This is a genomic window from Candidatus Nanohalobium constans (assembly GCF_009617975.1).
GTDB classification, from domain to species: Archaea; Nanohalarchaeota; Nanosalinia; order Nanosalinales; family Nanosalinaceae; genus Nanohalobium; species Nanohalobium constans.
Genome location: NZ_CP040089.1, coordinates 759,218 through 811,588, shown reverse-complemented (window position 1 = coordinate 811,588; position 52,371 = coordinate 759,218). Strand labels below are relative to the sequence as shown.

Sequence of the window (52,371 nt, the reverse complement as noted above, 5' to 3'; positions counted from 1 at the left end):
TGTACTGGACTTTGAGGGAGATTCAGGTCCTTACCTACAGTACACAAATGTACGAGCCAAAAGCATTCTTAGAGAAACAGAAAAAGAAGGAGAAACTGTCGGAACACTGGAAGATGAAGAATACAGGTTGTTGAAAAAGCTTTCAGAGTTCCCGGAGAAAGTCGAAGCTGCTGCCGATCAGCGAGAACCAGCAAAAATCGCTAACTATCTCTCAGATCTCTCAGAAGAGTTCAACAGCTTCTACCATAGCTGTCAGGTAACAGGTGTAGAAGAAAAGATTGAGAAACGAAGGGTCAAATTGGTTGAAACATTTGTAGAGGTTACGGATCAAGGACTTGAGCTACTGGGGATCGAACCTCTTGATGAAATGTAACAGAGTATTTAAGAGGAATTGAGGTAAAGTTTCAATGAGGAATAGATAATTGTGGGAGAGGAGAACAACTACTGGATAATCGAAATATACAATGGCGAAACCGCTAATGTCTCAGTAATGAGTGAGGAAGAGGCCGAAGCAACTGAGAAAATAAACGATGACTTTGAAGACTGGCAGAAAGCACCTGTAAAGGAAGTTGACGAAGAAGACATGATTGAAAGAGCAGAAGAACACGGCTACGAACACGACCCGTGGTAGATTAAATCGTTCTGTTGTCCAGGTAACTCCTAGCTCTTTCAACAATGCCTTCAGCGCCTGATATCTCAACAGGATTTTCGTATTCATCTTCTAAAACTGAAGGATGTAGTTTATCGTCCTGGTTATCTACTACAGCAGATCCTACAGAGGTTCTTATCTGGTAGATGTTATCTCCTATGCTTTCTACTTCGTCAAATTCGTGTTCAAGAAGTTTCTCAATATCCGATTCTTGTGCTCCATATTCAACAAGTGAGATAGTATGATTCTGAGAAAAAATGGTGCTCATAAAATCCTGTTCTTGAGAAAATGATAAATTTTTTGGCCGAACCCGGATTTGAACCGGGGACAACTCCATCTTCAGTGAAGCGCTCTCCCAGGCTGAGCTATTCGGCCTTATAACAAAGGCTTCGAGTAAAGTTTTTTTAAACAATTCTTATCTAAGTCAGATCTAAAATAGGTTGGGGAAAAGCGCCAGCACTACTGCCAGCAGGATCGAAACAGCAATCTTAAACCATTCAGATATAATGAATGCTTCTAGCCAGGTTGTATCCAACTCTCTGTGGATATACCACCATTTCACAATTCCCACGAGTAATCCTTCTCCTCCTAAGAGAAGCGCAGCAATATAAACAAGAGTAATATCAAAACTTAAGCTTAACAGATTGTATAAAACTAAAACACTGAGGATAAGTGTTGTTGTGAGTGAAGCAAACTCTGCAGAAAGTCGTAGCGATTTTCCCCGAGAACTGCCTTTGTAGAGTATAAAATTAGCCATCAAATGTATTGTTAGAAAGTTTGTAGCTAGTAGAGATATGAAAAGTATACCTAGTCTCAAAAGGTTTTCTTCTCCAATCATCATGTTAAAATTTCTGGTCTGGAAGGTTATAGTCCTTAAGCCCAGTAACCTGATTCGCTTTCTCAAAAATATAAAACTCGTACTGGGTTAGATCTGTATGACAGGCGAAAAAGACGCTTCCGACACAAAAGAACATGTAATACCGGGAACAGAGAAAAAATTTACTGGAGAAGATGTCGAAGGCTACGATTTCCGCGGCGACTTCGACATGACAGAGATGCTGGAAAAATACAGTACAACAGGTTTCCAGGCCACACACCTCAAAGAAGCGATAGAACTTGTCAAGGAGATGCGTGACGAAGACTGCAAGATTTTCCTGACATTCACTTCTAATATCATCAGCTCAGGGCTTAGAGAGGTAGTAGCTTACCTCGCCCGAAAAGACTATGTCGATGTGATGATTACCTCTGCTGGAAGCCATACGGAGGATATAATCAAGGCGAATGATGACTTCAAGATGGGAGAATGGGAAGCCGACGAAGCAGAGCTCCGTGAAGAAGGCATCAATCGGTTAGGCAACATCTATGTTGAGTCTGACCACTATGTATGGCTCGAATCCTGGTTGAACGATGACTTCTTCGAAGATTTCTTCTCTGATGAAAAAATCAGGACTCCTTCAGATTTGGCTTACGAACTTGGAGAAGCAGTAGGAGAAGACGAAGACTTAGATGAATCGGATTCCTTCATCTATCATGCAGCGAACAATGATATTCCTGTTTACTGCCCAGCTATGATCGACGCTGAGATCGGAGATTTTATGTTCTACTACAGACAGGAACAGGATGAGGATATAGGGATAGAGATACTGGATGACTGGGACAGTCTAATCAACGAAGCAATCGGCGCTGAGAAGACTGCGATTATCTCGGTGGGTGACGGCGTGCCTAAGCATCAGGCGATCATGTCGAACCTGTTCAGAGGCGGCACTGATTACGCTGTATACATCTCCACAGGCATGGAAGGAGACGGAAGTCTGTCCGGCGCTCCTCCGAAAGAAGCTGTTTCCTGGGGAAAAATCAAAGAGAACACGAAAAACTATACTCAAGTTGAGGCTGAGGCAACACTGGTGTTCCCATTGCTGGTGGCTGAGGCTTTTAAGAAGTATAATCCATAGGTGTTTTTAGCTGTCCCTAGATGAGGAAGCCTATGAGAACTTTGTTAATGGCATTAATGATGCTTATTTCGCCTCTTTAGATTTTCTGGCTCACGCCGAAGAAGTAGGTGCTGATCATGAGGTTTATTCTGATGAAGCAATGTTGAAAGCATTTTCCGATATGGCCAAGCTCTGGGATGCCAAAAAGACGATAGATGAGTTCTTAGAGAATCTGCCATTTGATGCTGAAAATGTTTCAGAAGTCCTAGACCAGACCTATGCCTCGAATAACGGACTTGGTTACTTCCCTAATGAAGATATAGGAATTTCTGATCCTGCCGAGGCAGCAGCCATCTAAGCCTTAAACGACTGTTATGAAACGCTTAGAGCCTACAGCTTCATGACTCATGAAACTGAACTCTATCTGGATATTCCTGATTTTACCGGTCAGGATAAAAATGCGATATGAAAATCATTCTCAATAGATTTAGAGAGGTTAAGGCATCAGGTTTTCAACCATCTTTTCCCACCAAGAGCTTTTGGACATCCTTTCCAGCTTATCTCTTGCATCTTTTTCCTCTTCAAGGCTGTCTTCCAAGAGATCTATTACATCATCGTCCATATCAAATCTTTCTGCCATATCGATCATACTTTTGTAGCTGCTGACTTCGATGTGCTCCACTTTCTTCGCTGAGTTCAGAAAAGCGATGTTAATCAATTCCACTTCATCAATCCTTTCGTTAAGCTGCTCAGCTTCTTCAAAAATCCCTCTGAAATCAGCTGTCACATGTGATTCGGCATCCACGCCCATAATATTGAAAATTCTCTCCAAACGATCGACCTGATCCGAAGTTTCCTCCTGATGCTCCAGCAAAGCATCCCTCAACTTATCACTCGTAACTTCACCTGACATAGACTCTAATTCATCCATCAACCTTCTCTCCAGGTAAAGCATAGATTTCAAATCATGTACAAACAGGTCGTACGAACTATCAATCTTATCATCCATCTGAGTTCTCACCAAACACCAAACACGGCTCACCTACTAAAAACAGAACTTCAAACAAACACAACAGTACATTTCATCCAAATCAAAAAACCAGATAAGCCACCGACGACAAAATCCCTAATGTGAAAATACTCGTAGCAGGTACAGGCTTCATAGGTTCCAAACTCGTAGAAAGGCTTGAACAGGAACACCGGGTCAAGACGCTGGACAGAAATACTGGTGACTACCAGCAGGATATCACCAAAGACTTCAAAATAGAGGAAGAATTTGATGTAGTATTCCATACAATCGGCTTAGCTCCTGGCATGAATTCCGAAGAAGCATACAGACAGGTACATGTCAAAGGCACGGAAAACCTGTTGAACGCTGTCAAATCCGACAAAATAATCTACATATCTGCCCTAAAAGCAGGTGAAATACCGCACAGCTTCTTCCAGACCAAAAAACAGGCAGAAAAACTTGTCAAAAACGATGGAAGAGACTATACAATCCTAAGACCTTCTACAGTATACGGAGAGGGAAACAAGCTGATGGAAATGATAAGAACTGCAGCACCGCTTAGAGTCTTCCCAAACATCAAGACAGAGACACAGCCAATACATATAGACGACCTAACAGAAATACTAGCCAAATCAACAGAAGAATTTGATGGGGAAACCCTGGAAGCTGCAGGACCAGAAAAAATGAATGTAGCAGAAATGGCAAGAAAAATATACGCGGAAGAAGGATTCAAATGCCTGCTCCTACCAGCACCTAGATTCCTGCAGGAAACAGGACTCAAAATTCTACCTTTTTCAGGACCTTTCAGCAGAGAAAACATCTATTTGCTAAGACAACAAAACACGGTAGAAAATAACGATGCTGCCAGGATACTTGAGAGCCTGACAGAGATCTAAAAAATCCCTATCTTAATTCCTGTTATAGAATATGCTGCTCGCGTTAGCATAGTTCTCACTACCGTTGTAAAACCTGGCTGAAACACTCAGCTGCTCGCCACTATACTCTCCAAGACCTTCACAACTTACAATACTTCTACTACCTCTCACACTGCCCTCACCAGTACATATCCTTTCATCTTCAAGGCTTACCTCTACCTGAGCCCTGCATTCGCTGTCAAAACTTTTCAAGGGAAAACTTGGAGCGCCAAAACCATTAATCTCGCCATCACAGCTAACATCAACACCTGTAGGACGATTCATAAGCAGGAACAAGCCTGAAGCACTTATAATTATACAGAAAATCACCACAAGCCTGCCAACCAAACCCCTCATAACCCTCCATTAATTTTCAAGCGTTTAATATTCCAGCAGTTGCAAAATAGAAAACCGGTTTTGCGCCCAACCCCGGGACCGGACTAAAATCGGTAAGTGATCCGACTACCCAAATCCTTTGGGTGCACCAATTTCAAAGAATCTGTTTTCATATTCACAGGACCCAGAGAATAAATGATGTTACACATCCGCGTTTCAAGAACTCATTCTTTTCCCGCCGCATCCTCCAATACTGCCTAAAAACAAACTAACTATCAAAGTTTCAAGCATTGACTCGCTGTTAAAACCAGCCAAGAACTGCCTCCCCGAATATCCACAGGCATCGGGACAAACCACTCTGCGGGAGGGTTCATCTCCCTGTCGGCTCCGAACTGTTTGAAACACAAACAAATCCTAACCATTCTACAACTCGAGAAGATAAATTTTGCCGTGGAGAACCTCTATATCTGTCGAAAATCCTGGATTAACAGGTCAGAAACACTTGACAACGGAAAAATCACGGCTGAAAACTTCTGAAACAGGTCAAAATCTACACTCAAAACACTGGAAACGAACTATAGAACACGGAAAAAGCATTCTCAAGTGTTTTCGCCCGAAAGAAACCGAAAAACAAACACCACAACATTAAAAATAGTAACAAAACTCATAATTCAATATCTATGTCTAACCACAACTATCTCTCAACGGAGGTCGATACACCACGATGACAAACTCTAACACCTCACACACACAAAAAATACTTTTAACAACTCTAACACTACTTTTCCTAACAGGATTCTCGGCAGCAACTCAATCTATTGCAGACGGTAATGTCGGCGATCTTGATAAGGCTCTGGGAGCCCAAACTCAGGACATCACATTTACATTAGAGGACGGCACCGACTACGATGGCAGTTCAGGTGGTGAAGCTACTGTTGATATTGATGTCACTACTGCAGATAGTGGTTTAACAGTTAGTAGTGCGACTTTAGACACATTATCTGGGTCATCTGCGGGAGATGTTTCTTCAAGCGGAAACAACGGTGTAGCGGTAACCAGTAATACAGTTACGCTAACACTCGATGAGTCAACTTTGTCAAGCTCGGATTCTACAGTTGACGTCACTCTAACTCTTGATGATGTTGACGCAAGTAGTGCAAATACTGGAGATACGAGTTATGATGTAGTCTCAAATGGCGACGGTGGAGGATCAGTAAGTGGAGAAACTGAGTCAGCTTCCTTCACCATCACCGATGCATCAATCACGTTTAATTCAGCCGATTTGACAAGTAACGATGATGTAAAGGTTAGCCCAACGGCCTCAAACACCGGAGGCGATGTATATGTTGAAATCACTGAAGCAGATAGCAGTACTGTCGTTGGCTCTGCAACTTTGAACAACGGTGGAAGCCAGCAATCAATTACACTTGATTCTCCAGGAGAAGTCAGTGATGGAGAGACATTAACAGCAACAATGTACGACTCTAGCGGAGGAACTCAACTTGATACTGCTACTGCGAGTGCATCTCAGACGCAGTCGGTTAGTGGAACAGTCTTCGAAAGCGATGGCTCCACACCAGTCAGTTCAGGAACAGTTGAACTTTACGAAGGACAACAAAACACAGATGGAACAGCTGATTCAACAGTAGACCTAAGTTCAAACAGTGGCACTTACACTTTCAATGATGTCGCTGAAGGCGACGTGACTATTGATGTCACTGGAGTCGATAACCATGAAGATAAATCGACCACGTTTACTTTGAGTGCTGGTGAAGATCGTACTGAAGACTTCAGTCTTGATCAATCGGCAACATTTGAAGCAGTTATTAATAGTGGAAATACGGATGATTCCGTTGATCAGGAGGGCACTTTGACAGTCGAAGCAAAGATAAGCAACGTAGGAGATGTCTCAGGAACTAAAGATGTAAGTTTGGAGTTCCCAGATGGAAATACAGTTGACACAAATAGCGACGTTACAATTTCAGCAGGTTCGTCCAGCACTGAGACACTAACTGCAAGTGGATCAGAAACAGAAGTATCTTCAGGAAGCCAGACTGCTAAAGTGGTTACTGAGGACGATACAGCCACAACTTCAGTGAAAGTCAATCCTGTTCTCGACAAAGTTCAGGTTAATCAGGATTCAGTCGAAGTAGGACAGAATAGTGCTTTGACAGTTGATTTGACAGGAGCGAAAGATCTGGCAGGAGATAACTTCACAAAATCAGCTACAGTGAACTTTGATACCAGTAACTTCGCAGGTACTGGTGATTCTGCCTCGACTTCTACTTCACCAACATTTGATGCAAATGGAGATGTTGGGGGAGTAACAGTTCTTGATAGTTCAGGAACCCAGATTCAGGCTGAATCAGAAGTCACCGTTAATGCAGGAACTCAGCTTCCAGGAAGCGGAGATAGCTTCACGGCTAATATCACGCAGGTAGCAAAAACCATCACTGCTGAGTCGAATACCACATCAAGCGATGAAGCAGTTGCAGATGGAGATGAGGAAGTTAAGTTCACAACTACAGTAACTGATTACAGCGGTGATGGTATTGAAGGAGCAACGGTCTCAGTAGATAGTGGTCAGGACGAAGGAAGTCTAAGCGACATTAGTTCAGGAGACACAGCAGAGACCAATTCGAACGGAGAAGCCACATTTACAGCAACTTCGACCAACAGCGGAGATTACACAGTTCAGTTCTCCACAATAGCTGGAGATGTAACTTCAGACACAGCAACAGCTCACTTCAAGCCAGGCGTAACAGATTACTTGGAGATTACAACAACTCCAAGTGCAAGTGAAGCCGGCTCAGAGTCAACGGAATTTGTAGTGACTCGGTACGATGCAAACGACAACGCAGTTACCAGCGGAAGTTTAAACGTGGATCTATCAACAAACTCCACAGGAGAGAACGCAGAGTTTAGAGATTCTTCATCAGGAAGCTCAACCACCACAGTAACCATTACTGGTGGTCCCAGCACAGAGAACTTCTTCTATTATGATGAGAATGCTGGAGATCATTCACTTACCGTCAACGCATCAGACATCACAGCAGATTCAGTAACTCATACAGTTGAACCTGCAGCACACACAGGTTACTCTGTAGAACCTGCAGCCCTAACGCAGGAAGCAGGAACACCATTCGAAGTAGAGGTCAAAGCCATTGACGATTACAGTAACACCGTCAAAAGTATCGACGAAACCCTGAATGGCTACACCTTCACATATAGCAATCCAAGTAATGCGCCAAATGGAACAAGTCCAACTTACCCATCTGACCTAAGTTTCACAGATGGAGCTGCAACAGGAAGTGTGACTCTGGTCGCAGCTAAAGACACAACTCTGAAAGTAGAAGACGGTCAGAATACACCAGTCTCAGGCACAAGCAGTACAATAACAGTTGAATCTGCTGCAGCTGACTCAGTTTCAGTCAACTCTGAGCCTTCAGATTCAGAAGCCGGATCAAGTATCTCAGGAACACCAACAGCTAAGGTAACGGATGAGTTTGGAAACGCTGTTGAAGGTGTTAATGTAAGTGTTGCTGAGGCAAGCGGATATGAGTTCGATGCAGGAACAACTACAGTATCAACTGATGGCAGTGGACTCGCTGAATTCAGCAATCTACAGATTAACACGGCGGACACAGGTTACCAGTTGAACTTCAGTATTGATAGTTCGGCTGACAATGTGATTGATAGTCCGTCAACTCAGCTTGTTCAGTCGAGCGAGTTCGAAGTCAGCCCTGCTTCAGCAAGTGATGTAGTGAACCTGAGTATAAATCAGGATTTTGTTGGGGTTGTAACTAACCAAGGACTCATGGAGATTTCAGGAACAGTTGTCGACGAATTTGGCAACACACTCCAGACTTCTCAGGGTCTCGATGTACATATCAGAGGGACTACATTCAATAAAACTGGAAATGGAGATTTCACAGCTTTTATCGTACCATCCAACATTGGAGCTACAGAGACAGGTAGTGCGGATGTGAATGTCACGCTCGATGGACAATCAGATGTTCTTGCATCTGGCGAGGTAAACTTGGTTCATGAAGCCTTCTATTTGGAGGAAGGTTTCAACCTGAGATCAGTTCCTCAGCCTGCAAGTCTTGATCTTGAAGGCGTTGACTCTGTAACTGCTTGGAACCCAAGCGAAGGAAGCTACGAAGAACCTTCAGTAGGTGAAGGAGAGATGCTTGAGAATGTAAGTGACCTTCACAGAGGAATGTACTTCGAGGCAGCCAACAGCTATGCAAGAGTCGGTTACACCTTCGAGACAGATGCAGAAAAACTTTCACCAGGAGAAGTTGAGATGGTGAACGGATGGCATCTTGTAGGAAGCAACTTTGACATCTCAGAGACTTCAGATAACTCTGATGTAAGTACAGGTGGAGAGAGATCTCTTGACACAGACCTTCAGGGTCTTCAGAACATAGGTTTGGATGATGGACTTACAGCTTACCCAGAAGATCTTTCAGCTTCAATCTCTGGAAGTAAGGCAGTTTCAGGATTTGCTGCCTACTGGGTAAATGTTGAAAACCCTGAATACAGAAACAGAGCAATTCTGACTCCTAACTACATCCCAGGAGACAGAACCTCTTTTAGAGGACTCTCGTAGAGGAGTAAATCTCCTCTCCATTTAACCTTTTTTCTTATCTTGATAGGTGATCTAAAAAATGAAGATGAATAAAAGCGGATTTGCGAAGTTTGGATTAGTTTTAACTCTGTTAATGATTAGTTTTGGATTCTCAGCTGCTCAAACTGGTGCTCCGGGAAAACCCGCTAGCTTCTACGGTGATGCAGTGGATGAAAACGGTAATGGAATTCCTGTTTCAAGTAGTATAGTGGCAGTCACAGATGGCGAGGTTATAGGATCTATCGAAATAGCTGATACCGGAGTTTATGGGTCTGAAGCTCCTATGGCGGAAAAGCTATCTGTGAATAGTGGAGCAGGGGACGAAGTAAGTTTCAGAGTGAACTCATCAGATGGAGTCGAATCGGTAGATAGTCCTTACAGTTTGGAATCGGGAACTCAGAATATAGATTTGGTATTCCCTGATGATACTTTTGCCCCTCAAGAATCAGAAGATGGTTCTGGAAGCGATGATGATTCCAGTGATAGTTCCGATGGTTCAGATGACACAGATCCAGGTGGAACTTTACCGCCTTCGGATGACAAGCCTGAGCCAAAACAGGTTGACGCTGAGGTAGATCCTGAGACTGGTCAAGCCTCTGCACAGGTTGACCAGGTTGAGGAGAACCAGCAGGTTCAGGTCAACATCCCTGACACCGAAGAAGCTGAGTCCACAGTTGAGCAGGTCAGCTTCACTTCAAGCAGTTCATCCGACAGCGTCTCAGTTTCGGTAAGCGATCTCGGAACAGACAGACCTGAAACAGTTTCGGAAGATGCTGGTTCAGATGTCTACAGCTACCAGCAGATCGATGTCGAGGGAGTTGAAGACGAGGACATTACAGAGTCAAATGTCAAGTTCAAAGTCCAGAAAAGCTACCTTGACGATAGAGGTAGAAGTCCTGAAGATGTAGTGATGAAACGCTACAACGACCAGAACTGGCAGGAACTGGACACGAGAATCGGTGAAGAACTTGACAACAGTTATAGGTTTGAGGCAAGTTCGACAGGTTTCTCCTACTACGCAATCGCACTCCAAGAACAGGAGAACGAGACACAGGGAGAACCAAACATCCAGACCTCCTCGCTGAATGTTCAGCCTTTAGAGGGAACTCCTCCGTTTGATGTAACAATCGATGTTACAGTTGAGAACACCGGAGACGCTGAAGGAACACAGGAAGTCGAAGTAACACTCGGAGACGAAGTCATCAAATCCGAGACCGTCAGCCTTGAAGCTGGAGAGGAAAGAACCCTCAGCTACAACTACACAGTAGAACAGTCTGGAAGCCTATCCTTCTCGGCAGGCAACCAGTCAACAACAGTCGAAGCCTCTCAGAAAGGAACACCGATGCTTCCTGTAGCAGTCGCACTACTGATTGTAGCAATCTTAGGCGTGGTCGGCTACACTCAGAGAGAAACCATTCAAGACAAGGTTGAAGACCTCAGAGAGTAAAAAAATCTCAACCATATTCTCCCCCTTTCTTTATTCTATTTTCAGGTGAACCCAAAAAATGGAGCTTTCAAATGAAGAAAAAGAAACTGTAGAAAGTATAGCTGAGAACAATAGAGAAGCTCCTGATCGAGATTTTACAGTTCGGCTGAAGGAAGCATTTAAACAACTTAGAACTTCTCTATCGATTTAGTTTCCCTATATCATTTCTTCCAATTTGTATAGGAACTTAGTGTAGGGTATAAACTCTACCCGGGTTTCTTCTATTTCCACTGTTTCTTCGAGTGAAAGGTTGACTACTACTGCTTTTTCGGGGCTGTATTTTTTCATGAAGCTTCGCAGCGACTTTGTAACCTTTGGTTCGTCCAGTTCTTTGTACTTTACTTCTACAGGTAGTTCTACCTTGTTTCCTGCCGAAAGGACGAAATCTACCTCCGCCTGAGATTTAGTCCTCCAGTACCTTACATCAAGACCAGTGAACTGCGTCTCCTGCTTCAAGAAGTTATGAATGAATCCTTCGAACAGTTCTCCGAATTCGGAAGGTGTATTCAAGTGTCCGAACCTCTGAATACTATAATTCCTCAATCCTGGATCAGAGAAATAGACTATAGGCGACTTAGTTATCTCTTTCTTCTTATTGGTGTAGAAAGGATTCGTCTGCTCTACGATGAAGGTCTTGTCCAGGTATTCCAGGTAGTTCCTGACAGTGGTTGATTTTACTCCGACATCCCTTGCCAGTTTGGAATTGCTGACTGGATCGCCCATTTGGTCTGCGAGAACGGATACGAGCTTGGAGTAAGCATCAACTTTTCGAACATTCAGGAAGCTTGATACATCTCTCTCCAAGTAACTGGAGAATATTTCATCGATAACTCTGCGTTTCTCCTCTTCTTTTGATTCAGTTACTACACGAGGATAGCCTCCATAGTTCAAGTATTTCTTCAGTAAACGATCTGTCTCATCTTTTTTAACTTCGAAGTATTTCTCCAGTCTGTCCTCGTATTCGTAATCGGTCTCGTAGTTAACAAACTCTTTGAAGGATACTGGCGGTAGCTCGAAGATTCTTTTCCGTCCAGCCAGTGATTCGTGGATGTTCTCCTTCAGTTCCAGACTACCTGAACCTGAAACTACAAACTTGTACGGTAGTTCTCGGTCGTAAATCCCTTTCAGGAACAGTCCAGCGTTCTCCTTCCTCTGAATCTCATCAAGGAAAACATACCCTTTCTCCTCTCCAAACTCCAGTTCCACTCTGTCGATTAAGTCCTGCTGTGACTCGAAATGTGTCCGGTCTTCCTGTATATCCATACTGAGGTAGAGTGTGTTCTCATCGTCGTCCTCCAGTTCTTCCTTGAGTTGCTGCATCAAGGTTGTTTTACCGACCTGTCTCGCACCTACAATCAACGATATTTCCTCCTTTTCAAGGTGGTTTTCAACTTTTTCCAGCATCTTTCTTTTGATATAGTCTGTCATAACAGGTATTTAGTGGAGAAGACTTAAACATCTAATGGTAAATTAGTAGGGTAAAAATTACACCACAGTGTCAATTTAGTAGGGTTAAATACCTACTACAAGAATGAAAAAGCAGGATAAATTTGCGTTCTCTCAACTGAATGCAACTCGGAGTTTGCGTGTTATGAGTTGAACAAAACGATCAATATATCTGTAAATGAGTTAAAACACCCAGTTAAGTGCTGCTTCTAAGACTGCAATAATGTCAAAACTTGATTCTGTTCCTTCTCTCTGCTGCACTTCTGGAGAAGTACTATTAGAATTAGAGGTTTGCTCTACAATAGATTCCATTTCAGCCACAGTAATGTTCTTGCGTTCAGGTGCTACAAGCTGTATGGTATCATTTTCTGAGACTTCATATTTGGTGGCGTAGCCATTCGTCATATAGTAACAGTCTTCCTGTTCCTCCAGCATCACCACTACTTCTTCTCCTTCCGTGAACTGTGCTGCGGTTGAAACACTCATCCTATCTGTTCCCTGAATTTGGATAGTTACGGTGTCTGAGGTGTTTCCTTTGAAGACCTCAGTTACATTTATCTTGACAGGATGATGCTTGGCGACTTCCCCAGACCCAGCGATATTGGAAACTATTCCGTGGACAACTACCTCTGAGTCTTCTGCTGCATTCTCAGGGTTGTGTCCTTCAGCAGCGATCAAACACGCTGCACCGGATACAAGCAACAAGACAGAAACAGTTAGCAATACCTTCCGCATAAACACTTGATATGGTTCCTCATACTTAATTTCTATAAGGTCGCTATATCGCTGCCGTTGTAGTCAGAGTCCTGGTGTTTCAGAAAACAATTCTCCAGAGGAGACAGGAGGCGTCCGCACAAAATGTCTGATTGCCTAACCAACTTCACATATCCTAAATCGCCCAACCCAGGATTCGAACCTGGGACCACCACGTGCCTGTATTCGAAGACTAGGCGTCTTCTACATGCCCTTTCTCTGTGAGAAAGGACGAGTTTAACAGCGTGGCGCTCTACCTACTGAGCTAGTTGGGCTGTGTATTCTAATTGGTTGGGTAGAATTTTATAAAACGGATGTTGGGGGTGTTGTGTTTTAGAGAGTTGTGTTTGTTCGAAGGATTTTTATCTTTAGCGTTGTAATTGTGTGTTTTGTAGGGTTGTGAGTTTTTGTTATGTCTTTGCGTGTTCTTGTGGTTGATGATGATATCCAGTTTTTGAGTTTGACGGCTCGTAAGCTGGAAGAGGAGGGTATGCAGGTTTTGAGGGCTCAGAGCTGTAGCGATGTTAGGAATGTTTTAGGCTCTGAGGATGTTGACTGTATTGTTACTGAGTATGGTCTTCCTGGGAAGCCTGGTAAAGTGTTGTGCGATGATTTGAAGTCTCTTAGTGGGGATGTGCCTTTGATTCTGTTTACATCGGGAAGGGATTCTGAAATGGTGCGGAATGCCTTTGGTAACGGTGTTGATGATTATGTTTCGAAGGATTCTTCTTTTTTCAAGTTCTCTGTTCTTGTGGAGAGGATTAGAAAGGCTGCTGAGGAGTCGCCGCATAATATAGGTACTAAGGTTGATTCTTCTTCCGGTGTTGAGGAAGTTGATGTGTTGAAGAAGGTTGTTGATTTGCTTCCGGCAGGTGTTGTTGTCAGGGATGGTGAGGACAGGGTTGTTATGGCTAACAAGAGGGCTGCTGGAGATGATACGGAGCTTGGTGATGTGATTGGTTCCAGGATTGAGGATTCTCCTCTGACTGGTGAACAGATAAAACGGATTAAGGAGACTGATGAGGCGGCGATAGAGAATTGGGATGCTGTCACGGTTGAGCAAAACTTTGATATTCCGGGTGAGGGTGAGAGATATCTTGAGACGACTAAGATACCGTTTAATCTTGATGAGGGGGAGAATCCTCATCTTGTATCGGTCTTGGCTGATATAAGTTCTAGGAAGAAGAAGGAAAGAGCTTTAGAGAAGGTGATTGAGACTAATAGGAAGATGTCTGAAATGGATACTAAAGAGGAAGTTAAGCAGGTGGCAGTGGAGGCTATGTGCGATATATTTGATCTCCCTATGTGTGCTGCGTTTGAAATCCGCGGAAGGGAGTTTGTGCCTGAGGTTTCTAATTTTGAGCTTGAGGAAGTGTTTGAGGGTACGCCATCACTAAGTATAGATTCTTCTATTGCGGGCGAGGTCTACTCTGATAAGGAGTCGCGGATCATTGAGGAGGTCAATGAGCTTGATCCTCAGAACCCTGATACTCGGATTGCGTCCGAAGTCATTGTGCCTGTTGGGGGTCACGGTGTTTTGATAGCGGGTTCGGAGGAGCAGAAGGAGTTTGATCAGGTTGATATGTATATTGCTGACTGGTTTGGGGACTCTGTGAAGTCTTCTCTTGACCGTGTGGAGCGTGAGAAAGAGATTCTGGAGAGGGATGAGAAACTGGAGCGTCAGGAACAGCAGATGGATCAGTTTGTGAGAATGCTGTCCCATGACCTTAGAAATCCTTTGAATATAGCGCAGGGCTATCTTGAAATGCTTGAAAACTCAGATGAAAAAGATCAGGTAGGTTCCGCGCTGAACAGGATGGATGAGATAATTGAAACAGTGCTGGAGATGGCGAAGCACACGAAAAAATTGGAGAAGCAGCAGGTTGACCTGAGAAAGCTGTCTAACGAATCCTGGAGCTATGACTACATGGATAACGCTGAACTTGAAGTGGTCGACGAGGTAACGGTTGAAGCCAATAAGGAGCAGCTCAAACACTTGCTGGAAAATATTTTCTCTAATTCCATCAAGCACTCAGATCAGAGTGTCACGGTCAGAGTAGGTTCTACCAGTAAAGGATTCTATGTCGAGGACGACGGTCCAGGCATACCTGAATCAGAGAGAAATAAAGTATTTGAGTTTGGATACACAACTCAGGACAGTACAGGAATCGGCTTAACCATAGTCGAGAAGATAGCAAACTTCCAAGGATGGAAAGTTAAGGTCAGTGAATCAACCAAGGGCGGAGCAAGATTCGAATTTGAAACCTGATTAAACCTTCCTGTTCAACTCCTCAATCCTATCCAGAAGATCCTGATACTTCTCCTTGTCCTCAAGGTTAGAAAGATCCTTCTCGCTTTCAAGAACATCTTTCTTAGCCTTCAAAGAACGAAGATTCCTCTCCAAATCAGTCATATCGCCGTCTACAATCTCTGAAACAGCGTTCAATAGTTCATCCTTTGACACAGGCTTGGTGAGGTATTCATCGACCGGCATGTCAACGATATCAACTTCCGGGTCGTGAGCAGTAGTAAACATTATACTACAATCATAGACCTCGCTTATCTTACTTGAGATCTGCTCCCCGCTTGAATCAGGTAGTTCACGATCCAATACTACAAGGTCGACATCCCTACCTATTTTTTCTAACGCCTCATTCCCGGAAACAGCCTTCAGTACATCGTACTTTGAGGACAGCCAGTTAACATACAGATCGGCAAGACTCTCCTCATCCTCGACAACAAGCACCTTAACCTCGCCGCTGCCCGCCCACTCAAGCATCTCCTCAAGTATAGGTCTCAAACCAGTCCCTTTCTCAGTCAAAGAATACTTAACTCTCTTAGGACTCTCGCTTAAAACCTCTTTTTCAACAAAACCTTCCTCAACCAGGTTTGAAAGATTCTCAGACAAAACCTTTCCAGAAACATCGCCAATAGACTCCTTCAAATCATTAAAACCCAGGTCACCGGCTTCAGAAAGAGTGAAAATTATCAAAGGATACCACTTCCGAGACAAAAACTCGGTCGCATCCTCCAAGTCCCCCAGCTCCGGACTCAAATCTCTCTCATCCACAAAACAAAGTTAACAACCGAGTAATTTATCATTTACTGAAGAATGCTACCGATTTCTCTTTTTCCAGTTTACCTCGGGGTAAGCTCCATGAATTACCTCTAAGTTAATCTCGGGTTATAAACCGAAAACAGGTATTCTACACTAGGTTGTTAGAGATGGTAGATCCGAACTACAGACACTTTGAAACAGAACTTGAGAAACTCAACTACACCAATGAAAATCGGAAACCTCAGAACTTCCCTAAAATCCTGAAGAAGGCGACAGGAGTAAAGGTTCAACCAGCAAGAAAGGCATGAAACCAGCTTCAACTTACCGTGAAGTAAACCAAGTCAGTTACCCGATACTCAATTCCGGGTTATAAGGGGAAAACAAGAAATAAAGAAGTAGGAAGTCAGAAGGGGGACGGAGGGGCGTTTCCACTACACTCAAAACCAGAATCACTTACAACATGGAGGGGGAATTCAACATGAGCGTAAAAACCAAAATGGACAAAGTAAGAAAAAGCATCGACCAGAGAAGAGGCAACTGTGTAATCTGCGGGGACAGAGTACACAACTCAGACGACTACATAGAGTCCACAGACGGCTACTGCCACAAAGAATGCCTGATAGCAAGAAAAACAGGCGCAGCAGCAGAAGCATAAAAAATCACTCTTTTCCAGGAGGGACAAAAACAATAACCAATCCTTCCTCCCCACTTGCCAAAAAAACACTCTTTTTGGCGCACTGTGCAGAGAGAAACCACCATAGAAAAAACCCTTTCTCTGCACCTTCCCAAAGATATCAGAGGTTATTTAAGATGTCGAAAACAGGATCCAACTCCAGTACACAGAGTACACCGGTACAGAGAGCAGCAATACTTGACGATCAAGAAATCCAAGCAGAGCACAGTGCATTCATGCTCAACCAAGAAACAGATGCTAACATACATGTATATACTAACCGGGAAGAACTTGCTGAAGACTATAGAAAACAGGATTTTGACGCATACATTCTTGACCACGACCTGAACGGAGATACATGCTCAGCTGATGTAGTAAACAGTATACTGGACTCTGAAGACACTGAAAGACCAGAAGAAACTACCTTTTTCATATTAAGCGGCAGTAAAAGAGGAGAGGTTGAAGCAGAGTTGGAACGCCAAGATGTTACTCGATATGTCGATGAAATCTACTCCAAGCACGATGACCCGTACCCAGAAATTGCAGAAAGATTAGAATAATAGGTAAAGAAAGGAAAGAGAAAAAAATTTTAAACAATCTGAACAACTAGTTTAGAAACTCTTTGTTCTCAATCTTCTCTGGCAGGTAAGTATTGGCTACGAATTCCAGTGAGTTGGCTGCTAGAGCCTGCTGCTCTACTCTGACTCCTTTGTCAAGCATTTTCTGGAACTGGTTCTGCCATTGGTCATTCTGCATCCATTCGTAGTCCATGACATCGTGGATACGCTTGTAGTCCTTGGTTGGACCGCCGTTGCCTTCTGGCTTACCTTTCAAGTCTTCTGTTACATGTTCTAATCCGTATTCTTCGATGTCTTCCATGGTCATACCGATAAGCTTCGCATCTGGTGTCGCTAATCTATCTGACTGGAATGCAAGACTCATAGATCCGGATTTGAGGACGGAGTAGATGTAGTATCCCCATGGGTCGCCGTCAGTGAATACATAGACAGGGAGATCTAATCTGTCGTGCATGATGTTGACGAGTCTTCTGACTCCACGGCTTGGCTGTCCTCCTGCTGAGATCAGGATGGCGTTGTGTTCTTCGTGGAAATCTTCTTCGACCAGTCTGTTAACCATCGCAGAGGTCTCGACGAGTAGGATGAAATCTGCTTCACATTCAACAAACTCGTAGTGGTCTACGATAGATGGGATTGCTAATCCGGATGTTCCCATGTTCATACAGTCGATTTCGTCCCCTGAGTCGTTGATCACTACCGGTCCGAATAGTGAACCTTTTTTCTCTGCGAATAGGTGCAGGTCTTCTCTGATCGCTCCTGTTGCTGTTTCTATGTCAACGACTACATTGTTTGACTCATCTTGGTCTTCGAAAGTGTTCTCATCAAGCCCGGGAACGCTGTGCTTCAGCTGGTAGTAGACCTCTCTTATCGCTGCGGTCCTACCGCTTTCGATAAGTTCTTTGGTCTTTGAAGCAACCATCAGGGTCTGCATGAACTTTCTGGCGTGACTGATGTTGAGGAATTTTCTTGTGGAGTATGAGTCTCCTAGAGCTAGTCGTCCTTCCTTTTCATCGTACTCTACATTGCTTCTGCTTCTTACCTGTGTATCGAATGTTAGATCATCTTCTTCTGGATCGTCTAACTGGTTCTTGATCTTCTTTCCAAGGTGTTTAAGCTGTTCTAATGTCTTACTGTCGTTTTCAAATTCTTTCTTTGGCATGAAACTCACCTACAGAGTTTCATCATGTTAAGCTGCGCAAGGCAGCTTTCGGTGTTTGGGTTTGTTTTCATAGTATTTTTCTCCTCTTCAAAGTTGCTCCGGGTTGTAATCGTTCTGCACGAGTTGCTGGATTTTGTCTTCCATTTCTGCTTCGTTTCCTTCGTCTGCGAGTGCTGCGATCGCTGGAGCCATCTCCTTAGCGTAACTGGTGAGTTGTCGTTTCTTCTTTTCCTGAATCTCTCTTCTCTCTTTCCGTTTGAGGTATTTTCCAAGTTTGCGGCCTGCTTCCTGTAGCGCTAGTTTCATTTCCTTCCGGATAGGGTCGTAGTTTGCTACTGCCTCTTTACCTTCGGAGGTGAATGGCACCCAGACCGATGCGATATGGATCGAGATATAAAGCGGTCCTTGTGGACGGTTTCCTGTCTGGCTGATGTTGTATCGGTTCCAGGAAACATTCTCGATAGCCTTGGTCGTTACACAAGCACTTTTCTTGTATAGTAGCGGGACCTTGTTTGCGTATCTTAGTTCTTCGAAGCTTCCCTCGTCTTCGATGTCTCCGCCCCAGGCCAGTCCTACTTCTACCTGGAAGGGATTTCCTTTGTATACTGTGGGTTTTCTCGTTATTGTTTCTGTGAACTCCGGGTTGAGTTCTTTTGTCAGTCCTTTCTCCATCAGGTCTTCTCCAATTGGTGATAGGCAGTCTGTTGGAGGGCTCTGAAGTTTTACATTTTCTGCAGCCTTCAACAGGTCTTCTACTTCGTCTTTGTCCAATGTGTTAGGTCTTCTACCTGATTCGATTTCTGCTTCTTCGCATACTTGTTCGGCTGATGTTCTTCCTACTCGTGTGAATTCTTTCTGCAGGAAGCTGGAAACTGTTCTCGCATTGGAGTTGTCGACCATCCTCAGTACTACTCCAAGCTCTACTCCGTGAAGATGAGGCTTGATCTCCTTAGGTTTTTCTGGTAGTTCTTTGGATACTCTTGGGTATTCGATTTTGTTTCCATCCGGTTCTTTCAGAACCACTCGAGCGTATGGATTCATGATTGCTGTGTGTTTGAGGTAGTTTCTGACGGAGTGGTGGCCGCGTGTGTACTTGGCCTCAATGTTCATCTCGATTGTGGTTCCGTGATCGAAGAAGTAGTCTTTGTCGCCTGGGAATTCGTCGCTTTCAGGTTCGATTATCTCATCTTCAAGGATTTCTGGTTCGTTCTTCTCTGTATCGATACGGACTACGAATTTGTGGCATGGCTCGCCTTCCTGCTTGGAGTAGACAGTTACAGGTTCTCCTGTTGTTAGCTGTGCATACATCGCGGAAGCGGAGATTCCGATTCCCTGCTGTCCACGGCTCTGTTGTAGTTTGTGGAATTTGGATCCGTAAAGTAGTTTACCGAATACTTTTGGTATTGTTTCTCTGTCTAGTCCTATTGCGTTGTCTCTGATTTCTACGCGGCATTTTTCGTCGTCGTACTCATCTATGATTACATGTACTTCAGGTAGGATATCGTCCTGTTCACATGCGTCCAGTGAGTTGTCTACTGCTTCTTTGACGACTGTTATTATGGATTTTTGTGCGTTTTCGAATCCGAGAAGGTGTTTGTTTTTCTCGAAGAATTCTGCAACGGAAATCTCTCTGTGATCTCCGCCCTCTGCTTCCATACCTTCTTCTACTCCATTTGGCATAGTATAAATTTCACTCTAGTTATCTTTTAATTTTGTCCTGATTTTTCTCCAAATAATTGTACGCAGACGAATGAGAACTCCCGTTCAACAGCTGCTTCACAGTCTCACGAGCAACCTGAATGTTCTGTGGGTGTCCAATAAAACCAATAGTCTTTCCAAAAACCGAGATATATGTTTCAGTCATCTTCTCGATGTGTTTCCGTGTTTCTCCGTCTCGGCCTATCACACGACCCTTTAAACGCTCTTTATCATTCTCAGTGTCTGCAAAACGATTAATGTCAATGTGATTGAATGTATAGTCTTTCTCGATGATGCTGAATGCTTTTTCTGGGTTGAATCCGCGGCCGATAGCCTTTACGATTTTTTGGCCATCCATCTCGTCCAGTACATCGCCTTCAATCCTAGCAAGATTATCGGTTATCGTTAACTCGGTATCAGTCAGGTCTTCGAACTCTTCCTTTGTTTCGCCACCCTCGCCGATCAGAACACCGACTCTCTTCTCCGGAATTTTAACTTTCTTCATAAGTATATAGAACTTCCCAACCTTTTTATACCTGAAATCCGGAGAACAGGCGCTCTCAACCCTCTAAAACACTTTCAAAAGACTTCTCGACATCGATATCTCCGCCCTGTTTCCGGAAAAAATTAGCTACATTCTCGATATCACGCCTCAAAAAATTCTCTGCCTCAGGATGAGATGTATGAAGACCCTGAGCAAAATCGATGAAATATAGCTCGCCCTCAGAATCAAGTAAAATATTGTACTCGGATAGATCGCCGTGAACCAGCTTTTCCTCCTGCCATAGCCTACGAATATCATCTAATACTCGCTTGAAGCCGGCTTCTGGGTTATCTATCTCCACATCCTTCAACTTAGGATAAGGGGAAAAGTCTTCACCAATAAAGCTCATGACAAGAATGTTCTCATTAAAAGCTATCGGATTGGGACACTCTAACACCTTTGAAGCCTTCTTCAGGTTCTTAAACTCCTTCTTACACCATTCTTTAATGACTGATTTGCGGTCTTTCTTGACTCCTCTAAACCGCTTATCTCCTCTTAGATACTGGTACATGTCACGGAATCCGCCGGCTTGGTTCATGTAGATCTTAACGATCAATCTTTCGCCTTTTGGGCTATCTGCCAAGAAAACTACAGATTCTTTCCCTGCTTCAATCGTGCCGTACATCTTCTGGATAACATCTCTATCCTTCAACTTCAGCAAGGCCATGGAGGTATCGTGATCGAAGACATTCTCGAAACTTTTCTTAGCCTCAGAACTGTCGAACATTCGACGGCTCTCTTCCTTCCATCTTTCTTGGAAGTCTCGGTTTGAATCTTTCATGTAGTAAATTAAGTATATGAGAAATTTAACTCTGGAGAAAATTGGAAGAATGAATCTATAGGAATTCGCTGATTTCGTCCAGGTAGTCTCTGTCTTCCAGCCATTCTGTCTGTGCTTGGCTGTAGCTTTCGACGATGTCGCCTTTTTCGTCTCCTTGTATGTCCCATGGTTCGATTAGTACGACTGAGTCTCTTTTGACCCATAGGCCTCTTTTCTTGGAGCCGGGGATTCGGCAGATTCTTTTGTTGCCGTCTGTACAGTATACTCTATACTTGCCGCCACCTTCTTTCCTTAGTACGATTCCTAGTACTTGTTCTCCACGCGGTGTTTTTACACGGCCTATATCTTGTTCTCCATCATCTTGATCTGCCATAAAAGAAAATTCTTCGAGAAAGTTTTTAAACTTCTGACAGTTTTCTACTCTATTCTTACAGAAACCACATTCCTGTATACTTCTTCCCCATTTTCCTCTCCGACCAGTTCATAGCTTCTCTGGATGTCTGGTTCGAACCTATCGCGCAACATTCCAAGAATCTTCTTGTTCATGCCTTCTGTAGATAGGTAATAGTCATAGCCGCCGTCTGTTTTTTCTACATTCGATAAAAAGTCTTTCCTGTTCTCATTGGTTATCTCAGCTGCTTTGTCAACTATTGCCTCTGAAACAGGTTTCAAGTCCTCTCCTCTCAACTGTATCTTGGCTTTGAAGAAGCCTCCGTTGAATCGGGCACAGTCACCGCATTGAACTTCCTCAAACTCCAGCTTGGTATCTTGGAAGCTTTCAATCTCGCCTTTGAATGCGTGAACTCTGACGAAGAACTGTTCCTCTTCCTCCCAGAACTGCAGCTCCATCTCTACATCGTCCTCGGCGAAATCAGAGAAGGTCAAGCCGATCTGTTCCTGCATGGTGTACTCTTCGACCCATTCGCCGTGGTATTTCATCCTTCCGCAGACGCTGCATACTTTGATATCTACTTCGTCTGGGATCTCAAGTAGATTGTTCTTTTCGGGGAAACACTCGGCGCAGAGCTGCTTTTTATCTCCGTACAGTTTATCGGTTTCTTTGCCACAGCGTGGGCAGAATTTTGACAAGTTCATATCCAGTTTTTTGAACCCAAAAGATTTGAACATGTGATCTTCTGTCTAAATAAGTTTATTCTGAGGCGAGCCAGTTCTTCTTGAATGTCTGGTCGAAGTTCGCGGTTAAACCTAGAGAGTTATGACTCTGTCTCTGTGGAGGTCTTTTACCCGGAAAAGATCTCACCAACTCTAAGAGATAGTTTAGAACAAGAATTAGAGGAGAGGTACTGGGAAAAGTATACTTCTAGATTAGCTGCTGCCGAAACACAGCCAATAATGACTATAGAGTATCAAGAAGAAGCAAACACATTAATCGGGGAAGAAATAACTGCGGAAAATATTGATGAAATTTTATCTGGCTAAAACTCCAACTCTTCGCCCTCCTCGATATCCAACTCTTCAAAGCTCTCCAGAAGATACCTGTAATTTTCATCAGGTCGGTGAAGAAGTCTTCTGGGCAGTTTGTACCATGGCTCAGCATTCTCAGCATGTATAACTTCTTTCTCAGAGTTCATGAAGTACAGGTAAAGTGAGTCTCGCATCAGCATCATATCTATGGCTGCTGAAGTATCTCGACGAAACTTGAACAACATTTTTCCTTTCGTCCGGAATGAAAGACCTAGAGCTCTTTTCAGGATATTGTCTGCTACTTCAGCAGTCACTGTTTTGTCCTCTGTCTGTATTTCGATCATTTTTTCTTCTCACCTAGGTAGTAATTAGGTGAAATCACTAGTAGATAGGTGCCTACTACTGAAGAAGCTATCCGACCTAGTAAGAAGACGGTGAAGCCTATATCTCTTAGATAACCTGTTACTGCGGATGAAGCAGCTAAAACTGTCAGCGAAAACAGCGTGAGAGCTACTACCTCTGATCTGTTTCTGTTTGATGTTGAAATCCCGTCTTGAAGGCTTTTCAGGAATCCTCTGTTTTCGACTATGCTGATAGGGACAAAGTACAGTCCGAAGCTAATTGCCAACAGCATAACTAGGCTTATCGCTCCTCCTACTCCTAGATACAGCATGTTGCCTGTGAGCTGCGTTAACATCAATCCTATAGATAGAGGTAGGCTGTTCAGAAATGCCAGGAAGCCGGTGAAAACAGTCAATCCTATTACAGGTTTCCAAAGTGTCAAGGCATCATCCAATCCTTTCCTCAATAATTCTTCGTCATCGTTCTTGACCATTGATGAAACCATTACAGGTGTGAAACCACCTATAACTGCCACTAAGGGGAAAAAAGCCAGAAACTGGATTGTTGTTATCGCTCCTGCAACCCATCCGATTAAGAGAGCACTACTTGCAAAAGAAGATAATAGCCTCGGAACGAAAAGCTGAGGCCTTTCAAACAGCATCTCAAAACTATTGTTCAAGACTTCCAGAATATTCTTCATAACTCGTTATTTGAACTTCAGATTTAAACAGTTCTAGACATATCTTACTGGATATGGAAGATGAAAACTTGAAACAGAAACTATCGGATCTGGAGTACAAAGTCCTGAGGGAGAAAGGCACGGAACCTCCTGGAAGCGGTGAACACCTAGAAACAAACGGAGAGGGAGTGTTCAAGTGTAAGGCTTGTGGAACCAAGCTCTTCGAGTCAGAGGACAAGTTTGAATCAGATAAATGGCCTAGCTTCAAAGACGCAGTCCAAGGAAACATAGAACTAAAAGAAGACAAAAGACATGGACTGAACAGGGTTGAAGTACTCTGCAAGAACTGCGGCAGCCACCTAGGACATGTATTCGATGACGGACCGGAACCAACAGGCAAAAGATACTGTATTAACTCGGTCTGCCTAGACTTCGATCAGGAATGATGTTTCATATGCTCTTCCAATAACTTTTCCTGAACAATCTTATCTGGTAGAGGCTTCTCCAGTATACTTTCTATTTTTCTGATCTCTTCATCCGGCAAGGTCTCCGCTTCCTCACCCTCAATGCTCCTACCTGTCATAAAACTGTCGAAGCTCTCTAACTCAGAGTCCAAAGCCTTCCCAATCCTCAACCAGTTCCCTGGCATATAATGCCATACAAAGTTGGACGAAAATAATACTACGGGTAGCGCCCTCGCTGGGATTTGAACCCAGGATCTGCACCTATTTGCAACTTAGTCTGGTGCGGTCCAAACTTAAGGTCACTAACCGCTCCATTTCTCGCTACGCTTCGAAATCCAACTTATTGGAAGCCATTCAGGGAATGGCTTGTTGCGTTGGCATATTCGAAACTTCAAAAGTTTCTGCATAAGCAGAAGCTCTCTGAGCTTCGAGTAGCGTAACATGCATCCGCAAGGTGCCGTCTTTCCAGCTAGACCACGAGGGCTTTGTTATTTAGCAGGTCTTTGTAGTTTTAAAAGTGAATTCGATTAATAGGTTTTTGAGTAGGTGAAAAACTCTTTATGGATATCAAGCAGACTTTGAAGAATCTTAGAAAAAAGCTTCCATTCTAGTGGAAGCTCTCCGGATAGGTTATAACTTTTTCCAGCTCTTTTCTTTTCCATAAAAGGTGAATAAATACAATGGGAAAAATTTCTTGTGTTTACAAAGTAATGCCAGAAGACTCTGAAACAGACCTAGAACAAATCAAAGACCAGATCCGAGAAATCCTAGATGTAGAAGACCTAGGAGAAGAAGAAGTCGCATTCGGCCTCAAAGCAGTCAAAGTCTCCTGCATCACAACAGACGAAGAAGGAGGAACAGACGCAGTCGAAGAAAAACTAGAAGAACTGGAAAATGTTCAGAGCTACGAACTAGAACACTTCAACAAAATGTAGCACATCTTTTCTTCTCCTATATTTTTTGTTCTACGCCGTCACAAACCTTGCAACCGTACTCTAGTTTGTGTTCATCGCATATCATTGAGCCACAGACTTCGCATTTGGTCACAGCTTTCTTTTCCTGGCAGTAGTCGCACAGTGCCATGTGATGTTGTTTAAGTCTCAGGATGGTTAACCTTTTGCATGGGAGTAGACCTGGGAGAACTAGTGGAGCCGGAGGAAATCAGTTTCGCCGACCTAAATGATAAAGTTATCGCGGTTGATGCGATGAATACTATGTACCAGTTTCTGTCGATTATCCGGCAGAGAGACGGCACTCCACTGAAGGATTCCGATGGAAATACTACATCACACCTCTCAGGGCTTTTCTACCGCTCAATAAACTTGCTTGAGAAGAACATCCGCCCTGTATATGTTTTTGACGGTAAGCCCCCACAATTGAAGGCCAAGGAAGCTAAGGAAAGAAGGAAGAAACGGGAAGAGGCCCGTGAAGAATGGGAAAAATTGAAGGAGGAAGGAAAGATTTCTGAAGCTTACTCCAAGGCCACTCAGTCTTCCAAATTGACTGGTGATATGATTGAAGAGGCGCAGAAACTTTTGGATGCAATGGGTTTGCCGTATATCGTGGCTGAGAGTGAGGGTGAGGCTCAGGCTGCTTACATGGTGCAGAAGGGTAGTGTATATGCTGTTGGTAGTCAGGACTGGGACTGTCTTTTGTTTGGTGCTGATGTGATGGTGCGGAATCTCACTTCCCGGAAGACCCGGAAGACTTCTGGTGGAGGCAGGAAAGAGGTCTCAACGGAGAAGATTGATCTAGAATCAGTCTTGGATCAGCTGGATATTTCTCATGAAAAACTTCAGTGGCTTGGCATCTTAGTCGGAACGGATTTCAATCCTGATGGAATTTACGGTATAGGTCCTAAGACTGCCCTAGAATTGGTCAAACAATATGACAGCTTTGATGACTTGATGGAGGATGACAAGGTTGAGTGGGAATCGGATAATGATCCTGATAAAATCCTCGATTTTTTCCAGAATCCTCCTGTAGAAGACACAGATTTTGAGTTTGAAAGCCCTGATAAAGAAGAGATCCGGAATGTGTTGATCGAACAACATGATTTCTCAGAGAAAAGAGTGAATTCGGGCTTGGAGAAACTGGATACGGCTTTGGAGAGTCGGCAGTCTGGTCTTGACAGCTTCACATAGAGAGAAGAGAATCTAGTTTGAGAACTCCATGTCTCTTGTTTCCCGAAGTTCTTGGAGGATTAGTTTCATCATCTCTCCTAGTTCTTCGTAGCCTTCTCTGATGTCTTTTATTTCTTCTTCCTGCCGGTCTAGTTCATCTACTACGGTTTCCAGGTCGTCTTCTGTTACTTCTGATTCTTGATTCTTTATGGAGTCTTCTAGTTCTCTGATCCTTTGTCTTACCTGTGTGAACTCTTTTTTCTCGTTTCTCTGGGCGTTCGCAAGTATCTTCTCCAGGTTCTTGTTTAATTCTTTGATTATATCAGTGTTTTGGACTCCTTGTTGCTTTTCATGTTCTTGACTGCTCTTTAGTTCTTTGTATTCGTCCTGGCTTAACAGTTTGAGTTCTGCTAGGTCGTCGAAGTCGTTGAATATCCATTTGAAGTCGGAAATCATTCCTTTGAGCTGTTCGACTTCTTTCTGCAGTTCTGAGACATCCATATCTTCCTGGTTCTCTCTTACTTTGTCCAAGCGGCTTTCAAGGTTCTCTACTTTGATCATCAGGTCTTCGAAGCCTCTTTCTTCTACCTCTGCTAGTCTAGCCTCTACTTCTTCAAATTCTTCTAGGTCTGCTTTGCTGTCGATTAAAGCCGCTAATTCATCCAGCTGCTCTTCTAACTGGCTTGTATCCACATCATCTAACTCTTCGACTTCTTCTCTGAGGTCAGATACTTCATCTTCAAGTTCTTCGACTCTTTCGCTGTAGTCTTCAGAACTTGATTCCTCTATCTGAACTTCCAGTTCTTCTATCTTGTCTTCGACTTCTTCGATACTCTCTGAATCTGCTGCATTTTCTACTTTTTCCTCAATTTCATCTATCTCGGTTTCTAAGTCGTCGGTGGAGGTTTCTTCTAGTCTGTTTTCTAATTCTGCTATTTGTTCTTCCAGTTCTTCGATTCTTTCGTCTTCTTCCTCTTCGATGCTGTCTCTGAGGTCGTCTAGTTCTTCCTGTATATCGTCTTGAGAACTGTTTTCTATCCTTTCTTCTAGTTCTTCTATCTGGCCTATTTTCTCGTCGTATTCTTCTTTCAGGTTGTTAATCAGGTCTGTTTTTTCCGCTATCCTGTCTTTCAGTTCTTCTATGTCTGAACTGTTGTCTAAATCATCTATTTGTTCTTCGAGGTCTGAGAGCTTGTTTCTAAGCTGTTCTACATCTGCCTCGCTATCTTCTTCTTTTACTTCTTCTATGTCGTATTCAAGTTCTTCGACTTTTTCCCTTAGCTCTGATACATCTTCTGAGCTCTGTTCTTCTATTTCTTCTTCCTGAGAGTTCTCTTCTGAACCTGAGGTATCTTCGTCTTTTTCGGTGTTTTCTGGCTGATCTATGTCTTCCTGTGTTTCAGTCTCTGTCTCTGTTTCTTGTTGATTATCTTCACTGCTTTCTGATTCGAATAGTGTTTCCTGTTCGTTTTCTTCTTCCTCTTCCGAGTCGTCATCTCCGCCGAATATAACTTCCTCAGCCATTTTACCTCTACAAAGAAAAATATTGTCAAAAAGTTAAAAGCCTTTATCGAACCAGAAGTAACAACATCAACTATGCTGGTTCTTGATAAGTTCCGTCAAACGCTTAACATCACTCATCAAATCAGTCATATTGTTCTTTAATTCGCCAACATCACCTTCTAACTCGGAAATCCGCTCATTGCTGCCGTCTTCCTCGACTTTGACGGTCTCTTTAGGGAGTTCCGTCTCTCTGGCAGCTTCCTCAACCTGAGATTCAACTCTATCAAGCCTATTGCTCAACCTATCTATTTCTCCCTGAATCTCTGAAACCTTCTCTCCACTTTTTTCCTCTATCTTATTATCTATCCTTGTATCTATCTCATTTGAAAAGTCTTCGAGATCGCTTTCCAACTCTTCAACTCTATCCTTGAACTCCTGACCGGGAGTTATACTCTCAACTTTCTCCTCTAATTTCTGAACTCTCTGCTGAGCTGCCTTCTCATGAATACTTTCGTTCTGCAGATCTAACTCTACTTTCTCGACACGAGACTCTAACTCATCGATTCTAGTAGTTTCATGAGTCTCAGCTTGGGCTAGTTGATTCTCTAGCTCTGAAACAGTCTTATTCAAATCTTTCTGAGATTCCTTCTCTTCGAAGTTATCTGAGCTCTCGTTCTCATCTGTGGTTTCCGAAATGTCTTCGTCAAAACCGTTTAACTCCTCCTGTTCTTCAGAATCATCTTCAAAATCTTCAAACTTATTTTCGGGTTCAGAGCTGTCTTTCTCCTCGTCTTCAAATACTTCTTTGTTTTCAAATACTTCTTCACTGTCTGAAAGGTCCGACGTCTCAGGTATATCGTCCAGAACAGAATCCTGGTCAGGTTTGTCTTCGCCCGAATCTTCATCAAAGTCTGCAACATCTTTAATCTGCTTTATCTCATCTTCAAGAGAATCCACATCGGTATCCTGGTCCTCAATTAGGTCTCCATCCTCTATATCTGGCTCTGGTGCTTCAAATTCTTTTTCAGTATTATTTTCTTCTGCATCGCTGTTCTTCTCTTTCTCTATAAGCTCCTTGGCTTCCTTGATATTCTCCTCAATCTTATCGCCGATGCCCATAAACCGTTCTTCTCGGTCGCGGTTAATAAATTCAACCACTATCTAAAACTCTGTATGGAACCGGTACTCCTAGTAGTCATGGATGGCGTCGGACTAAGAGAAGAAACCGAAGGAAACGCATTCAAACAAGCCAGCACACCCAATCTCGGGAAACTAATGGCTCGCAACGGGTTCGCCAAACTAGACGCATCCGGACCGGCAGTAGGACTTCCCGAAGGATACACAGGTAACTCAGAGGTTGGTCATCTACACCTAGGAGCAGGACGAAAGATACCGCAGAGACTCACAAGAATCAACCAGTCAATAGAAAACAACGAACTCAAAGAAAAAGAAGCGCTGAAAAACGCGCTGGAAACAGCAGAACAAGAAAATACTACAGTTCATTTAGCAGGGATAATATCAGACGGCGGAATTCACGGTCACATAGACCATCTCAAAGCATTGCTGGAAATCGCCTCAAACTACGATGTAGAAGTCAAAGTTCACTGCTTTACAGATGGAAGAGATGTAGCACCCAAATCAGCAGAAAAGTTCATATCTCAGATCGAAGAATGGACAGAAGAATACACAGGTGAAATTGCTACTTTAATGGGACGCTACTACAGCATGGACAGAGACCACAACTGGGAAAGAACACACAAAGCATACCAGGCAATGGCAGAAGCAGAAGGATTCCATTTCTCAGACCCAAGAGAAGCAGTACAGAAAACATACGATGACGGAGACTACGACTACTTTATCCAACCATCTGTCGATGAAAACTACAAAGGAATGAAAGACGACGATCAGTTAATCTTCTACAACTTCAGAGCAGATCGTGAAAGACAGATAGTAGAATCTTTGCTAAAACCTGGTTTTGGACAATTTGAGAATCCTGTAAAACCTAACTTTGTCTCCATGTTCTCATACAGGAAAGACTTCGACAATCCTGTTCTGTTTGAGAAACAGGTAGTGGAAAACACTTTAGGCGAGAAAATCGAGGAAGCAGGTCTTTCACAGCTCCGGGTAGCGGAAAGCCAGAAGAAACCGCATGTAACATACTTCTTCAATGGTCAAAGAGAGCTAGAATTCGAACATGAGGACAGAAAGTTCGTTGAAAGCGACAAGATCAAGTCCTACGATAAAAAACCGGGGATGCATGCTGAGGAAATAACAGATACAGTGATTGAAGCTATTGAAAACGAAGATTATGATTTCATCCTACTGAACTATGCAAACTGTGATCTGGTAGGTCATACAGGTGATTTGGAGGCAACTATAACTGCTGTGGAAACAGTAGATGAACAAATCGGACGGTTAGTAGACACAGTAGAAGAATCTGAATTTAATATGTTGGTTACTGCTGATCACGGGAACTGTGAGGACATGGGTTCAGAGGACTCGCCTAATACTTCACACAGTTTGAATCTGGTTCCGTTGGTGGGAGTAGGTTCTGTTGAGGTTGAGGGTCAGAGTATTGCAGATGTTCGTGGTCTTGTTGAGAGTTTTTTGTTTGACTAGCTGGGGCTCTGACACTCTCCGTTGATCATTTGTCTTGGTAGGTTGCATTCTTCTGTGTTGGTTGAGGATTGTTCTGTGTTTGAGTCTCCACAGTATCTTGCGTACCATCCGTCTTGGGAGTCTGCTGCATTGCATTTTTCCCATTTATCTTTCTGTTCGAAGTCTGTGCCGTCTCCGGCTTGTGCGTCGCAGTCTACTCTTGATTTGTACTGTGAGTATCCTAGTTCACAGCTTGCAGCATCCGTCTGGCTTCCAAGAAATCCTTTGAAGCTGTCGCTTTCGCTCGTAGCCATCCCGATGACTATGAATGCTACAATTGCTGATACCATCAGGACGACAACTGCCTCAATGCTTATGTCCATGCTTCCTCACGTATCGCTGCAGACTACTTCCTCTCCGTCGTCAGATAGTCCTTCTACGTCATCGCCATCAAAGCCGTTGCATGTGGCTGGCGCTGAGGGATTGTCGTCTGGAGGGTTGCTGCAGATCTGATTGACGTTTTGTTGGCATGCAGAAAGCTTTACTCCTTGATTCGTATCATTTATGTTGCCTGAGAATATCTGCACAAGCATTAGTCCGACCATCATTAGTACGGCGGCTGCTACAATTAGGACTAGTACCTGTGATAGACCTTTCTCCTTATTCATACCGGTTATTTTGTTTCACCGGTATAAAAAACATGTCAGTTTAAGCAAAAAGAAGAGTGAGAAAATGTGGAGTTTGGGTTTTATTGGCTTAGGTCTACTTGGATGCTTGAGACATTGATTTCGTCTCCTTCATCTGTTTCGATTTGGTCTGTGCCGATGCTGATGTCTTCTACTGTTGCTTCTTCGATGAACCGGCTTTTTACTATTTCTGCGACATCTACTGCTCGGCTGATTGCTTTTCCCCGTGCTTTTACATGTACTTGTTCGTGTCCTTCGTCGAACTGGGTTACTACTGCAAGTACATAGCTCATTGCTGGTTTAGAACCGACATATACTGTATTGTCATCTTCCTGTGGCATACTACTGTGTCACCTATCTTAGGTTTGGAGTCAATATTGATAAACTTGTTTTCTTAGTAGGTTTTTGATGCTTGGAATCTGTAGATAGGGTTTTTGTACTGGAGGTCCCCGTTTTCGTCCACATCGGTTAGCAGGTCTACTTCTTCGTTCTCAAATTTGAAGTTTCCATCTATGCCTTCGATTGTAAGGGTGGCTGATACGTCGTATGTTCTGCCTGTGGAGTAGTCTGGTTCGATGCAGCGTCCGTCTTTATCTCTGCTGTTGCATCCGTCTCTGTATCTGCAGGTTTCCTCGTCTTTGAGGGTTGTGCTGAAAGATTTATCCGCATCCTGGCTGCTATCTGCTTCAACAGGTTCTGGCGGTAGTGATGCTGCCTCTAATGCGTCTGAGTGTTTGTCAGCTAGATCTGAGTTTTCGTATTTGTTTTCAGCGTCTTCACGTGCGTCCTCTTTCTCATCATCTAGGTCTTCGGGGCAGGAGTTTCCCCCGCTATCTCCACTGTACTCTGGTTGCTTGTCCGGCAGTTTCTCAATAAAATTATCTCTTACGCTGGTTGAGTGTATCAGCATATCTATGTAGTGTGTTCTGGACTTGTCTACACGTATATTCGAAGCATCAAATGGTATCTGTACTTCAGCCGAGGAAGAAGAACAGTCAATAAACTCTTCCTCAAAAACTAGGCTGTAAACATCATTATTCAGATTTAAACTATTAATTGGAGGCTTGCCGCAGTCTTCAACTCTGTTCTGTGTTTTTACATGTGATAGAACCTCGGACTTATGCTTCTGTATCAAATTGTCTCTCCCAGTTATATCTGTTCTATCGTTATCTGTTACTTTCTTGTTTATGGAAAAATTGAGCTCTTTCCGCATTTTTTCGGGATATAGGTCTGCCTTGAGCTTGGTTTCCGACATCTTTGCTGGGTCTCCGGTGTTGTACTCTATTGTCTCCTTGAATGAGTCTGTTATCATAACTGAGCTGTAGAGCGTTCCCGAACCTATGAATACTACTGTGAATATGGGTATAATTACTGTTACTAGTCCTTTATTCATTTGCTTTTTCACCTTGTGTCATAGTTACTTCTAATGGTTCTTCTGATGGGGAGCCGATTGTTACTGTTGTCGAGCCTGCTGTATCGGTTATTCTTCCGATGTTCATCCCGTTATTTGATTTTATTTGGAATCTGAAGTCTATAGTTGACATCTCAGCTAATATGTGGGATATCTTATCCTCTTTTTCTTCTATGATGTACTGTTTTGTGGTTTCGTTAAGTAGTGCTGCAGTTGCCAAGTTTGTTTCAAACTGCTCTTTGTCGAAATCTGTTGTTGCGTAGAGCTCTGCTGATACAGACTGGTTTTGGAGGTAGTGAGTAGCCATGAGAAGGATGAAAACGAGCACGTATATGCTTAGGGCTAGTGAAACAAATCCTTTTGTTTTCTTCATTTTGCACCGCTCACCCAGAAAGCTGATAAAGTAGATTTTTTGTCTTCTGAAATTCTGATCGTGGATCCGTGTACAGGGTTGGATACTAGGGAGTTTCCGCAACTGTTTTTATCGTACTCTGCAGCTAGTTCTTTCCCTATATTTAAGCTGCAGGCGTCTTCTTTGGAGATGCTTCCAAGTTCGCCATCCTGGTTTGATATTTTAAACATTGTGGCAGATTTTAAACCTTCTCCTCGTGTCCATTGGGTTGTAACTTCTCCTAAGCCCTCAATATTATTTAACGAGAATTGGTAGTGTATTGTTACTAGGGTGAGTAGGAAAATTGTAGCTATGAGCATATGTGAAGAATCTATTGGATTAAGTTCCATTCTTCACACTCTCCTGGCGTAATTTTAGGGATAGAGTTTTTCTGTTTCATTATGCAAACTTTGTCGTCCTTCCCTGTCTCTGCAGAGAATTTTTCTGTTTCATTTATCCTGCTCTTGAAAGTTTTCTTGCCTTTAGATAGTTCAAGTTTGTCTCTCTCGTAAGCTATGTATGTTTTGTCATCTTCGCGAGTTATATTATATTCTGATGTAAACTCCATTTCTATACTTCCTTCTTTCAGTGAGCTAACCATTATAAGATTGTTTTGTATTCTGTTGGCAGGGATATCTATAGTTTCGGCTCTTATTGTTTGTTCAAGAGTGTTTATTCTGTCAATGCCTACTCCTGCTATTGTTACTGAGAGTATTGAGGAGAGTATTAGCATTGAAAGTGTAGCAATTGCACCTTTGTTCCTCATATATGTTATTCTCTTTTTTCTGTTATCTGGTGTTGAATTTAAACATCTGGTCTTGTGGTCCGGCTGTTCTTATCTCGTATCTTCCGCCGTGCCATCCTTCAACGTCTTCGGATATTTCGCAGTCTAATTCCGTGGTCTTAGGCTCATCATCTCCGCTTATTTCGAGTTGGGCTCCTGTGATATCTAAAGTAGTATCTTGTTGTCTAAAGCTTCCGGTTACACGCCTACTTCCATCCTTGTTGTCTTTGTTATGGTTGCAGACTTCGTTAATGTCGGATACTAGTTTTTGTACTGGTCCGTTAAGTTCAGATACGGAATTAAGCACGTTAGTCGATATTTCGTTGAATACTACAATGCCTGAGGATGAAATTGTTGCAAACATCAGTAATATGGTTACAATGCTGGCTAAACCCTTCATGATTGACCTCCTTGCTCCACATTTTTGTTTGATAGGTTTGGCTTTTGGATAATACTTTCTTCTCCTGTGTCGTTTACCGAATCAAGGAGACCGCTATCCCCAAGGAAGCCTTTCTCAAAAATGTCGATTCCTCCGCTATTGATGCTGTAACCTGTGGCAATGAGGCCTAGAGCAACTATGAATGCTACTGCCAATGCTACCTGTCCGTTCATAAGGATAACAGTCCGTTAACAAATCCTAAAACCTGGTTTTGCCCGAAGTTAAGCATACTTCCTAATATGGCGGCTAGCAACATGAATACGATAAAACTTAAACCCAGTTTGATCGCAATATCCATTAATACTACATTAACAACTCTTCGTTTAAATCAATAAACTATCTGTGGTCAAGGGTTCGGCACGGTGTGGGAGTTAGCAGTTTCATTAAATCCGCCTAGGACCGAGGTAAGAACGTTATCAAAACCGCTGAAATACGCGGCAACTATCATAATAGCTAGAATAAACCCGGCAACTACGAATGGTATCCTGTTGAATCCTTTTTTGGTCTGCAAGCTGATTTCGTCCGCTATTCTGTTGATGTAGTTGTTAATTATTCACACCCTGCTGGTTTAGAGTTCTTTAGGATTGCTTTTTCCATTTGTATAGGGAGTCTATAGTTATCTCCTCCTTTTTCGCCTTTGACCACTATCTTTATGTTTGTTGGATGGTCTTCGTGGAAGTTTCTGGTTGCGTCAAATGAACTTTGCACTTGTTTGCCTGCATCTACCATGGTTAGCGTCATAGTACCGCTCTCTCTTATGACAAAATTGAGTTCTGTCTCGTCGTATTCGTCCGAGATCTCAGCCTTAAGTTCTCCTCTTGAATAGATTCCTGATACTCCTTTTCTCTTCTTGTACTCCATAACTGTTTCATTATTCACTTTGAATTTCAGCTGTCCGTTTGATTCCTTGGTATTTGTGTCTGTAAATTCGCTTCCTTGGTTTAGGATGTCTATAACTCCTGTGAGAGCAAAGTTATCGTAATCTTTGACATTCCATTCTGCAGTTGCGTTCCCATCTGAACCTAGTACGCCTCCTTGGTGGTTTCCTCTCATCTTGAGGTCTCCGTTGTCCAGGAATGCATAGCTGCTCCGAGGTCTATCTCCCTTCCAGTCGTAAGAGTACTCTTCCGCCTGTAATTCGAGTATTTCTTCATCCAGCATATTCTTCCGCATTCCGGACTCCGGACACATATCTTGCTCGGCGAACAAACCGGTTCTGTAATAGTCGACTTCGCCACTGTAATCATCAAAACGGAAAGTCTGAGGTACCAAACCACAGTAATAATCTGTGCTGGTGTCGTGGATACTGGCTGTAAACTTCTTCTCTTTTGCGATGCTCTCCTCAACACTGCAGCTTACTTTCTGATGTACTTCTGACGTCGAATACACTCCGAAATTGGTGGTTGGTGCGTCAGGACCGCCTCTATCAAGACAGTTTGTAGATTCAGTGAGTTTTATCAAGGGATATACTCTATCCTCTCTTACAAAATTCTCTGAACCTGCCTCACCAGTGTTATCGTATGTTCCTGCATTGCTCTGAATGTAGCCCTCATCACCTTCACATAAGTACCATTTCGCCTGATTAAGGAAAGATCTGTACTGGTTGCCTCCTGTTTCGTACTTAAACTCTCCAGCATCTTCCACAATAATTCTTCTAGTTTCTCCTGTGTCTATTCGAACTCTTGAAGAGTAAAGGCTATCAATTCCTGGATTAGTCAGGTCCTCACCATCATGGATCTTGGTAGGGTTGTTTACCAAGTCTATCAGAACCTTATCCTGTGCTTCACATGGATAATTGCCTTCTATATAATCAAAACTGGTGTCCAAAAGTTCCAGAACTGCTTTTTTAGGGCTGGTAACGGCTTTAAGTTTTTCAACATAACCGCTTCCATCCGGGCACTCGTTGTTCATCTCTGAGTACTGGTTTAAACTCACGCCTGCTGGGATAAATGCTGAAGTTTTTTCACCAAGTAAGAAGTCCGGTATCCTTGAATCTTGGTCGTTGAGCAGGTTTCCTGATGGGTTAATTGCTTTCATTGCTATAAACTTTGAGTTTTGGTTTGTTCCAATCCGGATTTTTCCTTCGTCCTCTGTCTTATTTATTTTGAACTTTATTTTGCCGAACATTCCTTCCATGTCTCTTCCTGGCTCCTCTAAAAACTCTCTGTCAGCACCTCCTATAATATTCTTTAAGTTGGCTAAAGCTGTCCCTCCGGGCAGTGACTCAACTGCGGACTTACTGCTTTCTTCAACTAACTCACCGACTGCGTAAGCTTGTCCTCCGGCTCCTGCACATTCACCTGAAAAACCGTGTTTGAATGCAGGACTAAGTCCTTCCGAGTAGTAGGCTGTATCATTGATGTCGCTCAGTTGGTTGGCGTTGCTTTTAATATCTATATTTTCTCCTTGTCGTTCTGCATAGGCGTAACTTGTTAATATTCTGCAGTCGGTTGCTGCCAGCATGTTGAACAGTACTGTGGATTTCAGCTGGTTCTTAGAAGATATTTTGATGTCAGGGCGACCTATGTGTCCGGTTACTTGATCTAGTTTATCTGCTTGCGGGTTGAGAGTGTTTATTCTTATTGAGTTGTATGCGGATAGCGTTGTGGCTGTCACTAGGATTGTCAGTGTTATGCCGATGATGAAATGTGTGTTTACCATGGTTGTGTCAGCATGAGTTGATTGCGCCCTGTGTTGCATCTGCGACTACTGATTGAAGTATTGTGCAACCTTGCGTCGCTTCCTTTGCGTTTTGCAGCCATTCAGGTATAAAATATAAGGCAAGTGTCAGTGCAGCTATTGCTAGTATGACTTCTACGAGGAACCTAGTTCCATTAACATCGCCTTTGCGTTTTTTCATGGTATCGCTGGTGAAGAGCTCCATACTGATAGGAAAATTGCTATTGACACCATTCCTATTATTATTCCGATTAGAGCCTTCATTTCTGATCTACTTCCTTTATGCTGTTGCATTTGATATTATTCCTCCGAATAGTAGTGCTACGATGATCATTGTTATGCTGTACAGTATGAAGCCTGATATGAGGATTTTGCCGATGAACATGTTTTTGTACGTCTTGTTTTCTCCGTGCTTTATCTTAGTGTAAAATGTTCCTAGAATAAATAACAGTTGGATGAGATAGATTCCGACCACGAACTGAAGTACTTCTGGAGGGATTGCTGTCTGCAGGTTTCCAAGTATTCCTCCGAATCCTGCTCCTGAACCTTGTGATGGCAGGCTTTGGCGTGTATCCGCAAACTGCTGTCCGAGGTTGAACATCGCGGAGATGATGGTTTGGCTCATTCCGACTGCGACTCCTGAGACGACAGGGGCGAGCATGTACGCAAGCATCTGGATAGTAGTTGTAGATTCTTCCATCAGGTCGTTTAGTCTCTCCTGTGTCTTGTGCACGTTTTTTAAGTATTTTGAGACTGTGAGCATCGCCATCGACGCTATCTTTGTGCCTTTCTCAGATGAGGACAGTACTGCTCTCATCACGGTATCAAGCATTTGGCTTGGGAATTCCTTGAGTGCGCCGTTTCTATCGTCGAATATTGCCTGTTCAAAGGTCATGCCCATCGTCTGGATGTTGTCTGAGGCTTTACTGAACATTTTTGAAATCTCTAGCTGTGATGTCGAGTCTGCGGCATCTTTCAAGGCTAGTTCTATCGGTGTGCCGCCTGATATCTCGTTTCCTAGCTCGAACAGTGCGGAAGGGAGCTGTTTCTCGATTTTTTCTATTTCCTTCTCAGCTTTCTTTCTTTCTATATTTCCAAGTATTTTTGTTGCGCCTATGCCGAAGCCGAGTCCTGCAGTTATTGAAAGGCTTCTTAACAGCATAGGGAATGGGCTTAAACCGTTTGAGGTTCCGAACAGGGCTGGCACTGCTAACTGCTCTAGTTCTTGGACAGGGTAGAAGTGTGGGAAGGCTAGGTAGCCTAGGAATCCAAATGAACTGATTAGAAGGAATATTCCTCCGCCGATGATTCGGGAAGGTACTTTAACTGTTTTTGACATGATATTGAGAGAGTATTTTCCTCTTTCTGGCATTGCTTCCTCGGACTTGGGCTTTGAGTTGACTGTGGGCGGTCTGCTGCTTAGTATTTTCTGCATAAACCAGTAGAGAGTTCCTGGCAGCACGACGTTGAATGCAAGGAAGAGTTGGAAGGGAGAGATTGCGCTACCCATGAAAACAGAGATAAGAGGCAGCATGATCATCGCTAGTACAGGGAGTAAGGCGCCTAGAGCATTCAATATCATGACTGGTGTCTTCAGTCCTTGGGCGTAGTGCTTCATCTTTTCCTGTGTCCCGTCTAAAATCCTGTCGATCGAGTCTTGAAGTAGGTCTTCTCTTCTATCGTTGTTTGGTTCGTTGACAGCAGCTTTCAGTAGTTGTAGGGATTCTAGGTAGTCTTCGTTGTAGTCTTTCCATGCTTTGGTATAGTTTTCTAGTGATTCTTCTACGCGGTTGAATTTGCCGACTTCTACATCCCAGAGAACGCTTTTTAAGTCCTCTGATATTGGTCCTTCGAGGTTTAGGGCTGCGAAACGGACTGCGCCCTCAAGGTTTGGTGAGGAACGCATGTAGATGACCATGTAGAGTATGGAGAGTATCATCTCACCTGAGCTTCTGATTACCTTGTTCTTAGCCTCGAAGATGGGTTTGTAGTACATGTAGACTCCTGAGCCTATCACTCCGATCAGGCTGATGAAGAGAAGTGAGTTAGGGAACAGTCCGAAAGCTGAGTTCAGGATAAACAGCATCATCCATCCGAAGAAAGCTATTCCTCCGGTGATAACGGATGCTGAAAGCACCATTCCGGGTGTGATCTCCCAGCCAACCAGTTTGATTGCAGGGTTTAATTTTTCTCTCGTTCCCTGATCTGCTTTAAGATTGAGGATGGAAGCTGACTTGTAGCAAAATCTTTCGTACCTGCTTGTTTCTTTAGATTCTTTTTCCTCTTCCTTGTATTTTTGATAGCTCTTGGAATATTTTTCCCTGCTGTTCTCAGGTTGTACAGAGGAGTTCTGAACATCTCTGTTGATATCGTCTATAATATCCTGTAAGTCTTCTTTCTCCTCTTCATTCATGTGATAGCTGCCTCCCAGAAAAGGATTGAGGTGGGAATATTTCTCTGCTTTGCTACAGTTGCTGGTCTAGCCATTCCTCCCACCTGTTCATTATTCTTTCTGGCTGTTGCTCGCCATACTCCTCGTTAACTTTTTCAGAAAGTATATGGAACTGCTGGTTAGCCTTTACAACAAACTCAGCCTCTAACAGATCGTCTCTATCTTCTTCCTCAGCTTTCTCAACCAGCTTCTGCTTGATATCTTTCCTCAACTGGATGTTGTTCCAGACGGCATCCCAGTCATTCTTCCACTCCTTGATATTCTCTGCTATACGGTTCAGGATAAGCGATTCGCCATTGATCAATGTATCTGTCGGCACTAAACGGTCCTTGCTGCTGTCGTATCTCATCAGGTCTACGAACGCGTTCTCCTCAACCGGATCATCTGTCCACTCTTTACGAACCTCGGTGATACCTGTGACTCGTCGATATGTCTCCATGCCGTCAGGAGACTTAATCTTGTTGACGGAAACTATGATGTCCGTCGCCTTGAAAGAGGTCTTAGGCACATCCAGGTCGTTTACAACACGGTCGAATACTGAGTAAGCATCCTCACCGTGGATAGTACCTCCTACGAAGTTAGCAACTGCTCCGACACGCATAGCCTCATACAATGCCTGAGCTTCATCCGAACGAACCTCTCCAATTACCAATGCGGAATCGCCGAGTCGTAGAGAGGTACGGATAGCGTTATCAGCACTCATCTCATTCTCAACTTGAGTAATAACGGATCTAGACTTCATCCTTTCGATATTATAGCCTAAATCCTTCATCTGAGGCACTGGTATCTCCAATGTGTCCTCTACGGTTACGATTCGGTGGTTTTTCATTATCTCGAGCATTGAGGCACTTAGAAGGCTGGATTTTCCTGCTCCTCTTGTTCCTGAGAAGAGGACGCTTCTGTTGCCTTCTACTATGAAGCTTAGGAGTCCTGCGGCGAGCGGCGATATCATGTTGTTTTTGATGAAGAGTGGTAGTGTCCATGCTTTGCTTCTGTGGCGTCTGAATGCGAATGCTAGTCCTTCTGGTGAAAGGTTTTCTTGTATTACTGCTACTCTTGCTCTTCCGCCTGTTACTTCTGTTTCTGTGTCGAGTACTGGGTTGGCTTCGTCTAGTGGGCGTCCACTTTGTATTCTGAATCGTGTGGCCCAGCTTTCTGCTTCTTCTTTGGTGGGTATGAGGTTGGTTTCGCATTCTCCGTAGTCTTGGTGTTTGACATAGATTGGGCTGCTGCCGACAGGAGAGTTGACATATACATCTTCGATTTTCGGATCTGCTAGTAGTAGTTCTAGTACGCCTAGACCTGAGGTGTACCTGTTTAGTATGTCTGTCAGGCTTTCTAGTTCTTCTTGTCCTAGTTGGATATTCATCTGGTTGGATATGTCTCTCAGCATGTCCCTGCCGATGTTTTGGAATACATTCTGCATTCTTTCTGGTCGGGCGAATTCTCCGGATTCGGGGTCGTGACTTGCCATGAATCTCCTTGCTGCGTCCAACAGGTTGTACTTCTCTTCCGGAAGGTTGAACTCTGGCGGGTCTACATGGTATACAGGACGGGTCTTATCCGGTACCCGGTAGGTCGTAACCTCGATATCGTTCCGTACCGTGTACCTGTCGATCTCTTCACCTCTCTCAGGAGGCAAAGACATGAACTTGGTAAGCATGAAGTTCGGTCTAACTAGAGGATGGAAGTATTCTCTGTAGACTTCTCTGTCGCCTACATGGTGCCCGGTTATGTAGTTCGTTGCTCTTTGAATTATCTCACATTGCTCCATCCTGTCCAGTACTGGTTGTATCACATCTTGTATGAAGTATTTCCTGCAGCGGCTTTGCTGAGGATATTCTGAGTCTTCTTTGGATTGCTGCATATGCCGTTTTTTTCTACGCAGTTCGACATAAGCGCCGACAGGGTCGCGCCTCATCTTGTCGAAAACAGTTTGCTGAACCTCCGGCAAATGTTGGCTGTAGAGTTGGTCGCAGTTATCTGTCTTGATGTTCTGTGAAAGATAGCCTTCTGAGGAGATTTCCTGTATAGCATTTGCTACTCCTCTTAACAGGCTGATCTCTTCTTCCCCGTACTCGTAGTCACGGGATTCTGAAAGTATGACTGATGAAGCACCCGGTACTTCTTGAAGAATATTTATTACACGAGACATGACCTCGGGGTAGTCTTCTATTGAAGCTCCGTAGATGCTGCCCAGCATGTTTACTCGGACAGTACCGGTTTCTTCCTCGTATTCGTAGTCGAAAACATTTTTGTCTCTTACAGCCATCAGCTACCCCTTACCATTATTATTCAAGTAAAGGTAAAATAAAACATCATGGCCCAAGGCGACACGATAAACAGGATAATCGACAGGGTAAACGACTTCAACCGCAGAGTCAGAGACCTGGAAGAAAAAGTCAGAAACCTTAACGCCCGGGTCAACACACTGGACGACACACTGCTGGATAAAACCGGCGACCTATCCGACGATATGCAGGACCTAAGAGACGACATGTCAGAGATCAGGGACAGACTAGCCAATATGGAAGTAGACATCAAAGAAATCAACAGGGAAAAAAGAAAATTCGTGACATCTCAGGAACTTGAGGAGATGGAGAACTACATGGACCTGATGAACCCGATAAACAGTTCTTTCATAACCAAAAGCGAAGCCCAAGACATGTTGGAAGAAAACAACCAGGAAGCGATGTCGAAAAACGAAGTAGAAAACCTTATAGACAGAAAACTAAAAAACCTGGAAAAAGAACAAGACTTCAGAGAGGCTCAAAATTAAATGAAATTCAAACTATTCGAACGCCTCAGAGACGACGGTGGAAGCAACCCAGATAACCAGACACAGGGAATAGGAGGCAACACCAGTAGCCCAGGTCTAGGAGACAGAGGCCTAGACTCAAACTCAGATCTAGGCGGTGGAAGCCTCGATAGGACAGTAGAACAGATGTTCGAACAAGGATACAGCGAAGACGAGATCAAAAACGAACTACAAGGACAATACTCAGAACAAGAAATCAGCAATGCAGTGAACAATGCAGTAACCAGTTCAGCAACTTCTCAAGACGATGGACCTCAACCAATGACACCATACCAAAGCGACGACGAACCAGTGAGTCCAATGGACGAAGGATACAACGACGAGCCTCAAAAACAGGAAAACAATACACAGCAACAGAAACTGTCGGCAAACAACATGCAGCAACCAACACAGAATCAACCAACTAAAAACGAAAGACAAGGACAATCAGTTGATCCAGCAGTGGAAGAACTGATCGAAACAATAGTAGCAGAGAACTTCCAAAGAGTAAAAGCAGAGTTCGAAAACATGTACGAAGAACTCGACACAATAGAAGAAGCAGTAGAAGACCTAGAAAACCGGGTCCACGACCTAGAAGTTAGGGACGATGAAGACCAAGAAGAATTTGTACAGAAAGTAGACGAAATGGAAGACCACATCGACTCCTACCAATCACGGATAGGAGGACTAGAAAAAGCATTCCAACAAGTACTACCAAGCCTAGTCGACAATGTCAGAGACCTAACCAGCCTGGTACAAGAAATGAAACAAGAAAAAGGAATACAAACAGAGACCAACATCTCAAGCCAAGACATGGAACAAGTCGACGAACAACTAAAAGACTGGTAAAAACACTCTTTTTCTTCTCTAATTTTAGCTAGTCTCCGCCACCGCCTGTAGTGGCGTCAATTGCCAGTAACAAGAATATTAGGAACGCAATAGGAAATACCACATCTTGATAGACATCTCCACTACCTAAAGACAAAACACTTTCAAGATTCACATTAAATCCAATAGCACCTATCAACGCTATTGCCACAAAAATCAATCCAGCACCAGCCAGAATATTTCCCTCCAAGCCACCATCCTCTCCCATATCCATGACATCAATACCGCTCATACCTAAGAGGATAGCCGTGCCGAACAAGACAACTGCTATAAAACCAAGACCGCCAGCAAAATCAAGAAGCACTGCATTGGCAGGTCCAGCAAAGGCGATACCAAGCACGATAAGGAAAGAACCGCCTAAAGCAACTCCAGCGATAGCAGAGGAATCTCCTAAAACTTCATATTTCTCAAGCATGCCATAGATAAGCCCTGCGAAAAGGAGCCAAACAAAAATGTAGTATGCCCCCGAACTCACCATCATCTGAAGTATATTCTCAAACACTGCCATGATTAATCACTTTTTATCCATCTGAGTCTCCATCATCTCCTGTATCAGTGTCGCCGCCTGAGCTACCACCAGGCTTCATAACAGCCCATATTGCTCCACCTATCACCAGGAGCCATATTGCTCCACTTTCCAGAGTGTATGAAGCGATAGCTGCTAATGTGCTGCCGACATTCGTCTGGCTTGCTATAGGACCAAATCCTCCTGCCCAAATGAAGGCAGCCACTGCCATTAATACAGCTATGCCGAATAAAGGCTTCTTGAAGATATCTTTATCGCTGTAATCAAAGCCTGTGAATGCTCCCAGTGTTAGCAGACCTAATATCGATGCCAGTCCTATCACTATTTTTCCGAAGAATACCTGGAAGAAGTCTTGGTATGCTGGCTGTGCTACTAGGAATCTGGCGGTGAAGAATGCTAGTATCATAGCCATTACTGGAGGAGCGTTATTCAGGCTATCGCTTCCTTTAAATATTTCTGCTTTCTCGATTGCTGCTAGGAATAGCATCCATGCGAGTATGAATGGGAATAGTAGGCTGAACGCGTCTGCGCCTGTTAGAAGAGAAATAATATTGGAGAATCCGGAGACTTCTGGAGCCACTGCTTATTCTTCACCTTGTTGTTCAAGGTAGGCTGTTATTTTCCGGTTCATTATCCAGAGTTCTCGACCGATAATCATCAGTCCGAGCATTGTTAGCCATGGGAAGATTATACGCCCGAACTCGATGAAGTCGTAGCTCTGGGAAGTGAAGAACATCGTGTAAACTGTCACTGTAATCGCTCCCAGTGATAGTAGCACGATCAGGAGTTCGTCTATTATGTTTTCTGCCTTGTAAACAAAATCTCTGAAGTTCTGTGCTTTATTCATTTTTAACCACCTAGAATCCTCCCATTCCACGCTTCTTTCTTCCAGTCATTTTTGACACTGCAAAGCCTGCCGCTGCTCCAATCAAAGCGACATCAATGTTGTTCATCATACGAACCATAATGGTCGCAGTCTGTGTTGCCTCTTCTGCCATTTTATATCGTCCTGTTCAAACTTTGTTGTTGTTCTCTTTTATAATCTTTCTAAAACCTGACTGGTCTCACTTTCCAAAGTTTCTATTGTATTCCTTAGATCTTCTAGAGCGGGTTCTACATAGTTTCTAGTGGCAGCATTAAGCCTTCCTGCACCACTCTGTGCAGAATCTATCTCGTCTTCGATTATGTCTATCTCCTGTTCTTCTTCATTGAGTTCTTGGAGTATCTGCCTTATTTGACTTATCTCTTCGTTGTTTTCTTGTTTTATTTCCTCAAGTTCTCTCAGTTCAGCCTGAATCTGTTTCTTAATTTCATCTTTTTCTTTCAAGACTTTCTCCATTTTTTCTATGGCTGCGGCTGTTTCTTCCTCCTCTTCTTTAATCTTCTCCCAATCAGCTTCATCATTGTATCTCTTCGCTATTTTTTCTGCCTGAATTTCTTCCCCTTCTAGTTGTTCAGAAAGACTCTCAACAGCTTCAACTTCCTGTTCAAGTTCTGATATTTCAGCAACCAGCCCTTTAAGTTCTGCTTTAACACTCCCTGCTCTCTCTATAATATCCATTTCTTCTTCAAGTACTCCTTCGAAGTTACTCATTTGATCCGCAGATTCACTGAAGGCTTTGGCTAAACTACCGTAGTTTTCATAACCAAATTCACTAGGATTTACACCTTGACTCTTTACTTGTGCTAATGCTTTGATTACACTTTGAGTGTCTTCTACTGTCTGCTGCATTTTTTGAATGGATTTTTCCTCATCCTCAATCTCTCTAAGTATATAATCTTCCTCATCCTTTACACTACTTAGAGTGGTTTCAAAGTCAGATTCTATTCCTTCAAGCTTGCCTATAATATCCTCAAGTTCACTTACTTCGAAATCAATCTCACCTAGTAATTCATCTGGATTCTCGTCAGAGCTGTCATCATCCAGTCTTGACCTCAGATCCCCTATTTCATCCTGCAATGAACCAATTTCATTTTGAAGACTTTCTACCATATCTGAGGAGGCGCCCTCACCATCTTCATCGTCTCCTCCGAAAGGTAGGGGAGCTATTGTTCCTTTTAATCCAGCTGCATTTGCCCATGCAAACCATACTATTGCTCCGGCTCCTGCTACAATCATTGCCCATCCTAATAGGCCCCCCCAGAATACCAGTGTGACTATGCTGGTTGAAATTGCCAGTAATTTAGACATGCTATCTGCCATGTCCGATAGTCCATCTCTTGAAATACCAGAATTATTGCTGAAGTTTTGTTCTGCGAATTCGAAGGCTTTGGTGTACACAAAGTTAAAAATTGCGAATAGACCTAGAGCAGGTATAAGTATCCAAAGAATAAATGGTGCTAATCCCTCTCCATCATACCAACTAATTTGGTCATTGAATACTTGGAAGAAATCCCCTAACGGGTTTTGGGATTCCGCAAATCCAGTTTGTGCAGAAACGCTTACTGTGAAAATTGTAAATAATGTGAGAAACATCAAGATGCGCTTCTTATTATCCATACTGACGCATTTATTCTAGTATAGTTAAAAATACTTTCATGGTACTTTGGCCATCAAATAAATTACAAACCCTATAATGGTCGCAAATGCAATCGCTGTTCCTATTCCTATTAATCCCATTGCTCCTCTGATTATGTCCCAGTATGGTGTTGGTACGAGTGAGGCAGTTATTGTGAGGGACATTATCATGGCGTATTTTCTGGCATCTGGATGAAGTCTGTCATGTCCGTGTTCTTTTTCTCTGAGAGGTATTCCGTAGGGTATTGCGTGGTAGTTCTCCTTTTCTACATCTTCTGCCATGATGAAGTTCAGTGCTTTGCTTAGTGCAAAGTGCAGGAGTACTGTGATGAATATGAATGGTGCGACTAGTTCTGTAGCTATTTCTTGTTGTGAGCTAAATTCGGGGGTTGTGAAGTAATCGCTACTTGTAGAGATGCCTCCGCTGCCATAGTAGAAGTCGGCTGAAACGGTGGAAACAAATCCAGCTAGTAGTAGGGTTATTAGCAGGATTTTTTTAGTCGAAGTCAAAGTCATCGCCTCCGCTTCCTGCATCGAAGTCTCCTCCTGCTCCTGCTGAGCTGCCTCTGACTTTTTCGTAGTATGCTGGAATCAGTTCATCGATCAAGAATCCAGTAAATAGTCCAATGCCGGCAATAATCAGTACATTCCCTGGAAGTTCTGGCAACCCGTAGTTTTGAGTCGCGATACTAGTAGCAATGCTTGATGACATGTATCCTGATACTGCTGCTAGTCCAAATGCTACGAATTTCCAGGGATCTCTCATAATGTTGAATTATTTGTCGGCTATTTTTATTCTGTTTCCTCAAATCGTCCTAATCTCTCCAGTGTCTCCAGTATTCCCCATGCGTAGATGACTGCTTCCCAGGCCCGAATATAGTCCTCTTCCTCTAAGAAGTGGATAGTGTCGTCTCTATATGCTAGGACATTTTCCATTTGTTCGACATCTTTGTCTTTTCCTTCAAGTCTGTCATCCAGTTTTTCCAGCCATTTCTCTGTTTCTTCCTTCAACTTTTCCTGTGTCTTGTTCATACTGATTCTTTGAGTTTTGTGAGTAGTTTTCTTGCTTTGGTTTCTAGGTCTTTTAGTTCGTCTTCTGATCCGAAGAAGCTGGTCTCGTAGTCTGCTTGCTCACGGCGTGTTTTCAGCTTTGAGAAGCTGCTTGCTTCTTCTTCTGTTAGTATCTCTTTATCTTTGCATAGGATGTTTCTTACCAGGCTGTCGAGACCTGAATGTGTTTTTGGGCTGTATTCTCTTTTCAGCAGTGAGGCTCTTGCTGCGTGGTAAACTGCGTAGTAGAGCGTGTTGTATCTTCTTCTCAAGGACATTTTTTCCATGTGTTGGTAGTCTTTAAGAGCTTCTTCTGCTAGTTCTATTTCTTCTTTAACCTCTGACATACTCAACTCCCTCTTGTTTAATATCTTTCATAAGGCTGCTTTCGTCCTCATATTGTTTTATTATGGGTGTTATAGATATTCCTTTGTCTGCAGCTGTTTCAAACGCTGCTTCCTCAATTTTGTCTGCTTCGGACATATCTTCCACCTTGACAAAAACATCTACATCGGAGTTTATGCCGTGACTATTCCTAGCTACAGAACCGAATAAAATTACTTTTTCAACTGAATCTAGGTCTATTATCCTGGATGCATACTTCTCAAATGCTTCTCTATGAGTGTTTTCATCAACATTCATACAATGTAATTGTGTATCACAAGCTTTTAGATTTACTTATTCAGGGATAATTTCTGTTTTCTGAAACTTTTCGAAGTCGTTGTCGAATGTTGCTAGTTTTTCTATTCCAAGCAGATTCATGGCTGAGATTATACTGCAATCTGTAAAACTTATCTCGTTTTCTCTAAACAGTTTGCATGCTTTCTGGAATCCCGGTTCGTTTAGATACATTATTTTTATCTGTGATTTCCTCAGGTATCTTGAGCAATCTCTTGCTGTCTTGTATCCGACTTTTGAGAAAGCAGTATTCACGGTTTCGGAAAATATCTGATCGGATATTACAAGCTCTTCTGATTTTATTTCTTTCATTAATTCTCTGGACTTCTCGTGATGTTCGTCACCCGAATCGAAGAATGCGATGAGAAAACTTGTATCCAAGAAGTATCTATCCATAGAGTTCTTCCCTGTAGTTTTCACTCAGATTCTCGTCTTCGTCGCTCATCTCAACAGGCTCAAACTCCATGATGTCCAGTTCAGGTTCTTTCTCGCTGCTGATCCAGTCAAGCAAAGCTCTGTTCACTGCTTCACCCATATTCAAGCCTTTTTCGGAAGCTAGCTTCTTAGCCTCCTCGAAAATATCTTCGTCCACATTCCGCACAGTCTTCTGCATAACATGTAATGCAAGTCAAACAAATTTAAGATTTGAGGTTATCTAGTCTAGTAGCTTGTTCATTTCCTTGACGAACTTTCTGGCTTTTTGTTCTATCTCTTTTAGATCTTCTTCTGTGTCATCTATTTCAAGCTCATAGTCAGATAGATTTCTCTTAGTTTCCACTCTAGATAAAGTAGCTGCTGTTTCTTTGCTTATCAGATTTTTCTCCTTGTATAAGACGAGAAATACTCTGTCTGCGATACCTGAATGAGTTTTAGCTTCTATTCCTTGAGAAATTAATGCTGCCCTGGCTGCATAGAAACAAGCGTAATATAGTCGATTGTATAAAGCTCTGATACTTAACCCAGCGTTTCTTCCTTTTTCGAAATCTTCAAAAGCATTATCAGCCAGCTCAATATTCTTTTCAACTTCAGACATATGTCTCTCCGGTCTCCAATACTTCCTTTCCAAATAATGTGTTCTTCATATTCTCAAACTGGTCTTCAGTTTTTACGATAGCTGATGCCACTACGCCGTATTCTACGCCTATTTCTGCCGCCTCCTGCTCTACCCACCGCTTCTGGTTCTCATTTTCAACAACGACAAATAGGTCCAGGTCACTATCTCCGTCCTCCTCGTCCCTCGCCACACTTCCGAAGAGAATTAACTTCTTAAGCGAATCACCTAACTCTTCTGCCACAGTTTCCTCTATCTCCTCGAAAGCCTCACGCTGCTTCGACATAACTTTAAATTAGTGTTAAATGGATAAAAATCTTACCAATCTCGCCATCTTGTCAAAAACTCTTCTTCCTTATGGCTTTTCTCTCCTGGTAGAATCAGGCAGTGAGGTGGTTCTCCGAACTCTTTCTCAGAAACTTCTTCAAGAGTCATTCTGGAGATTTCTTGGGTTTCCAGATTAGCTCTTTCCAGTACTAAAGCCTCTCTTTTTGAGAATTCTGGTTTCATCTCCAGGATTTTTTCCGCTGCTTCGCTGGCTTCCAGGTTGATATCTAGAAGTATCAATGAGTGCAGTCCGATCTCATCGTTCTTCTCAACATATTTGATGACGGAATCCGGTTTTCCGTTTTCTGGCAGGGTAACTGTACGACCGAACTTATAGACATTTAACCCAGTCTCAGCGATTGAAGTAAAGATTGAAGGAGCGTGGACTACTTCCGTCTCTATCTCCTTTTCTTCTGCTCGATGTTTGATGTCGTAGTGAGTTGTAGCGGTCAATGCATCGCCAGAGACTAGGAACGCTACATCTGAGTCTTTTGCTTCTTCCAGTATCTTGTCTTCCTGTTCGACTTCTTTCCGTGAAAGTTTCTGGATGCTGGAATCTGTTTTCTCTTCTATCCTTTCTAGATTAATTGTCTCAGTATTCGTGTAGAATTCTGCGTAGGCTTTGTCGGCTGATTTTATGGCTTCCAGGCCTTTTTCTGTTGCTTCTTTGTTGTCTAGTCCTAGTCCGATTAAGTGTATCATGTTTCAGTTTTCTGTGTCAAGGTTTATGTGTTGGAAGTCTTTGTAGTCTTCCAGTTCCTGGAAGTCATTGTCCCGGGTTACTACAGTTGAGTTTGATGTGACTGCTTGGGCGGCAATCATGATGTCAAGCTTGTTGATTATCGAGCTATTTTTCTCCAGATATTCCTTTATTTCCAGCAATTCTTCCACTTCCTCCTTGCCAAACTCCTTCACTTCGAGTTCATCGAACTTACCTATATCCTTGTCGCTCCATTTAACCTCCATTAAAGCTATTGAAGGAATTACCAGTTTATCGTATTCCTGGTTTTCTAGAAGTTTCGCTGCTTTCTCGTTTCCTGAGAGAAACTCTATCATGAAGCTGGCGTCAAGACTCCATTTTCTCACTGAAATCACTGTCAAAATCCTCTCTGAAATTCTTGGTTTTATCTCTTACATCTTCTGCCTCTTCTTCATCCCAAGCTCCGAAAGAACCCATCAAATCTACTTCTTTCTCAGAAACAAGCTCCTCCAACAGCTCGGAAAAACTCTTGTCCTCCTTGATCCTGCTTAACTTCTGGTAAACCTCCTCGCGGATGGTGATAGTCTTCGAACCCATACTATGTTTATGTGTAAACATACACTTAAATCTTCCGTAATAAAAAACTCGGTTCAGAAACAGTATATGTGAAACAAGAAAAACTAGAAGAAAAAGTAGCCGAACTATTCCATCGGCAAGACTTCGAAATAGAGAAACAAGGCAACAAATTAATCGCCGAGAAAGATGACCAAGAACTGGTGTTGAAAGCTTTCTCATCCGACAAATATTCAGAAGAGGAAGTACGAGAATCAGCAGAGGAAGATGAGAAGGTCTTCGTAGATGAAGGGCTAGAAGAACTGGAAGGAAAGCTAGATGCTGATGTGTCGGTTATAAGAGAACAGGAAGATGAAGCAGAGTACAACTTACCTTCTTATGAATTGATAGGAGAGATAGCAGTTATCAATGAACTAACTGTTGATGAAGAAGATGCAGTAGAAGGGATACTCGAACATCATCCGTCGGTCAAAACCATTTTAGTGAAACAAGAGCCACTTCAAGGAGAGTTCAGGGTCGGCGAATACAGGGAGCTCTATGGTGAGGAAACCGAAACTATTCACAAAGAACATGGCTGTAGGTTCAAAGTCGACCCGACAAAAGTATATTACTCCGAAAGATTTTCAACTGAAAGAAAGAGAGTCGTCGATCAGATAGAAGATGGAGAAAAAGTCCTGGTGATGTTCTCTGGCGTTGGACCATTTGCCATCATGGCAGCAAAACTAGCTAACCCAGAGAAAGTAGTAGCGGTCGAGAAAAACCCTGTAGCTGCCGATTATCTGAAAGAAAACATCGAACTGAACGATGTAGGCGATGTGGTGGAAGGCCACGAAGGTGATGTGCAAGATATTGTTCCAGATTTAGACGAAGAATTTGACAGAGTGATAATGCCTCTTCCAGAGAAAGCGGATAACTATTTAGGATCAACTAAATCTATTCTTCATAGAGGGAGTACTGTACATCTCTATACGTTTAGGTTGGGTATTGAAGAATCAGAATATGCAGAATTTGAAACAGATAAGATAGAAAAATGTGGGGAAAAGAACCCCAAGGTTAGTCGAGTGTGTCTGGACTTAGTTTTTAAGCCGTGACTTCTTCCTCTTCTGGAAGGTACTCGTTCAACTGCTCAATTGCTTCTTCTCTTTCTTCATCGGTGAAGTCATCTAGGCTGTCATATTCGTCGCTAATTGAGTCCTCGATATCTTCCAGAGTCTCTTCATAAGCTTGAATTTCAGATTCCAATCTTTCTTCGTAGTCCCCAAGGACTTGAGCTGTTTCCGTGGCTTTTGCATACATTCCTTGAAGTTGAAGCAGTTGAAGTTCACTCTCTGTGACATCTTCATCCATTACCTGGATTAGTTTGTCATCTAGTGACTTCTGATCGTACTCATGCACTAGTCCATCTTCATCTTCTTCTCCGTAAACTTGTTCTTTAGCTTCTTCGACAATTCTATCTGCTGCGTCTTCATCTGAAACATTAGCAGGACCAATCTGATGGTTTTCAGCTCTAGGACCATCGTCCAACTGGCTTGTTATGTCTTCTCCATCGCTCAATGAAGCTAGATCGAGAACTGTATTAATATCTGTATCAATTTCTTCTAGAGTCTCTTCAGTTCCCTCATCTACACCTTCCAAGTTA

The 52,371-nt window shown here is 43.1% G+C and carries 70 protein-coding genes and 3 tRNA genes (2 of these 73 only partly in view); 20 read left to right on the top strand and 53 right to left on the bottom strand.

Annotation, left to right across the window (positions count from 1 at the left end; genetic code table 11):
- Positions 1-373: the 3' portion of an arginine--tRNA ligase gene (gene argS / locus LC1Nh_RS05010; protein WP_153550612.1), read on the top strand. 1,265 nt of this gene lie to the left of the window's left edge; only the last 373 of its 1,638 coding nucleotides appear in the window; its start codon lies beyond the left edge, outside the window; it ends in the stop codon at positions 371-373.
- Positions 374-424: 51 nt separating this feature from the next.
- Entirely contained in the window at positions 425-631 is a 207-nt protein-coding gene (locus tag LC1Nh_RS05005; protein ID WP_153550611.1) for a hypothetical protein, read from the top strand.
- A gap of 1 nt (position 632) precedes the next feature.
- On the opposite strand, the gene LC1Nh_RS05000 is transcribed toward LC1Nh_RS05005, so the two are convergent.
- The 3 genes from LC1Nh_RS05000 to LC1Nh_RS04990 form a co-directional block, all read right to left on the bottom strand.
- On the bottom strand, positions 633-917 hold the full coding sequence (locus LC1Nh_RS05000; RefSeq protein ID WP_153550610.1) for a hypothetical protein: 285 nt from the start codon (positions 915-917) through the stop codon (positions 633-635).
- A gap of 33 nt (positions 918-950) precedes the next feature.
- A tRNA-Phe gene (locus LC1Nh_RS04995) sits at positions 951-1,024 on the bottom strand.
- Between the two features lie 55 nt (positions 1,025-1,079).
- Positions 1,080-1,490 (bottom strand): hypothetical protein, encoded by a 411-nt coding sequence (locus tag LC1Nh_RS04990; protein WP_153550609.1) that lies wholly within the window; start codon positions 1,488-1,490, stop codon positions 1,080-1,082.
- A gap of 94 nt (positions 1,491-1,584) precedes the next feature.
- On the opposite strand from LC1Nh_RS04990, the gene LC1Nh_RS04985 reads away from it, so the two are divergent.
- Entirely contained in the window at positions 1,585-2,601 is a 1,017-nt protein-coding gene (locus LC1Nh_RS04985; protein ID WP_153550608.1) for a deoxyhypusine synthase, read from the top strand.
- A gap of 160 nt (positions 2,602-2,761) precedes the next feature.
- Positions 2,762-2,938, top strand: coding sequence for a hypothetical protein (locus tag LC1Nh_RS04980; protein ID WP_153550607.1), 177 nt, complete (start codon positions 2,762-2,764; stop codon positions 2,936-2,938).
- A gap of 138 nt (positions 2,939-3,076) precedes the next feature.
- Here LC1Nh_RS04980 and LC1Nh_RS04975 read toward each other — a convergent pair whose 3' ends face one another.
- Complete coding sequence (locus tag LC1Nh_RS04975) at positions 3,077-3,589, bottom strand: YciE/YciF ferroxidase family protein (protein WP_153550606.1); 513 nt, start codon at positions 3,587-3,589, stop codon at positions 3,077-3,079.
- Positions 3,590-3,711: 122 nt separating this feature from the next.
- Between LC1Nh_RS04975 and LC1Nh_RS04970 the strand changes: the two genes are divergently transcribed.
- Positions 3,712-4,485: an NAD-dependent epimerase/dehydratase family protein gene (locus tag LC1Nh_RS04970; protein WP_217907024.1), complete on the top strand. Its 774-nt coding sequence runs from the start codon at positions 3,712-3,714 to the stop codon at positions 4,483-4,485.
- Positions 4,486-4,497: 12 nt separating this feature from the next.
- Here the strand turns inward: LC1Nh_RS04970 and LC1Nh_RS04965 are convergent, their stop codons facing one another.
- Entirely contained in the window at positions 4,498-4,788 is a 291-nt protein-coding gene (locus LC1Nh_RS04965; protein ID WP_153550604.1) for a hypothetical protein, read from the bottom strand.
- Positions 4,789-5,563: 775 nt separating this feature from the next.
- On the opposite strand from LC1Nh_RS04965, the gene LC1Nh_RS04960 reads away from it, so the two are divergent.
- From LC1Nh_RS04960 to LC1Nh_RS06195, 3 genes are read left to right on the top strand one after another with little or no spacing between them, the layout of a single operon-like run.
- Positions 5,564-9,454 carry a beta strand repeat-containing protein gene (locus tag LC1Nh_RS04960; RefSeq protein WP_153550603.1) on the top strand — a complete coding sequence of 1,297 codons (3,891 nt, stop codon included), beginning with the start codon at positions 5,564-5,566 and terminating at the stop codon, positions 9,452-9,454.
- 58 nt (positions 9,455-9,512) lie between these two features.
- Complete coding sequence (locus tag LC1Nh_RS04955) at positions 9,513-10,919, top strand: PGF-pre-PGF domain-containing protein (protein ID WP_153550602.1); 1,407 nt, start codon at positions 9,513-9,515, stop codon at positions 10,917-10,919.
- A 58-nt stretch (positions 10,920-10,977) separates the two neighbouring features.
- On the top strand, positions 10,978-11,109 hold the full coding sequence (locus tag LC1Nh_RS06195) for a hypothetical protein (protein WP_256727634.1): 132 nt from the start codon (positions 10,978-10,980) through the stop codon (positions 11,107-11,109).
- Between the two features lie 5 nt (positions 11,110-11,114).
- Here the strand turns inward: LC1Nh_RS06195 and LC1Nh_RS04950 are convergent, their stop codons facing one another.
- The 3 genes from LC1Nh_RS04950 to LC1Nh_RS04940 all read right to left on the bottom strand — a co-directional run bounded on the left by LC1Nh_RS04950 (position 11,115) and on the right by LC1Nh_RS04940 (position 13,432).
- Complete coding sequence (locus tag LC1Nh_RS04950) at positions 11,115-12,386, bottom strand: ATP-binding protein (protein ID WP_153550601.1); 1,272 nt, start codon at positions 12,384-12,386, stop codon at positions 11,115-11,117.
- Positions 12,387-12,587: 201 nt separating this feature from the next.
- A complete protein-coding gene (locus tag LC1Nh_RS04945; RefSeq protein ID WP_153550600.1) occupies positions 12,588-13,139 on the bottom strand; it encodes a hypothetical protein in 552 nt (183 codons plus the stop codon).
- Positions 13,140-13,299: 160 nt separating this feature from the next.
- Positions 13,300-13,432, bottom strand: a tRNA-Asn gene (locus LC1Nh_RS04940).
- A 137-nt stretch (positions 13,433-13,569) separates the two neighbouring features.
- Here LC1Nh_RS04940 and LC1Nh_RS04935 point away from each other — a divergent pair.
- Complete coding sequence (locus LC1Nh_RS04935) at positions 13,570-15,426, top strand: hybrid sensor histidine kinase/response regulator (RefSeq protein ID WP_153550599.1); 1,857 nt, start codon at positions 13,570-13,572, stop codon at positions 15,424-15,426.
- Here LC1Nh_RS04935 and LC1Nh_RS04930 read toward each other — a convergent pair whose 3' ends face one another.
- A complete protein-coding gene (locus LC1Nh_RS04930; RefSeq protein ID WP_153550598.1) occupies positions 15,427-16,227 on the bottom strand; it encodes a winged helix-turn-helix transcriptional regulator in 801 nt (266 codons plus the stop codon).
- A 155-nt stretch (positions 16,228-16,382) separates the two neighbouring features.
- Between LC1Nh_RS04930 and LC1Nh_RS04925 the strand changes: the two genes are divergently transcribed.
- The 3 genes from LC1Nh_RS04925 to LC1Nh_RS04915 all read left to right on the top strand — a co-directional run bounded on the left by LC1Nh_RS04925 (position 16,383) and on the right by LC1Nh_RS04915 (position 17,448).
- Positions 16,383-16,523: a hypothetical protein gene (locus LC1Nh_RS04925; RefSeq protein ID WP_153550597.1), complete on the top strand. Its 141-nt coding sequence runs from the start codon at positions 16,383-16,385 to the stop codon at positions 16,521-16,523.
- 170 nt (positions 16,524-16,693) lie between these two features.
- Positions 16,694-16,870 (top strand): hypothetical protein, encoded by a 177-nt coding sequence (locus LC1Nh_RS04920; protein WP_153550596.1) that lies wholly within the window; start codon positions 16,694-16,696, stop codon positions 16,868-16,870.
- A gap of 155 nt (positions 16,871-17,025) precedes the next feature.
- Positions 17,026-17,448: a hypothetical protein gene (locus LC1Nh_RS04915; protein WP_153550595.1), complete on the top strand. Its 423-nt coding sequence runs from the start codon at positions 17,026-17,028 to the stop codon at positions 17,446-17,448.
- A gap of 46 nt (positions 17,449-17,494) precedes the next feature.
- On the opposite strand, the gene LC1Nh_RS04910 is transcribed toward LC1Nh_RS04915, so the two are convergent.
- The 6 genes from LC1Nh_RS04910 to LC1Nh_RS04885 form a co-directional block, all read right to left on the bottom strand.
- Positions 17,495-18,625, bottom strand: coding sequence for a DNA topoisomerase IV subunit A (locus tag LC1Nh_RS04910; protein WP_153550594.1), 1,131 nt, complete (start codon positions 18,623-18,625; stop codon positions 17,495-17,497).
- Between the two features lie 87 nt (positions 18,626-18,712).
- Entirely contained in the window at positions 18,713-20,305 is a 1,593-nt protein-coding gene (locus LC1Nh_RS04905) for a DNA topoisomerase VI subunit B (RefSeq protein WP_153550593.1), read from the bottom strand.
- 19 nt (positions 20,306-20,324) lie between these two features.
- On the bottom strand, positions 20,325-20,828 hold the full coding sequence (locus LC1Nh_RS04900) for a KH domain-containing protein (RefSeq protein WP_153550592.1): 504 nt from the start codon (positions 20,826-20,828) through the stop codon (positions 20,325-20,327).
- 55 nt (positions 20,829-20,883) lie between these two features.
- Positions 20,884-21,648 carry a serine protein kinase RIO gene (locus LC1Nh_RS04895; protein ID WP_153550591.1) on the bottom strand — a complete coding sequence of 255 codons (765 nt, stop codon included), beginning with the start codon at positions 21,646-21,648 and terminating at the stop codon, positions 20,884-20,886.
- 55 nt (positions 21,649-21,703) lie between these two features.
- Positions 21,704-22,021 carry a S1 domain-containing protein gene (locus tag LC1Nh_RS04890; protein ID WP_153550590.1) on the bottom strand — a complete coding sequence of 106 codons (318 nt, stop codon included), beginning with the start codon at positions 22,019-22,021 and terminating at the stop codon, positions 21,704-21,706.
- Positions 22,022-22,065: 44 nt separating this feature from the next.
- On the bottom strand, positions 22,066-22,743 hold the full coding sequence (locus LC1Nh_RS04885) for a 60S ribosomal export protein NMD3 (protein ID WP_217907023.1): 678 nt from the start codon (positions 22,741-22,743) through the stop codon (positions 22,066-22,068).
- A 135-nt stretch (positions 22,744-22,878) separates the two neighbouring features.
- Here LC1Nh_RS04885 and LC1Nh_RS04880 point away from each other — a divergent pair, with 135 nt between their 5' ends.
- Positions 22,879-23,088 (top strand): hypothetical protein, encoded by a 210-nt coding sequence (locus tag LC1Nh_RS04880; protein WP_153550588.1) that lies wholly within the window; start codon positions 22,879-22,881, stop codon positions 23,086-23,088.
- Here the strand turns inward: LC1Nh_RS04880 and LC1Nh_RS04875 are convergent.
- Entirely contained in the window at positions 23,085-23,417 is a 333-nt protein-coding gene (locus LC1Nh_RS04875) for a DUF192 domain-containing protein (protein WP_153550587.1), read from the bottom strand. The genes LC1Nh_RS04880 and LC1Nh_RS04875 overlap by 4 nt on opposite strands.
- Complete coding sequence (locus LC1Nh_RS04870) at positions 23,414-24,115, bottom strand: hypothetical protein (protein ID WP_153550586.1); 702 nt, start codon at positions 24,113-24,115, stop codon at positions 23,414-23,416. The genes LC1Nh_RS04875 and LC1Nh_RS04870 overlap by 4 nt, the downstream gene beginning before the upstream one ends.
- A 53-nt stretch (positions 24,116-24,168) precedes the next feature.
- Between LC1Nh_RS04870 and msrB the strand changes: the two genes are divergently transcribed.
- On the top strand, positions 24,169-24,540 hold the full coding sequence (gene msrB / locus LC1Nh_RS04865; protein WP_153550585.1) for a peptide-methionine (R)-S-oxide reductase MsrB: 372 nt from the start codon (positions 24,169-24,171) through the stop codon (positions 24,538-24,540).
- Here msrB and LC1Nh_RS04860 read toward each other — a convergent pair.
- Both LC1Nh_RS04860 and LC1Nh_RS04855 read right to left on the bottom strand, forming a co-directional pair.
- Positions 24,531-24,743, bottom strand: coding sequence for a hypothetical protein (locus tag LC1Nh_RS04860; RefSeq protein WP_153550584.1), 213 nt, complete (start codon positions 24,741-24,743; stop codon positions 24,531-24,533). The genes msrB and LC1Nh_RS04860 overlap by 10 nt on opposite strands.
- Before the next feature lie 42 nt (positions 24,744-24,785).
- Positions 24,786-25,042, bottom strand: a tRNA-Arg gene (locus LC1Nh_RS04855).
- A 196-nt stretch (positions 25,043-25,238) separates the two neighbouring features.
- Here LC1Nh_RS04855 and LC1Nh_RS04850 point away from each other — a divergent pair.
- Complete coding sequence (locus tag LC1Nh_RS04850) at positions 25,239-25,493, top strand: elongation factor 1-beta (protein ID WP_153550583.1); 255 nt, start codon at positions 25,239-25,241, stop codon at positions 25,491-25,493.
- 16 nt (positions 25,494-25,509) lie between these two features.
- On the opposite strand, the gene LC1Nh_RS06190 is transcribed toward LC1Nh_RS04850, so the two are convergent.
- The gene (locus LC1Nh_RS06190) at positions 25,510-25,641 is read right to left on the bottom strand and encodes a hypothetical protein (protein WP_256727632.1); all 132 of its coding nucleotides are present in this window, start codon (positions 25,639-25,641) and stop codon (positions 25,510-25,512) included.
- 38 nt (positions 25,642-25,679) lie between these two features.
- Between LC1Nh_RS06190 and fen the strand changes: the two genes are divergently transcribed.
- Positions 25,680-26,702: a flap endonuclease-1 gene (gene fen, locus LC1Nh_RS04845; protein ID WP_153550582.1), complete on the top strand. Its 1,023-nt coding sequence runs from the start codon at positions 25,680-25,682 to the stop codon at positions 26,700-26,702.
- A gap of 12 nt (positions 26,703-26,714) precedes the next feature.
- Here the strand turns inward: fen and LC1Nh_RS04840 are convergent, their stop codons facing one another.
- Both LC1Nh_RS04840 and LC1Nh_RS04835 read right to left on the bottom strand, forming a co-directional pair.
- A complete protein-coding gene (locus tag LC1Nh_RS04840; RefSeq protein WP_153550581.1) occupies positions 26,715-28,205 on the bottom strand; it encodes a coiled-coil domain-containing protein in 1,491 nt (496 codons plus the stop codon).
- A gap of 66 nt (positions 28,206-28,271) precedes the next feature.
- Positions 28,272-29,342 (bottom strand): putative sodium/potassium/calcium exchanger, encoded by a 1,071-nt coding sequence (locus LC1Nh_RS04835; protein ID WP_153550580.1) that lies wholly within the window; start codon positions 29,340-29,342, stop codon positions 28,272-28,274.
- A 15-nt stretch (positions 29,343-29,357) separates the two neighbouring features.
- On the opposite strand from LC1Nh_RS04835, the gene gpmI reads away from it, so the two are divergent.
- Complete coding sequence (gene gpmI, locus LC1Nh_RS04830; RefSeq protein WP_153550579.1) at positions 29,358-30,803, top strand: 2,3-bisphosphoglycerate-independent phosphoglycerate mutase; 1,446 nt, start codon at positions 29,358-29,360, stop codon at positions 30,801-30,803.
- Here the strand turns inward: gpmI and LC1Nh_RS04825 are convergent.
- From LC1Nh_RS04825 to LC1Nh_RS04765, 13 genes are all read right to left on the bottom strand, one after another.
- Complete coding sequence (locus tag LC1Nh_RS04825; RefSeq protein WP_153550578.1) at positions 30,800-31,165, bottom strand: hypothetical protein; 366 nt, start codon at positions 31,163-31,165, stop codon at positions 30,800-30,802. The two genes, gpmI and LC1Nh_RS04825, sit on opposite strands and share 4 nt — an antisense overlap.
- Before the next feature lie 6 nt (positions 31,166-31,171).
- Positions 31,172-31,450: a hypothetical protein gene (locus LC1Nh_RS04820; RefSeq protein ID WP_153550577.1), complete on the bottom strand. Its 279-nt coding sequence runs from the start codon at positions 31,448-31,450 to the stop codon at positions 31,172-31,174.
- Positions 31,451-31,530: 80 nt separating this feature from the next.
- The gene (albA, locus tag LC1Nh_RS04815; RefSeq protein WP_153550576.1) at positions 31,531-31,809 is read right to left on the bottom strand and encodes a DNA-binding protein Alba; all 279 of its coding nucleotides are present in this window, start codon (positions 31,807-31,809) and stop codon (positions 31,531-31,533) included.
- Between the two features lie 53 nt (positions 31,810-31,862).
- Entirely contained in the window at positions 31,863-32,861 is a 999-nt protein-coding gene (locus tag LC1Nh_RS04810; protein WP_153550575.1) for a hypothetical protein, read from the bottom strand.
- Positions 32,854-33,252, bottom strand: a complete 399-nt coding sequence (locus tag LC1Nh_RS04805) for a hypothetical protein (protein ID WP_153550574.1) — start codon at positions 33,250-33,252, stop codon at positions 32,854-32,856. The genes LC1Nh_RS04810 and LC1Nh_RS04805 overlap by 8 nt, the downstream gene beginning before the upstream one ends.
- On the bottom strand, positions 33,249-33,620 hold the full coding sequence (locus LC1Nh_RS04800) for a hypothetical protein (protein WP_153550573.1): 372 nt from the start codon (positions 33,618-33,620) through the stop codon (positions 33,249-33,251). Before LC1Nh_RS04800 ends, LC1Nh_RS04805 begins: the two co-directional genes overlap by 4 nt.
- Positions 33,602-34,036 carry a hypothetical protein gene (locus LC1Nh_RS04795; RefSeq protein ID WP_153550572.1) on the bottom strand — a complete coding sequence of 145 codons (435 nt, stop codon included), beginning with the start codon at positions 34,034-34,036 and terminating at the stop codon, positions 33,602-33,604. Before LC1Nh_RS04795 ends, LC1Nh_RS04800 begins: the two co-directional genes overlap by 19 nt.
- Positions 34,037-34,058: 22 nt before the next feature.
- The gene (locus LC1Nh_RS04790; RefSeq protein ID WP_217907022.1) at positions 34,059-34,418 is read right to left on the bottom strand and encodes a hypothetical protein; all 360 of its coding nucleotides are present in this window, start codon (positions 34,416-34,418) and stop codon (positions 34,059-34,061) included.
- A gap of 32 nt (positions 34,419-34,450) precedes the next feature.
- Positions 34,451-34,666, bottom strand: coding sequence for a hypothetical protein (locus LC1Nh_RS04785; protein WP_153550570.1), 216 nt, complete (start codon positions 34,664-34,666; stop codon positions 34,451-34,453).
- Between the two features lie 376 nt (positions 34,667-35,042).
- The gene (locus LC1Nh_RS04780) at positions 35,043-37,154 is read right to left on the bottom strand and encodes a hypothetical protein (RefSeq protein WP_153550569.1); all 2,112 of its coding nucleotides are present in this window, start codon (positions 37,152-37,154) and stop codon (positions 35,043-35,045) included.
- A 7-nt stretch (positions 37,155-37,161) separates the two neighbouring features.
- The gene (locus LC1Nh_RS04775) at positions 37,162-37,353 is read right to left on the bottom strand and encodes a hypothetical protein (protein ID WP_153550568.1); all 192 of its coding nucleotides are present in this window, start codon (positions 37,351-37,353) and stop codon (positions 37,162-37,164) included.
- 99 nt (positions 37,354-37,452) lie between these two features.
- On the bottom strand, positions 37,453-39,585 hold the full coding sequence (locus tag LC1Nh_RS04770) for a type II secretion system F family protein (protein ID WP_153550567.1): 2,133 nt from the start codon (positions 39,583-39,585) through the stop codon (positions 37,453-37,455).
- A 52-nt stretch (positions 39,586-39,637) separates the two neighbouring features.
- Positions 39,638-41,896: a type II/IV secretion system ATPase subunit gene (locus LC1Nh_RS04765; RefSeq protein ID WP_153550566.1), complete on the bottom strand. Its 2,259-nt coding sequence runs from the start codon at positions 41,894-41,896 to the stop codon at positions 39,638-39,640.
- 48 nt (positions 41,897-41,944) lie between these two features.
- Here LC1Nh_RS04765 and LC1Nh_RS04760 point away from each other — a divergent pair, with 48 nt between their 5' ends.
- Positions 41,945-42,403: a hypothetical protein gene (locus LC1Nh_RS04760; RefSeq protein ID WP_153550565.1), complete on the top strand. Its 459-nt coding sequence runs from the start codon at positions 41,945-41,947 to the stop codon at positions 42,401-42,403.
- Positions 42,404-43,270, top strand: coding sequence for a hypothetical protein (locus LC1Nh_RS04755; protein ID WP_153550564.1), 867 nt, complete (start codon positions 42,404-42,406; stop codon positions 43,268-43,270).
- Positions 43,271-43,298: 28 nt separating this feature from the next.
- Here LC1Nh_RS04755 and LC1Nh_RS04750 read toward each other — a convergent pair whose 3' ends face one another.
- Genes LC1Nh_RS04750 through LC1Nh_RS04670 form a run of 17 tightly spaced genes read right to left on the bottom strand, consistent with a single transcriptional unit; the run spans position 43,299 to position 50,756 of the window.
- On the bottom strand, positions 43,299-43,817 hold the full coding sequence (locus tag LC1Nh_RS04750) for a V-type ATP synthase subunit I domain-containing protein (protein ID WP_153550563.1): 519 nt from the start codon (positions 43,815-43,817) through the stop codon (positions 43,299-43,301).
- A gap of 13 nt (positions 43,818-43,830) precedes the next feature.
- A complete protein-coding gene (locus LC1Nh_RS04745; protein ID WP_153550562.1) occupies positions 43,831-44,415 on the bottom strand; it encodes a hypothetical protein in 585 nt (194 codons plus the stop codon).
- Positions 44,416-44,418: 3 nt separating this feature from the next.
- The gene (locus LC1Nh_RS04740; protein ID WP_153550561.1) at positions 44,419-44,682 is read right to left on the bottom strand and encodes a hypothetical protein; all 264 of its coding nucleotides are present in this window, start codon (positions 44,680-44,682) and stop codon (positions 44,419-44,421) included.
- Positions 44,683-44,692: 10 nt separating this feature from the next.
- Positions 44,693-44,833 carry a hypothetical protein gene (locus LC1Nh_RS04735; RefSeq protein WP_153550560.1) on the bottom strand — a complete coding sequence of 47 codons (141 nt, stop codon included), beginning with the start codon at positions 44,831-44,833 and terminating at the stop codon, positions 44,693-44,695.
- A 38-nt stretch (positions 44,834-44,871) separates the two neighbouring features.
- Complete coding sequence (locus LC1Nh_RS04730; protein WP_153550559.1) at positions 44,872-46,335, bottom strand: coiled-coil domain-containing protein; 1,464 nt, start codon at positions 46,333-46,335, stop codon at positions 44,872-44,874.
- A 36-nt stretch (positions 46,336-46,371) separates the two neighbouring features.
- Positions 46,372-46,887, bottom strand: a complete 516-nt coding sequence (locus LC1Nh_RS04725; protein WP_153550558.1) for a hypothetical protein — start codon at positions 46,885-46,887, stop codon at positions 46,372-46,374.
- On the bottom strand, positions 46,850-47,119 hold the full coding sequence (locus LC1Nh_RS04720; protein ID WP_153550557.1) for a hypothetical protein: 270 nt from the start codon (positions 47,117-47,119) through the stop codon (positions 46,850-46,852). The genes LC1Nh_RS04725 and LC1Nh_RS04720 overlap by 38 nt, the downstream gene beginning before the upstream one ends.
- 26 nt (positions 47,120-47,145) lie before the next feature.
- Complete coding sequence (locus LC1Nh_RS04715; protein ID WP_153550556.1) at positions 47,146-47,385, bottom strand: DUF357 domain-containing protein; 240 nt, start codon at positions 47,383-47,385, stop codon at positions 47,146-47,148.
- Positions 47,382-47,750, bottom strand: a complete 369-nt coding sequence (locus tag LC1Nh_RS04710) for a HEPN domain-containing protein (RefSeq protein WP_153550555.1) — start codon at positions 47,748-47,750, stop codon at positions 47,382-47,384. Before LC1Nh_RS04710 ends, LC1Nh_RS04715 begins: the two co-directional genes overlap by 4 nt.
- Positions 47,737-48,045 (bottom strand): nucleotidyltransferase domain-containing protein, encoded by a 309-nt coding sequence (locus tag LC1Nh_RS04705; protein WP_153550554.1) that lies wholly within the window; start codon positions 48,043-48,045, stop codon positions 47,737-47,739. Before LC1Nh_RS04705 ends, LC1Nh_RS04710 begins: the two co-directional genes overlap by 14 nt.
- A 36-nt stretch (positions 48,046-48,081) precedes the next feature.
- The gene (locus LC1Nh_RS04700) at positions 48,082-48,477 is read right to left on the bottom strand and encodes a type II toxin-antitoxin system VapC family toxin (RefSeq protein WP_153550553.1); all 396 of its coding nucleotides are present in this window, start codon (positions 48,475-48,477) and stop codon (positions 48,082-48,084) included.
- Positions 48,470-48,694, bottom strand: a complete 225-nt coding sequence (locus tag LC1Nh_RS04695; RefSeq protein WP_153550552.1) for a hypothetical protein — start codon at positions 48,692-48,694, stop codon at positions 48,470-48,472. The genes LC1Nh_RS04700 and LC1Nh_RS04695 overlap by 8 nt, the downstream gene beginning before the upstream one ends.
- A 42-nt stretch (positions 48,695-48,736) precedes the next feature.
- The gene (locus tag LC1Nh_RS04690) at positions 48,737-49,114 is read right to left on the bottom strand and encodes a HEPN domain-containing protein (RefSeq protein ID WP_153550551.1); all 378 of its coding nucleotides are present in this window, start codon (positions 49,112-49,114) and stop codon (positions 48,737-48,739) included.
- Positions 49,107-49,418, bottom strand: a complete 312-nt coding sequence (locus LC1Nh_RS04685; protein ID WP_153550550.1) for a nucleotidyltransferase domain-containing protein — start codon at positions 49,416-49,418, stop codon at positions 49,107-49,109. Before LC1Nh_RS04685 ends, LC1Nh_RS04690 begins: the two co-directional genes overlap by 8 nt.
- Before the next feature lie 32 nt (positions 49,419-49,450).
- Positions 49,451-50,161 carry a diphthine synthase gene (gene dph5, locus LC1Nh_RS04680; protein ID WP_153550549.1) on the bottom strand — a complete coding sequence of 237 codons (711 nt, stop codon included), beginning with the start codon at positions 50,159-50,161 and terminating at the stop codon, positions 49,451-49,453.
- A 3-nt stretch (positions 50,162-50,164) separates the two neighbouring features.
- Positions 50,165-50,554, bottom strand: coding sequence for a PIN domain-containing protein (locus tag LC1Nh_RS04675; protein ID WP_153550548.1), 390 nt, complete (start codon positions 50,552-50,554; stop codon positions 50,165-50,167).
- The gene (locus LC1Nh_RS04670; RefSeq protein WP_153550547.1) at positions 50,526-50,756 is read right to left on the bottom strand and encodes an antitoxin VapB family protein; all 231 of its coding nucleotides are present in this window, start codon (positions 50,754-50,756) and stop codon (positions 50,526-50,528) included. Before LC1Nh_RS04670 ends, LC1Nh_RS04675 begins: the two co-directional genes overlap by 29 nt.
- Before the next feature lie 68 nt (positions 50,757-50,824).
- On the opposite strand from LC1Nh_RS04670, the gene LC1Nh_RS04665 reads away from it, so the two are divergent.
- On the top strand, positions 50,825-51,823 hold the full coding sequence (locus LC1Nh_RS04665; protein WP_217907021.1) for a class I SAM-dependent methyltransferase: 999 nt from the start codon (positions 50,825-50,827) through the stop codon (positions 51,821-51,823).
- Here the strand turns inward: LC1Nh_RS04665 and LC1Nh_RS04660 are convergent.
- A protein-coding gene (locus LC1Nh_RS04660; protein ID WP_153550545.1) for a midas domain-containing protein crosses the window boundary here: on the bottom strand, positions 51,813-52,371 show its final stretch. 1,157 nt of this gene lie beyond the right edge of the window; 559 of the gene's 1,716 nt are visible here — the last part of the coding sequence; its start codon lies off the right edge, out of view; its stop codon occupies positions 51,813-51,815. The two genes, LC1Nh_RS04665 and LC1Nh_RS04660, sit on opposite strands and share 11 nt — an antisense overlap.

Excerpts from the sequence above, each read along its gene's own strand:
- LC1Nh_RS04985 (WP_153550608.1), top strand. The coding sequence starts at position 1,585 with ATGACAGGCGAAAAAGACGCTTCCGACACAAAAGAACATGTAATACCG.
- LC1Nh_RS04810 (WP_153550575.1), bottom strand. The coding sequence starts at position 32,861 with ATGAATAAAGGACTAGTAACAGTAATTATACCCATATTCACAGTAGTA.
- LC1Nh_RS04905 (WP_153550593.1), bottom strand. The coding sequence starts at position 20,305 with ATGCCAAATGGAGTAGAAGAAGGTATGGAAGCAGAGGGCGGAGATCAC.
- LC1Nh_RS04725 (WP_153550558.1), bottom strand. The coding sequence starts at position 46,887 with ATGCAGGAAGCGGAGGCGATGACTTTGACTTCGACTAAAAAAATCCTG.
- LC1Nh_RS04900 (WP_153550592.1), bottom strand. The coding sequence starts at position 20,828 with ATGAAGAAAGTTAAAATTCCGGAGAAGAGAGTCGGTGTTCTGATCGGC.
- LC1Nh_RS04765 (WP_153550566.1), bottom strand. The coding sequence starts at position 41,896 with ATGGCTGTAAGAGACAAAAATGTTTTCGACTACGAATACGAGGAAGAA.
- LC1Nh_RS04735 (WP_153550560.1), bottom strand. The coding sequence starts at position 44,833 with ATGGCAGAAGAGGCAACACAGACTGCGACCATTATGGTTCGTATGATG.
- LC1Nh_RS04760 (WP_153550565.1), top strand. The coding sequence starts at position 41,945 with ATGGCCCAAGGCGACACGATAAACAGGATAATCGACAGGGTAAACGAC.
- LC1Nh_RS04990 (WP_153550609.1), bottom strand. The coding sequence starts at position 1,490 with ATGATGATTGGAGAAGAAAACCTTTTGAGACTAGGTATACTTTTCATA.
- LC1Nh_RS04885 (WP_217907023.1), bottom strand. The coding sequence starts at position 22,743 with ATGAACTTGTCAAAATTCTGCCCACGCTGTGGCAAAGAAACCGATAAA.
- LC1Nh_RS04720 (WP_153550557.1), bottom strand. The coding sequence starts at position 47,119 with ATGAGAGATCCCTGGAAATTCGTAGCATTTGGACTAGCAGCAGTATCA.
- LC1Nh_RS04700 (WP_153550553.1), bottom strand. The coding sequence starts at position 48,477 with ATGGATAGATACTTCTTGGATACAAGTTTTCTCATCGCATTCTTCGAT.
- gpmI (WP_153550579.1), top strand. The coding sequence starts at position 29,358 with ATGGAACCGGTACTCCTAGTAGTCATGGATGGCGTCGGACTAAGAGAA.
- LC1Nh_RS04945 (WP_153550600.1), bottom strand. The coding sequence starts at position 13,139 with ATGCGGAAGGTATTGCTAACTGTTTCTGTCTTGTTGCTTGTATCCGGT.
- LC1Nh_RS04980 (WP_153550607.1), top strand. The coding sequence starts at position 2,762 with ATGGCCAAGCTCTGGGATGCCAAAAAGACGATAGATGAGTTCTTAGAG.
- LC1Nh_RS04695 (WP_153550552.1), bottom strand. The coding sequence starts at position 48,694 with ATGCAGAAGACTGTGCGGAATGTGGACGAAGATATTTTCGAGGAGGCT.
- LC1Nh_RS04690 (WP_153550551.1), bottom strand. The coding sequence starts at position 49,114 with ATGTCTGAAGTTGAAAAGAATATTGAGCTGGCTGATAATGCTTTTGAA.
- LC1Nh_RS04770 (WP_153550567.1), bottom strand. The coding sequence starts at position 39,585 with ATGAATGAAGAGGAGAAAGAAGACTTACAGGATATTATAGACGATATC.
- LC1Nh_RS04775 (WP_153550568.1), bottom strand. The coding sequence starts at position 37,353 with ATGAAAAAACGCAAAGGCGATGTTAATGGAACTAGGTTCCTCGTAGAA.
- LC1Nh_RS04825 (WP_153550578.1), bottom strand. The coding sequence starts at position 31,165 with ATGGACATAAGCATTGAGGCAGTTGTCGTCCTGATGGTATCAGCAATT.
- fen (WP_153550582.1), top strand. The coding sequence starts at position 25,680 with ATGGGAGTAGACCTGGGAGAACTAGTGGAGCCGGAGGAAATCAGTTTC.
- LC1Nh_RS04955 (WP_153550602.1), top strand. The coding sequence starts at position 9,513 with ATGAAGATGAATAAAAGCGGATTTGCGAAGTTTGGATTAGTTTTAACT.
- LC1Nh_RS04975 (WP_153550606.1), bottom strand. The coding sequence starts at position 3,589 with ATGGATGATAAGATTGATAGTTCGTACGACCTGTTTGTACATGATTTG.
- dph5 (WP_153550549.1), bottom strand. The coding sequence starts at position 50,161 with ATGATACACTTAATCGGACTAGGACTAGACAACAAAGAAGCAACAGAA.
- LC1Nh_RS04910 (WP_153550594.1), bottom strand. The coding sequence starts at position 18,625 with ATGCCAAAGAAAGAATTTGAAAACGACAGTAAGACATTAGAACAGCTT.
- LC1Nh_RS04935 (WP_153550599.1), top strand. The coding sequence starts at position 13,570 with ATGTCTTTGCGTGTTCTTGTGGTTGATGATGATATCCAGTTTTTGAGT.
- LC1Nh_RS04685 (WP_153550550.1), bottom strand. The coding sequence starts at position 49,418 with ATGTCGAAGCAGCGTGAGGCTTTCGAGGAGATAGAGGAAACTGTGGCA.
- LC1Nh_RS04750 (WP_153550563.1), bottom strand. The coding sequence starts at position 43,817 with ATGGCAGTGTTTGAGAATATACTTCAGATGATGGTGAGTTCGGGGGCA.
- LC1Nh_RS04895 (WP_153550591.1), bottom strand. The coding sequence starts at position 21,648 with ATGAAAGATTCAAACCGAGACTTCCAAGAAAGATGGAAGGAAGAGAGC.
- LC1Nh_RS04860 (WP_153550584.1), bottom strand. The coding sequence starts at position 24,743 with ATGCCAGGGAACTGGTTGAGGATTGGGAAGGCTTTGGACTCTGAGTTA.
- LC1Nh_RS04915 (WP_153550595.1), top strand. The coding sequence starts at position 17,026 with ATGTCGAAAACAGGATCCAACTCCAGTACACAGAGTACACCGGTACAG.
- LC1Nh_RS04730 (WP_153550559.1), bottom strand. The coding sequence starts at position 46,335 with ATGGATAATAAGAAGCGCATCTTGATGTTTCTCACATTATTTACAATT.
- LC1Nh_RS04890 (WP_153550590.1), bottom strand. The coding sequence starts at position 22,021 with ATGGCAGATCAAGATGATGGAGAACAAGATATAGGCCGTGTAAAAACA.
- LC1Nh_RS04965 (WP_153550604.1), bottom strand. The coding sequence starts at position 4,788 with ATGAATCGTCCTACAGGTGTTGATGTTAGCTGTGATGGCGAGATTAAT.
- LC1Nh_RS04785 (WP_153550570.1), bottom strand. The coding sequence starts at position 34,666 with ATGAACGGACAGGTAGCATTGGCAGTAGCATTCATAGTTGCTCTAGGC.
- albA (WP_153550576.1), bottom strand. The coding sequence starts at position 31,809 with ATGCCACAGGAAGATGACAATACAGTATATGTCGGTTCTAAACCAGCA.
- LC1Nh_RS04920 (WP_153550596.1), top strand. The coding sequence starts at position 16,694 with ATGAGCGTAAAAACCAAAATGGACAAAGTAAGAAAAAGCATCGACCAG.
- LC1Nh_RS04805 (WP_153550574.1), bottom strand. The coding sequence starts at position 33,252 with ATGAAGAAAACAAAAGGATTTGTTTCACTAGCCCTAAGCATATACGTG.
- LC1Nh_RS04820 (WP_153550577.1), bottom strand. The coding sequence starts at position 31,450 with ATGAATAAGGAGAAAGGTCTATCACAGGTACTAGTCCTAATTGTAGCA.
- LC1Nh_RS05000 (WP_153550610.1), bottom strand. The coding sequence starts at position 917 with ATGAGCACCATTTTTTCTCAGAATCATACTATCTCACTTGTTGAATAT.
- LC1Nh_RS04870 (WP_153550586.1), bottom strand. The coding sequence starts at position 24,115 with ATGAAGAATATTCTGGAAGTCTTGAACAATAGTTTTGAGATGCTGTTT.
- LC1Nh_RS06195 (WP_256727634.1), top strand. The coding sequence starts at position 10,978 with ATGGAGCTTTCAAATGAAGAAAAAGAAACTGTAGAAAGTATAGCTGAG.
- LC1Nh_RS04795 (WP_153550572.1), bottom strand. The coding sequence starts at position 34,036 with ATGAGGAACAAAGGTGCAATTGCTACACTTTCAATGCTAATACTCTCC.
- LC1Nh_RS06190 (WP_256727632.1), bottom strand. The coding sequence starts at position 25,641 with ATGGCACTGTGCGACTACTGCCAGGAAAAGAAAGCTGTGACCAAATGC.
- LC1Nh_RS04670 (WP_153550547.1), bottom strand. The coding sequence starts at position 50,756 with ATGGGTTCGAAGACTATCACCATCCGCGAGGAGGTTTACCAGAAGTTA.
- LC1Nh_RS04840 (WP_153550581.1), bottom strand. The coding sequence starts at position 28,205 with ATGGCTGAGGAAGTTATATTCGGCGGAGATGACGACTCGGAAGAGGAA.
- LC1Nh_RS04780 (WP_153550569.1), bottom strand. The coding sequence starts at position 37,154 with ATGGTAAACACACATTTCATCATCGGCATAACACTGACAATCCTAGTG.
- LC1Nh_RS04705 (WP_153550554.1), bottom strand. The coding sequence starts at position 48,045 with ATGAATGTTGATGAAAACACTCATAGAGAAGCATTTGAGAAGTATGCA.
- LC1Nh_RS04925 (WP_153550597.1), top strand. The coding sequence starts at position 16,383 with ATGGTAGATCCGAACTACAGACACTTTGAAACAGAACTTGAGAAACTC.
- LC1Nh_RS04850 (WP_153550583.1), top strand. The coding sequence starts at position 25,239 with ATGGGAAAAATTTCTTGTGTTTACAAAGTAATGCCAGAAGACTCTGAA.
- msrB (WP_153550585.1), top strand. The coding sequence starts at position 24,169 with ATGGAAGATGAAAACTTGAAACAGAAACTATCGGATCTGGAGTACAAA.
- LC1Nh_RS04800 (WP_153550573.1), bottom strand. The coding sequence starts at position 33,620 with ATGGAACTTAATCCAATAGATTCTTCACATATGCTCATAGCTACAATT.
- LC1Nh_RS04715 (WP_153550556.1), bottom strand. The coding sequence starts at position 47,385 with ATGAACAAGACACAGGAAAAGTTGAAGGAAGAAACAGAGAAATGGCTG.
- LC1Nh_RS04790 (WP_217907022.1), bottom strand. The coding sequence starts at position 34,418 with ATGTTTGCAACAATTTCATCCTCAGGCATTGTAGTATTCAACGAAATA.
- LC1Nh_RS04755 (WP_153550564.1), top strand. The coding sequence starts at position 42,404 with ATGAAATTCAAACTATTCGAACGCCTCAGAGACGACGGTGGAAGCAAC.
- LC1Nh_RS04960 (WP_153550603.1), top strand. The coding sequence starts at position 5,564 with ATGACAAACTCTAACACCTCACACACACAAAAAATACTTTTAACAACT.
- LC1Nh_RS04950 (WP_153550601.1), bottom strand. The coding sequence starts at position 12,386 with ATGACAGACTATATCAAAAGAAAGATGCTGGAAAAAGTTGAAAACCAC.
- LC1Nh_RS04875 (WP_153550587.1), bottom strand. The coding sequence starts at position 23,417 with ATGATCGAAATACAGACAGAGGACAAAACAGTGACTGCTGAAGTAGCA.
- LC1Nh_RS04740 (WP_153550561.1), bottom strand. The coding sequence starts at position 44,682 with ATGAATAAAGCACAGAACTTCAGAGATTTTGTTTACAAGGCAGAAAAC.
- LC1Nh_RS04710 (WP_153550555.1), bottom strand. The coding sequence starts at position 47,750 with ATGTCAGAGGTTAAAGAAGAAATAGAACTAGCAGAAGAAGCTCTTAAA.